This is a genomic window from Kitasatospora sp. GP30 (genome assembly GCF_029892145.1).
In the GTDB taxonomy this organism is placed as follows: Bacteria; Actinomycetota; Actinomycetes; order Streptomycetales; family Streptomycetaceae; genus Kitasatospora; species Kitasatospora acidiphila.
In genome coordinates, this window is the sequence record NZ_JARZAH010000049.1 from 1 (window position 1) to 55,501 (window position 55,501).

Genomic DNA, 55,501 nt, shown 5'->3' on the forward strand with positions numbered 1-55,501 from the left:
CAGCAGCCTCGGTTACCGCAGTCCTGCCGAGTACGAGACCGTGCTGGCGGCCTGACCACCGCACCAACGGTGTCCGTCAAAGCGGAGCAAGCTCACACCATCGGCCACGAACAAGCCAGTCGTCACGAAACAACACGGACGAGCGACCTTGCCGGTCGTGCCACGTGGACAGGGGACTCAGCGCAGGGCCCTGGGCCGACGACGGAGGCGGCCAGGGCCAGGAGCAGCGGGGTGAGGGCGGTGGTGAGCACGGAGGTGGGGCTGCCCGGCATGCCGGCCGCCGGTTCACCGCGCCGACCGGCCGTCGGCGGAGCGGCTGTTCTCGGTGATGGTCCGGGAGACTGGATGGGCGGGCGGGGCGCGCAGGTAGCCGATCAGCAGGACCTGCTGCTGGCGGTCGGGATCGACGAGGACCTCGATCTGGTGGCCGCGAAGGCGCGCATCGCCCCACCCGGCCGGACACCCCGCCGCTGACCGATGCTCTCCCCGGCCGGACCGGCCTGGCGGGTTTGCTTGGCGCTGCCGATGGCACCCGCTGGGTCGGTGGCCAGGTCACGGGAGATGCGCTGCAGCTCGGCGGCGATTCCGCAGGGGTCGCGCAGCCCGCTGAGATCCTGGGCCTGGGAGCGCAGCGGGGGGCGGCCCCAGGCCGGGTCGGCTCGCCGATGACGGCGGGACATAGGCTGGCGGGATGTCCACTCCTGACTTGGCCTCAGCTGTCGCCTCCCCGGTCGAGCAGGCCGCCGCGCTGCTGCGCAGCGACCCGCACGCCGGCTTCGCGGCGCTGCGCGAGGCGGGCCCCGTGCACCGGATCGCCGGACCGGACGGCCTGCCGGTCTGGCTGGTCACCCGCTACGTCGACGTCCGAGAGGCGCTCGCCGATCCCCGGCTCGCCCTCGACCGGCGCCACGCCCTGCCCGGCAACTACCGGGGCTTCTCGCTGCCGCCCGCGCTCGATGCCAATCTGCTCAACATGGACCAGCCCGACCACACCCGGATCCGTCGCCTGGTCTCGCGGGCGTTCACTCCCCGGCGGGTCGAGCTGCTGCGTCCGTCCATCGAGCGGATCGCCGACCAGCTGCTGACCGAGATCGAACTGCTCGGCCGGGCCGACCTGCTCGCCGGCTACGCCGCACCGCTGCCCATCACGGTGATCTGCGATCTGCTCGGTGTCCCCGTCGACGACCGCCCCGACTTCCGGAGCTGGACCGACGCCCTGGTCGCCCCCGACCCGGAGCGGCCGCAGGACGCCAAGGCGGCCGTGGTGGCACTGCTGCGGTTCCTCACCGCGCTGATCGCCCGCAAGCGGGCCGATCCCGGCGACGACCTTCTCTCCGCCCTGATCACGGTCCGCGACACAGAGACCGGAACCAGCACCAGCGCCGCCACGGATGGCGACCGCCTCAGCGAGGACGAGCTGACCTCGCTCGCGTTCCTGATCCTCTTCGCCGGCTACGAGAACACCGTGCACCTGATCGCGAACGCCGTCCTCGCCCTGCTCCAACGCCCCGAGCAGCTGGCCGAGTTGCGTGCCAACCCAGCGCTGATCGGCCCAGCGGTGGAGGAGTTCGCCCGGTTCGACGGACCCGCCCCGCTGGCCATCCGCAGGTTCCCGCGCGAGGACGTCGAGATCGGCGGCGTGCGAGTACCGGCGGGCGAGACCGTGCTGCTCGCACTCGCCTCCGCCAACCGCGACCCGGCCCAGTTCACCGACCCCGACCGGCTCGACCTGACCCGTCGCGACACCGCGCACCTGGCTCTCGGCCACGGCATCCACTACTGCCTGGGCGCCCCGCTGGCCCGGTTGGAGACCGAGATCGCCCTGTCCGCGCTGCTCTCCCACTTCCCGGCCCTGACCCTCGACGAGGCGGCCGGCCCGATCCGGCACCGCCCGTCGATGCGCGCCCGGGGGCTGCTGGCACTGCCGGTCCGGTTCTGACACCTCCAGCCTGCTTCACGGCGGTCAGCAACCAGTCGAAGGGCGACAAGGGGCCGGAGGCGTGGCGGCCGCTGCGCTCGTACTGGTACATGTACTCGCGAGCGTGGGTGGAGGTGAATGGACACCCCCCCAGCTCCAGCTTCGAGCCCGCCTGGCCGCCGATCGAGCCCCGGCACGTCAGCACGGGCGTAGACCCCATCCGGGCGCCCCGGGCGGGCAGCGGCCCGGGGTGCCCGGTGAGCAGTGTCGTGGGCCTCAGAGCCGACAGGCCCGACCACCGGGACTCCCGTACAGGGCGGGACGTTCGACGAACCACTCGACCGCGTCCGGTTCGCCGGGGTGCAGCGCGGCCAGGGCCTGCTCGGCCGCATCGAAGTGGAGACGCGCAGCGAACCCGGCCACCGCTGTTCGGGTTGGTCTGCCACCGGTCACCGCCGGCGGCACGCATCCGAACGAAGACTCCGGCGGCCGGGGCCCACCGCCGGCCGCCGACGGGTGCGGCCAGGAAGACCATCGCGTGCTCGACGGTGCACAGGGCCAGGTGGCGGCGGTAGCCGGTGATCGCCTCGGCGACCGTGGCAAGGTCGCCGATCGGGAAGGGCGTCGAGGACGGCGGCCAGGGACTACCCGAAGGCCTCGCCGTCACCGGGCAAGCCGCACCGGCTCAGCTCGGCGCACGACTCCTACAGGATGGCCGACCTGGCCGAAGCCCGGCACTGCCGGCCGAGCCGGGTCTGGTGGTGCGGAGAACGGCCTGGCACTGCCGGCGCGGGGCGGGGCGCCCGCAGGGCGAACGCCTGCGCGCTCCACCTTGCCATCACTCAGGCACGGCGTAATGTTGATTACATGATTACATCAGAGCAGGAAGCACTGCGCGGCTGGTTCACCGGCCGGCTCCCCGACGGGCTCTACACCGAGCTGGTCGAGGTCGCCGTGGACCGCGAGGAGATCACCGTCATCGGCCGAATCCCGGCCCCGGAAATCAGTGCCGAGGCATCCCGGGCAGAGCGGGCGGCAGCCGTGGAAGGACGACTCGCCGAATTCCGCGAACGCACCAGGAGCGAACGGATGACCGTCGCACGCGAGGCCGAACACCGATTCGGACGCAAAGTCTCCTGGGGCGCCGAATGCGACGGCGCCAGGGCACTGTTCACCACCGTCGCAGCACCGGTGATGACCCGACTGCGCCAGCCCGAACGGCAGGTACTCGACACCCTGGTGGAGGCCGGCGTCGCCCGCAGCCGCAGCGACGCACTCGGCTGGTGCGTCAAACTGGTACAACGCCACTCACAGGACTGGCTAGGAGAGTTGCGCGACTCACTGGAGCACGTGCGGCGGCTACGCGCGCAAGGCCCGGACCAGGAGCCCGACGCTCCCCAGGACTGACGAGCACATCGACGAACCCGGCTCCATGAGACTCCACCGCCACGACGCCGGACCGCTCTCCCAGGCGCCGGCCGAACGCGAGGAAAAGAACAGCGTCACCACCGCCTCCAACAAGTCGTTCGGCTGGGGCAAGACCTTCACCGACCCCCACCTCTGCGCGGCCGTCATCGACCGCCTCACCTTCAACGCCACCATCATCGAGACCGGCACCGACTCCTTGTCGGCAACGGCTGAAATTCGGTTCTGGATCAAGTGATCCAGAACCAGCTTTTTCACCCGGCGCCGACAATCTTCCGCCGGGCCGACTGCGACGTTGTGACTTTGCTTCGTAGTTGGCCAACCTTTCCTGGCTTGTTTGGCCAGTCTGGTGTGACTCATGTCCTGTCGCACTGTGCCTGTCGGATTCTCACTGCTTCTCGTTCGTGCTGGCGGATTCTCATTGCGTCGCGGCCTGAGCGGCGACGGCTACCCCGTACGTCGGGTCGGTTCTGTCGTACCTGGCTCGGCCTCCGGTAGCTGTTGATTGGGCCGACCGGGTGGGTGTGGCAGGGCCACCTTCGTTGTGCCGCTTGCCCCTACGTTGGTGGCCATGCACACGAACCGGCTGAGTGAGTTCCTACGGGCCCGGCGCGCACTGGTGCGTCCCGAGGACCACGAGATGCCCGCGGGGGCGCGCCGTACTCCCGGTCTGCGACGCGAGGAGATCGCGGTCCTCGCCGGGGTGAGCACCGACTACTACGTGCGGTTGGAACAGGGACGCGAACGCAATCCCTCGCCCCAGGTCCTGCGGGCTCTGGCGGGCGCCCTGCTGTTGAAGGACGAGGAAGCCGCCTACCTGCGCGCGCTGGTCGATCCGCCGCAACCCTGGCGCTCCGAGCCCGTCCGGGAGTACGCGGGCCCGCAGCTGGTGGCCTTGCTGGACATGTGGGCGGACACACCGGCTCTGGTCTACGGCCGGTACCTCGACCTGCTAGCCGTCAACTCCCTCGGCGAGGCTCTCTTCTCGTGGCTTGGCAGCGATTCCGGTCTGATCACAGCGATGTTCCTCAACCCGGCCGCCCGGGACTTCTACCGCGACTGGGCCGTCATCGCGCAGGGGTGCGTGGCCGCGCTGCGAGCCGCCAATCCCGCTTCGGACGATCGGCGGCTGCAGGAGCTGGTAGGCGAACTGTCCGTGCGCAGCCCCGACTTCGCACGCATGTGGGCGCGCCACGAGGTACGAGCCAAAACGGCCTCGACGAAACGCTTCCACCATCGGCTGGTCGGCGACCTCACCCTGGGCTTCGAGACCTTCTCCGTCAACAGCGCCCCCGGTCAGCACCTCGTCGTCTACCGAGCCGAACCCGGCACCGCTGCCGAGCAGTCACTGGCCCTGCTCGGCAGCTTCACCCTCACCGATCTCCACGACACTCCAACCGAAGGGCACACTCCGCATGAGCTCCCCTGACTTGCCGGTCTGGTTCATCACCGGCTGCTCCTCCGGCCTGGGCCGGGCACTGGCCACCGCCGTGCTGGAGCGCGGATGGCGGGCAGTGGTCACCGCCCGAGACCCCCGCACGGTCGCCGACGTGATCCGCGGGCACGACGAACGCGCCCTCCCACTGCCCCTGGACGTCACCGACTCCCGGCAGATCGCGACGGCGGTCACCCAGGCACAGACCGCCTTCGGAAAGATCGACGTCCTGGTCAACAACGCCGGCTACGGCTACCTCGCCGCCGTCGAAGAGGGCGAGGACGACGAGATCCGCGCCCTGTTCGACACCAACGTCTTCGGCTTGGCCAACACCTCCAAGGCCGTCCTGCCGGGCATGCGCGCCCGCCGCGCCGGCCACATCGTGAACATCTCCTCACTCGGCGGCCTGCTCAGCTTCGGCGCCACCGGCTACTACCACGCCACCAAGTTCGCCGTGGAAGGCCTTTCCGAGTCACTCGCCGCCGAAGTCGCCCCCCTGGGCATCAAGGTGACGATCGTCGAACCCGCCGCATTCCGCACCAATTGGCCCGGGCCCTCCATGCGCCAGTCCGCCACCACCATCGACGACTACGCCCCCACCGCGGGCACCCGGCGCGCCAGCACCCTGGCCACCTACGGCCACCAGCCCGGGGACCCAGCACGCGCCGCCCAAGCCATCATCGACGCCATCACGGCCGAACAGCCACCGTTGCGCCTGCTGCTGGGAAAGGCCGCATACGACATCGCCACCGCCAAGCTCGACTCCCTCAAAACCACTTTCGACGGCTGGCGGGAGGTCACTCTCAGCACCGACTTCCCCTCGAAGCAGGTCGCAAGCTGAACGGCGTGCATCACCGATCCCAGGTGCCAGCTCTCCGCCCTGCCACACCGTTGAACGCGACATTCTGCAGAAGCCAGCTCTATTGAGAACGCCGGGACGAACGGTTCTCAACCAACCTGGCAAGCCTGCAGCCCACGGCAAGATCCACGGACAACTGCACTGCGACGGGACAACTCAGCAGGCCAACTGTCATGTCAGCGCGGCATCCGTCGTCTGTGACCAGGCCACCGGCAGCTGTACGTGAACACCGTGTGAGTCACAGCGGCTGCCGCCAGTTGCGGTAGGCGTGCGGGGGCTCGGCGAAGTCTTTGGCGCTGAACGGGTTCGGCAGTGTGCCGCCGAGCGTGCCGAGGAGGAAGTCGCCGAAGCCTGCCTCGAAGCGGATCCAGCGTTCCTCCCCATACAGGGGCTGGCGCTTGAATACGACGACGTCCCAGCTGTCCGGGTCCCGGGCGTCGCAGAGCCAGAAGGCCACCTCGCCAGTGGCGCTCCTCGCGAAGGGGAGAAGCCTCCTCTCCTCCATGTCCTCTGAGGCGGTCCCAGCAGGGGGCACCGGCTCCTCCCTCGGGTCGAAGTCCAGTCCGTCGACGAGGTCGCCGTACGGGGAGCCAGCTACCGGCGGCGTGCTGACGCCGAGGTACTCGTCCAGCTCGCCGCCGCCGTAGAGCGTGACGAAGTCCCGGCAGTCGGCGGGTAGGCGCAGGCCTGTGGTCTGTGCCAGCCCGTCCCAGTCCACGGTGTCGCCCGGGGTGCTCAGCTCTCCGAGCAGGGCCGTAAGGCGCGTGATGGCCGTGTGGACCATGACGGTGTCTCCTCCATGGGGTGGTGCGGTTCGATCAGTCACCGTACTGCCCGGAGCCGCGCGCACTCCCCGCGGCTTCGCCAGCGCAACAGCAGCCCGGACCAGGCGCCACTTCCTGCTGAACGTCACGCGGTTCCAGGCCGGCGTACAGCCTGGCCAACTGCCCTGAAAACTTTGGCCAAATACGAAGCACAGTCACAGACGTGCGCGCGGGCCGTCAGCGCCACTGGTAGGACGCGCCGGTCATCGCCGGGAGCAGCAGCGGGCCGGTGGCGGTGTCGGTCCGGGCGGCCTGGCCGAGGACGGCGCCGATGGCCGGGTACAGGTGGAGGCCGGCCGCGTCGGCCATCGGCAGCCACACCACCGGCGCCTGGTCGGGGTCGTCCTGCTCGGCCTGGGCGACGGCGGCCACCAGGTCCTCGTGCAGGTGGGCGGTGAAGACCAGGCGCCGGCGCCGAAACGGCTCGTCCTCGTCTGGCCGCGGGGTGCTCTGGTCCTGGACGAAGCGGAGCACCGGCGGGTCGGGCAGCACGGCCAGGTCGAGGCGGAGTTCTTCGAGCAGCTCCCGGCGCAGCGCCTCAGTGGCGTCCTCGCCGTCCTCGACCACGCCGCCGGGGAGGGAGAGCTGTACTCCGGCCGGGCGCTGGCGGCGGATCAGGCAGAGGCGGCCGTCGTAGAGCAGGACCGCGCACGCCCGCACGCGGACCGGCCCGCTTCCCGTGTCGCTGCTCGTCATGGCCGGTACGGGTCGCTGCCGTGGCCGCTTCGTCGGCGCCGGGCGGCAGTGTCGGCAGCGGCCAGGAAGGATCCGGTGCCCAGGTCGGCCAGCCGTCGGCGAACGGCCCGGGTGCGGTCGTCCAGCATACTGATCGCCCGGCCTCGGGCCTGCTCGACCTGGCGGCCCACGTAGTCGTCGACCACGCCGAGGCGGCGCAGCTGGGCGTACTCCTCGGTGTCCTTCCAGTGGTGGCCCGACAGGTCGGGGGTGATGACCAGGTCGAGGGCGAGGTCCATGGTGTCGACGCCGAGGCCGGGGCGGCGCCGGTAGGGGTGCTCGAAGTTGACGTACCAGCGCAGGGGCTCGTGGGTGCTGGCGTCCTGGAAGCAGTGCACGGAGAACCACTCGCCGGCGAGGAAGTACGAGAGCAGTGCGGTGCCGGTCCAGCGGTAGTGGTCCAGGGTCCAGGTGCCGGCCGCCAGGTCTGCCAGGCCCTGCTGGCGGGTGGCGTCGTCACCGGTGCGCGTGGAGGTGATCCATGTCGTCGGGGCCAGGCTTTCGATCCCCGGCCAGTAGGCCAGGGTCACCACGTGGCCGGTGTCGTCGATCACCCGTTGCGGCATCGCGGTCCACACCCGGTCGGCGTGGACATCGCGGCGGATCGCGGTGACGCCAGGCTGAAACAAGTTGGTGTCAGTCACGGCGGTAGTCTTCCCGGCCTCAGGGCCGGGAAGTCCGAAGGTAGCTGGGCTAGCGGCGGAGTCTGCCGTGAGGAAGTGGGGCCGCGGGGAATCGGCGGTGGCTTCCTCAGCCGACACCCAACCGGTCACTACGGGAGATCGACCACTTCTGCCATACAAAGCGTCAACTGGTCCACAGTCGGGGTTGCGCCCACACACAGCACGCTCTGTTCACCCCACTCGGCCTGAAACGCAGAGTATCCATACGCGTCGATCCGCTTGGCGGGAGTTTGGACTCCGTCCAGCGACACGAGACAGTCGCGGACTTCCAATGTCGAGATGTGCTCTCGCATCTGGTCGGAGATATTTCCACGCTCCCGATTGATGATGTAATTAGTCATGATGGTGGCCGGGCTTTCGATCGACCAGATTCGGGTCCTGATAGAGGACGAACGCCCGGTGGTCCGGATCAGCAACTGCTGGCCCGACGGCTCAGAATGGTAGATCACGTCTACTGACGTGATCACATCATCGACGCCCTGGAATCCATATTTCGGGGTCGCACCAGCGGGGACCGTTCCGGTAACTGCGATGCGCCCGGCGAAAGATGTGAGCGCCTCCCGGGTGCGGAGAATTGGGTGACCTGCGTCGTTGCCGAAAATCACGACCCTGCTCCTATCATATTCTTTTCAATGGGGCGCGCCCGGTCGGAATTGATTCCGGCCGGGCACCAAGCTCGGTGTCGAATGAACCGGATGCTATGGGTTGATCACCGTGTTGTCCGACGGAGTGTTATTCGTGCAGACGTCGCCATTCGCCAGGGCGACCAAACTGCCGGCGGTCACCTGGGCCGACGCGGGACCAGGAGTGAGACCGTAGACGTACTGTTCGTTATTCCAGTAACTGGACGTTGGCGAAGTTCCATGGAAGTTCTTGTAGCTCGCACCCCCACCGTCGGTCAGCTGGACGCTCCAGATAAACTCCACGATCGGACTGCCGATGGTGATGGAGAAACCGGCCTCCAGCCAGATTCCCCGGCTCTGCTCATTCCCGCTCTCATAGACCCAGGAACTGCCGCAGTTGCCCCACACCGTATTTCGAGGAGCGGCCCCGGTCTGCGGACGCACCTTGATGTACTTCAGGGCAGCCTCGGGGACCGAGATCGTCTGGCCGTCGGACAGCGAAACCTCGGCGGCTCCCGACACCACCGGGCCAATCGAGGTCGCAGAGACCTCCGTGAGATCCATTCGCTGTGCCGAGCGGGTCGAATGGGCGGGCGTCTTGGCGCTGGCGGGTGCCGCAATTCCTGCCATGACCCCCACCAGCAGGCTGGCCAAGGCCATTGTTCCGATTTTCCTGTTCATGATCCCCCCGGATCGATATACGCGGTCCATCCGCGAACCGATGCAAGGGTACGCAAAGAAATCGGCAGATCACCATCGATTAAAGGGCAGAGATATGGACTGCACGCTTCCGTAATCACCGGCAGTTGACTATTCGCACTTGCCGACAGCAAACCGGCAGCACTCATGTGAGCAGACTGTCATCAGGAGCAATGTACAGTGACGCGCATCACATAAACGAGTTGGCTGGGCCGCCAGGTCGCGGTCCACTGCTCGGTGCGGGCGACTGCGCTCGTCGGGCAGGTGGGTGATGAAGACCAAGGCCGACACCGGAACGGCTCGTCTTCGCCCGAGCGCCGGGTCTGGAGGTAGCGCAGCACCGGCGGCGCGGGCAGCACCGCCAGGTCGAGGCCGAGCTCTCCTCGCGCAGTTCCCGGCGCAGCGCTTCGCCGGATTCCTCGCCGTCCTCCACCACACACCCGCACGGGAGCCGGCCCGCTCCTTGCACCGCCGGTGGTCCCGCGGGCCCAGGCCGGACTTGCGGGCTCGTGCCGGTTCAGGCAGACAACCAGGCCGTCAGGGTGATTGTGCTCTCTGGACCAGGACCGGCAACACCCGCCGCCACCCGTCCGGACTGGGGTCGGCGACCATCCGGCGCGAACCTTGGACTACGCCACCGCATCGACGGCGGGCGACCCATTGAAAGGCAGCGGCGCTGCCCTGCGGCTGGCCACATGGCGGTATGAGGGCGGGTGTGCTCGGGTGGCCGCCTCCCACAGCGGGCGGAAGAACGCGCTGTCGCCGCCGAGCGCGCTGATCAAATGGGTGAGCTGCTCCCAGTCGGGACACTCGTCACGGGAAATCGCGATGACCTCCTCGGGGGTGAGACGCCCGTAGGCCAACACCGCGATCTGCTCGGCACTGGGGTGGCACGCCCTCAGGTGCAGTGTCGCGATACCGGCCCGCAGCGCCCGCAATGCGTCGCCCGCCTTCAGGTCGTTGCCGGGGCCTGGCGAAGCGGGAGCGGGGCCGCGGTCGTATTCACGCAGCCGCTCGCGCTCCCACAGCACGCGCACCAAGGCGGGGTCCGCATCGCATGCCCGGACGATGGAGGCTGTGGTCTCCCACGTGGGCAGTGCTCTGCCCTGGAGGACCTTGCACAGGTAGGAGGCGGAGATGCCGGCGAGGCTGGCGACCTGGCACTGGCTGATCCCGGTGGCGCGCACCATCATCGACAGCTCCGTGGCCAGTCGGTTCAGCGCTGGGCGTGAGGCGGCGGCAGGTAGCGGTGGTGACGGTAGTGCTGGTGCTGTCGACGGGTCTTGGAGGCGTGTGCCGACCGGGTGCGGGCTGAGCAAGCCCGGGGCGGCGAACAGTTGCCCGGGCGGGTCGATGCGTTCGTTCCGCTCGCGGGACGCCCCGGCCCGGGTGAAGGTGCGCACGCGGCGCTCGATGTACTCGGGCCGGTAGCGGCGGCGAGCGGTGTGCTCAACGATGCCGAGCACCGTGCCGATACCGGACCAGGTGATGCGGCGTCGACGGGCGTGCCCGACGGTGCCGGCCATCAGCGCCGGAGCCCTGGCCTCGATCCGCATCGCGGTCCGCAGCAACTCTTGCGCCTGGCCGTCCTGAGTGGGGGTCGGCGCGCTGAGTAGGCGGATCAGGTGCGCCAGGTCCTCCCGCATGTCACGGGCGATCGCGATAAGGGCCTGGTCCGGGGCCAAGGCCTCGGAGGCGCGCCCAGCCAGGCTGGCGGGGCGGGTACCAGGGGCGGGCTGGCAGCAGGACGTGCTGGGGGTGCCAGGGCCCCGGCGGGTGCCGCAGCGTGGGCAGGTCGAAGGGAGCATCGAGGGACTCCGGGCGTGGTGGAGTGGACAGATGACGGCGGTTCGGGGCGCCGGACGCGGCAGGTGCGGACCGCGTCCGGCAGGCGGCGGCCAAGCGGTGCCGGGGGCGCTGTCAGCCGACGCCCCCGGCACCGGCTCAGTGCCTGCGGTATCGGCGCTGGCCAGCGGCCACGAACACCAATGCCCCCAGGATCGCGGCGGCCGCCATCACACTGGAGCGGTGCGAAATGCGCGGTGCGGGCACCGAAAGGCGGCAGGCACAGCGCGGCGGCACCCACCCGAACTCGGAATTTCCCACCCGGTTCACGGCTGCGGTGGCGACGGCGGTGCCGGGACGCGGCTTGCTACCGTCGTCGATGCGGGTGCCCGCCACACGGCGGTGCCTTCCCGTACGGGGCCTGCGGAGAGCGAACATGCGTGCTCCTCGGTCTCGGGTTCGTCAGTGACGGTGTGCGGGGCGTCGGCAGGATCCCCACCCAGACGGCCGCCCTGCACACTGACTGCGACCCTAAACACACGCTCGGCAGCGCAACCACGCCCGCCGGACGGACAAAGTGGGCATCCTGACGAAAGCCGCAGGCTCCCGGCACAGCGTTCGCTCCCATGAGCCGTCAGAACATTTACGTTTCAGCCGGAAACCCCGCCACCGGGCCCCGCGCTCTGCTATGGGCCTAGGAACTGCCCCCTGCCCAGGGTGCCGGCTCTGCTCCCGCCGACCATCGGGGGCGTAATCACGGCCCAACCAACGAGCCGGCGGGGCGCGGACACGGCGGCCCTACCAGCGGACGAGGCGCTGCCCGATCGCCAAGCGCAGCAGGGCGAGCGCTTCGCCGGCACTCGCACAGCGCAGCGGCTCGCCGCTGGCCGCGTTGGAGACGATGCTGCTGTCGATCAGGGCGATCCAGGTGCCGCGCTCGACGTCGTACAGCTCGATCCAGCCGACCGGGCGGCCGCCACGCTGCAGTTCCTGGATGCCCGGGTTGGCGGGCCAGGTGAGGTAGACCAGGCCGTCGCCGAGCGCAAGGGAACGAGTCGGTACACCGAGGCCGCGCGCTGGGCATGCTCGAGCCGGTCGGGCGTTTGAAGGCCAAGCGCGGCGCGGTCGGCGCCAGGTTCTCGACGTGGGCGCGGTGAAGCGCGTCCAGCGCCTCGCCGGGCTCGCGGTGCGTCCGGGGCCGGCCGAGGTCGTCGGTCACGACCATGGCCCGGCGACCGTCCAGGTGCAGCACCGCGATCCAGCCGGCAAGGCCCCACGACCCTTCGGGCAGCGGGTTGATCCACCCGACCGAGGCCCCGCCGCGCAGCAACTGGTGGGCCCCGTCGGCGCCTGGTCCGGGGTGTCGTCATTTGCCACCTTCGCCGACAACCTGAGCGCACGTCCCCGGGGTCGCTGACATCGCCTTGCTGGCCCACCCGGAGCCGTGGGCGGGTCAGCAAGGCGGTAGCGCATCACGTGCTGGATTCTGCGGTCCGACGCACCATGTGGTCGTCCTCGAACCAGCGGTTCAGTAGTAGGTGCACCGGATTCGGGTTCACCGCCTGGTCTCCACGGCCCCAGTCCCAGCCCCCTCCCTGGGCGGGCGGTGTGCCGCCGGTCATCGCGGCCAAGCGGATCAACGCCGTCTCGGTGGCTGCCGCGTCGTCCTTCCCGAGGGCCCACATGAACACCTGCGGGTCCACGGCGGCCGCTAGGACTGGCGAGAGCCCGCAGCCAGCTGAGTACCACAACGTGTTTCCGCGGCGACGTGCGTCTCGGAACTGCTCGGTCCATGTGCTCTCGTTGCTCGTCCGCCTGGCCACAGTGCCCGACTTCCCGATGTACAGAACCGGCTGCTCAGGCACGCCCGCATCCACCCAGACGTAAATGCCCGACCCGGTCACCTTGTCCGGGCTCTCCGGTCCGAGCGCCGCGCGCACCATGCTGATGTTCATGTGCCCTCCCCTACTACATGCACGAAGGCGCCGACCGTACCGATCAGCCCTGACAAGCTGACAACCAGACGGTCGACCAGGCCTGTTGTCGGGTCAGGAACAGCATCGCCAGGGCGTCGACCTGGCTGGAGCCGACGGGGCGACGGCCACGGCGCCGAGATGCGAGCCGATCGCACGGGGGTCACCGAACCGCTGCCAGACGTCTGTGCGCAGCCCCACACACGCGTCGCACCGGTTGGTGTGGCTGGGATCCTCAGAACGTCACTGCCGGGTCTGGCGGAATCCGGCGGCGATCTCGTGGTGGCGTGCTGGCGGGGTGTTCGGTCCGACGCGGAGGTAGAACTCCGAGCGCTGGCCGTTGCGGTAGGCGTACATCTGCCCGCCGCCGGCTACCTCGATCGCCAGGACCTTCTTCCCGTCGTGGTCGATCACCCGGGTGGTGTATGGCGGCACGGGCTCCAAGTTGTCCCGGATCATGTTCACGACCTGGAGGATTTGTTTGTCGACGCTCTGGCCTTCGGGCAGGCCCACAATCTGCAGGTCGTCCTGAACGCCGATCAGAATGGTGCCGCCGTCCAGGGAGGCGAACGCCGCGATGGTCTTGAGCATCTTCTTGCGGGACTCGCCCTCCGGGACCTCCCGCTTGCACTCCAGGTGCTGCCCTTCGCCGCCCGCCAGGAGGATGTCGAGCTCAGGGCCGGGCTGTTCCCACACAACCGAGGCGTCGCGGGCGCGGCCGTACATCGGCGCCGGGAAGGCGCGCCAGTCCAGCCACTGGTCATCGCGGCGGAGTATCAGCAGGCTGTCGTGCGCGAGGCCGTGCGGCAGCGGGAAGTTGTGGGCGCTGGCGCCGTTGACGCGCTGGACCTCGTTGCCGGCCGGCCAGCTCAGCTCCAGCATTGTGCCGTCCAGCGCGTCGCCGTCGACGACGGCTGTCAGCAGGTCCGGTCCGATGGTGATCTGCGGAAACCACCCTGCGCGCTGCGGCAGGACGATGCGCCACAGGTCAGAGCGGTTCGCATTGCTGTCGTGCGGGCGCTGATAGAGGAAGGCGCTGAGCGCCTGGTCGAAGTTGAGAAAGGACGGGCCGTCTCCGACCAACACCTCGTCGTAGCGGAACTGGGGAGCGTTGTAGTCCCGGCTGATAGTCCACTCGGTCCGCGGCCACCGCGTGGTCACCCTGTCCCACTCCTGCTGCCCACGCAGCCGGTGGGTGGCAGCGCCGGAAGGCGGTGGGCCGGGGACGACCTTGAAGCCGTGGACATCCTGTGTCTCGCCCCGCAGTAGCGCCGCGACCGTCGAACCGGGCAGGAACAGCTCGAGGAAGGCCGCCGTGGTGTAGCGCCAGGCCCGCTCGACCAATGCGGTGTTCTCATCCAGGCTCACCGCGCCGTGGTGCAACCTCCACTGGTCTGCGTCCGCGACCAGGACCAGCCGGACGTTCACGGCAGCGCGCTCGCTGAGCGTCTCCACCAGTTGGGCCGTATCCCTCTGCCCGATGTTTGCCATACCCGGCTTCCCTTCCTTGGCCGTGTGGAGCCGGACCTGGCGTGCCGTCACGGCCCGACTCGCGAGCAGGCTATGCCGGGACCTGGGAGGCGTCAGCGGGTTTATGTACCTGGTATCCGGCCCACGGCAGCGTGGCGTGCCGCAGCGCTGCCCCGGCGGGCCGGTAGCGCCGGTCGGATCGGGCCGATCCGGGGCCCGGCGCGGCCGCGTCGGAGGGGGCTGCCGAGCCGGATCGGGGCGAGTACCGGGGCACACAAGGTGCTGTGCGCCGCGAGCGATGTTCTTCCGGCCAGGGAGGCCCAGGAAGAAGATGCCGGCGCGCGCCGGCCTATGGACAATCGGGCCTGACCAGGACGAACGCTGCATCGAAGGCGGAGGCTGGAGCAACCTCGAGTAGCAAGCCCCACTAGCAACCCCGAGTAGCAACCCGCAGACGCGGCTCCAGACACAACCCCAGAGGCAACCTCCGCCGCGTCAGAGGTTCTGCAGGTAGGCGGTGTAGACGGTGAAGGCGGCTTGCTCGGCGGTGTCGTGCAGTATCGCTTCCTGGGTGTTGATGTCGCCGATGAAGTGGTTCTCGTACACCGCCACCCATTTGTCCGGGGCGCCGAGGCCGGTCAGGCCGCGCTCGACCCAGCCGACCTGGTGGCCCTCACCCAGGACTAGGAGCGCGTTCGGGGTGACGGTCCAGCCGGCCAGCGACCACCAGTCGCCGAACACACGCGGGTCCACGGCGATCGAGACGTCGGTGTCCGGCAGTCGGCGCAGCCTCGGGTCGGCCGGGACGGTGACCTCCACACGCTTCGGCGCCGTAAGCGCGGCGGGACCGGTGCCGGGCGCAGTCTGCTGGGCCAAGCGACGGTCCATCAGCTCACGCAACCCGCTTCCACCTGCGGGACGCCCGGCCGGTGCGGCGGGAGCTGGCACCCGCATGGACGCCCGGGTTTCGGACCGATCCGAAACAGCGGGTGCCATCACTGCGACCACCACGGGTGCCTTTCCGGCTCGGTCTGAAACAGTATGGGCGGTTGTGGCTGTGACTCCGATGGGTAGTTTGCGAGCCCGTTGTCTTCGAGCTGGGGTTTCGACTTGTAGTTTGCGCGCTGTTTCGAGCGTTAGTCTGCGAGGAGCTGTTCGGCGGCGGTGGCTCTCTGTGACTGCGACACACAGTGCGGTAGTAGTCGTCAGCAATGCCACTCGACGGCCGGTTGCCCAGGGCTTCGGCAAAGTCGGGTGAGGGGTCCTTCCAGGTGGGTGCAGGTTGTGCTGGTGCCCCAACATCAACCGCTCGGGTAGCGAGGCACGCGGCCCGCAGCCATCGGCGCGTGCTTGACTGGCGCCGCGCGGGTATTGCCGACCGGGTCTGGGTACGCACACGAGCATGTCCACATCCGCGCTGTCCTTCGGTACCGCTGCCCGCCTGTACGACTCGATCCGGCCCGCCTACCCGGTGCGGGCGGTCGCTTGGGCCATCGGCGCCAAGCCGGTGCGCGTCCTGGACCTGGGGGCGGGCACCGGGCTACTGGCCGGTGTATTGCGCGCCATCGGCCACGAGGTGATCGCGGTCGAGCCCGACGAGCAGATGCGCGTCGTGGCCGCCGAACGCCACCCAGGCACGCAGGTGCTCGCCGGCAGCGCAGAGGACATCCCGTTGCCGGACGAGTCCGTCGGCGCCGTCGTAGTCGGGCAGGCATACCACTGGTTCACTCCGCAGGACGCCCTGCCGCAGATTCACCGGGTGCTGCGCAAGGACGGCGTCTTCGCTGCGATGTGGAACATCCGTGACGATCGGACCCCATGGGTGGCCGTGCTTTCCAGCATCGTCGGCAACGAGGGATACGGCCTGGAAAGTGCCTGGCAGTACGGGCCGGTGACACCGTGGTTCACCGAACCCGAACGTGGCCTGACCGAGCACACCGTGACCGTCCCGACGAACCGGCTGATCGACCTGGTGCGGTCCCGCTCCTCCTACCTGACCGCCGACGCCGCCGAGCAGGCCCGCTTGGACCGGGAGATCGGCGAGTTGGCCGCCACCGACCCGGCCCTAGCCGGCCGCGACAGCGTCGAGATGCCCTACCGGACCTGCGTCTACCGGATGCGGCGGGTCTGATTCCTGGCCAGATCCCCCGGCGCGCTCATCGCAGTTACATCCGCTGGTCCTCGTGGAGAACACAGCGGCCGAGCTCGTCCTGGCAGTCGGCGGAGACGACCGGACCTGGCCCTCTTTGCCCGCCGCACAGGCGCTGAAACCGGCCGTCGTGCTCCCGCTGACAGCGTGCGCGGTGCTGACCGGGGCACCTCTCTGCTGGCGGTCGGCGAATGGATCGCGGACGCGCCACCGCATGTGCTGGAACGGCTCGGCGTGCGCGCCGATCCGGTGCTGCCTCGGCGGCTGGTGCCGTCGGAGGCAACGGTCCGCCGACTGCTCGCCCGCATCGACGGCGACGCCCTGGACCTCCGCCACAACGCTCGCGACGCCCGCCGACCCCTCGCGCTCCTCGGCCTCGCGTGATCACAACACGGACGCCCGCTGACTACGCCGACAACGCTGGCGTGCCCCGGCCGCCTGGTCGGGGCACACGCGGGTGCGGGCTACTCTCCGGACACCTGCCGGAGTACCACCAAGGCTTCCTTGGCCAGCACCTTCAACTCCCTGGTGATGGGATCGCCCTCCTTGGCTCCGTCGACGGCGGTCACGAGAGCCCGAGTAGGGGGACTAGTGAGGAATCCGAGGTCCTCTTCCTGACTCGTCCCGGACAATGCCTGGTTGAAGTCGTTCTGTGGCACGGCTTTGCTCCTTCCGTACGGGGACTATCTGGGACACCTCTTCCCTCGCAGGACCGGTGCAGTCGCAAGTTCACCCTAACGGGGGTTCTTGTCGATTGTTTGCTTGCGTGAAGCCGGTCGGCCAGGTCCTTCCGAGGGCCCTTCTCCGACCTACGACGAACCCGCCGCACCACACGCGGTCTCCGCGGAAAGCCCCACTCCGGCGGCGTGGATGGAGCGGCTGCGTGCCGCCCGCCGAGTACGGATGTGGACCACGCTCGGCTGATAACGGGCGACAGCAGGACTTCGCCGGACAACGACGCTGCGCTTCACCACCAACACGCCGCCACTTTTCAGCGGCTCCGCGCCCCGACCAGCAGTGTCAAGTCGGGGCCCTCGCAGCAGATTCACCCTTCGAGTGAAAGCATTGGGTGGGCTTGCAGCCAGGCCGGACCCACCAGGGCTCCCCGCAGAACCTCACCGAAGCCTTGGTCGCCGCCGCACGCGCGGGCTCTGGTCAGCGAATGCGACGACGCCACCGCCTTTGTGCTGCAGCACCCCTGACGGGAACCCCGGCCATGTGGGAAGCGGGGTCGGTGTCGTCGGTGGCCCGGCTGTCCCGGGCGTGTGCAGATACTGCTGGTTATGAACGGACCAACAGCTACACGGCTGCTTGCCACACTCGCCGCATGTGCGACCAGTGCCTCCCTGCTGGTGGGCGTCCAGGCCACCCCCGCGTCCGCAGAAACCTTCTGCGGCTCCCACTCGGTCGATGGCGCCATCTGGACCGAGTACACCCAGACACCCGGTGTGCGGCAGTCCCTCGGCTGTCCCACCAGCGATGAACTCGGCCTTCCCGACGGGGTCGGCCGCCGTCAGGTCTTCGACAACGGCTCGATCTACTGGAGCCCGAACACCGGGGCGCACGCAGTACACGGCAACATCGGATGGTGGTGGGGACAGTACGGGTACGAGAGGGGGTCGTACGGCTACCCCACGAGCGACGAGTACAACGCCGGACACGTCGGCGGCAACGTCGATGACAACAACGGCATTCGCCAGGACTTCCAGTCCGGCAAGTACATCTTGTGGAGCGGTGGTCAGAAGGACGCCTTCGAGGCCTGCCAGAGCGCGTGTATCGGCTACGGCGGCATCACCAACACGAAGTGGGTGCAGAAGACCGAGGTCTACGTGAGATGGACCAACAGCCGCTATACGTCCGTCCACGTGACCCCGACGGCCGCCGCGTTCAAGACCCTCACAGGCAGCGATGACGCCGCCAGTGACGTGCCTGACGACTGGAGGCAGGTGTGGTCCAATACGCTCATGTTCCCCGGCGCCACGCAGACCGAGAAGACCTCGACCTACCAACAGCTGCTGTGCCACGCGGAGTTCTCCTACCCCAACCTCGTCAGCGGTGGGCGCCTCGGCGGTCCGACGTGGGACCTGGAAACCTGGCGCCCTGAGCTCACCGGGGACACTGACACGAAGCTCAAGAAGATGCTCGCCTCCAAGTGCAACTGGGACACGGACTCGTAGGACCTGCCTCCCGAAGCCCCTCGCCAGCCACCGTCCGGCGGGGGGCTTCTCACCGCCCCTGTCCTCTGACAACAAACCCTGACCGATTGACAGCGAAATCTGACGGACGCCGGTTTGTGTCAGCGAAGATTAGCCGCGCAGGTCAGAGGCTGGGTGGCTGCCTGCTGAGGACGCTGCCGAGGTGGAGTGTCAACGGAGCCGGCCGCCTGGTCGTGAAGGGGTCGGTGCGGAGTGCGACGAGGCGGGCTCGGGCGGAGGGCGTGTCAGGAGCGTGGGAGCAGACGGCCTCCTGGACGCGCGGTTCGCAGTCGTCGAGTCCCTCCTCGGTAAAGCCGTCCGCCATCGCTGCGGGCGCGCAGCCACGCAGGCCTTCGAGGATCGCCTCTCGGGCGTAGGAGTGGACGGTCGACTCCCAGGCACTTACCAGCGCGTCGGTTGCCCTGGCGACGCCGAGCCGCCCGAGCCCCCGGGCGGGTGACTCGGCTGCGCACCAGGCGCCCTCGGTAGCGGCCGCGGTGAGGACGTCCAGCAGGTATGGGCCGTCCTCGGACTCGCCGAACCCGGAGAGAACTTCGACAGCGAGCTGTTCAAGGGTGTCGTCGCCGCTGCCGGTCCACGTGCGGGCCCGGGGGACGGCGGCGTTGCCGAGATCGTGCAGGCCCTGGGCGATGGCGGGTGTCCATCCAGCGGCGTTGCGCAGTCCGAGGTCCTCGGCGAGGTCAAGTACGACCAGGTCGCCGCGCCGGCCCAGTTCCCGCAGGGCCAGCTGCCTGCCGCGTCCGGGGCCCGCGGCGACCAGCCCGAGCAGATCGGCGGCGCTGGCGCCGGAGAGGTCGGGTCGGACGGGACGGTGGGCCACCGACGCGGCACCGTCGGCGCCGTCGCCGCCGAAGAGGCGCCGGACTCGTGGCCGGGTGCGCGCCCAGGAAGTCCACGGCTCCGACTCCCCGTCCACAGCGGCGGCCAGTTCGGCATCGTCACGATGGGCGAGGACGTCCGCGTCGAGTCCGGTCCTGAGCTCCGGGAAGTCGTCCCAAGCCCGGCTGTACGCGATCGTCTCCAGTGCGGCGGCCCAGTGCCGCCCTTGGACGGCGTAGCGGCGCAAGACCGGCACCGCATCGAACCGGCCGAGCAGCGGCAGCAGCGTGAGGATCTGGAGGGTCGGTTCGATCCGGTCGGCGTCGTCCCCGTCGTAGGCGAAGAGGTGCCGTTCTATCGGTTCCAGCGACAGGTCCAGTCGGTGGATCAGCCGGGCGAGGTAGGCGGAGCGGTGGTCGGTTTGCCGGTCCCAGCGGCTGTCGGTGACGGCGCACGCGTACACGAGGTCGGCGGCGCCGGGGTCGCTCAGCGCACGGGTGGCCCCAAGGCCGCGGCCGCGTTGGAGCTACCCATGGAGGGTGGACGGGTCGGCATGGGTGAAGTCGCTCATCAGCAGAGAGCATCCCGCGCTCCTCGCCTGGCCACCAAAGGATTTCGCCGGCGGCCAGCCAACGCTCTGACGTGCGGCGATCAAACTTCGCTGTCACAAACCGGCGTCGGTCAATGTTCGGTGTCAGCCGGTCAGGGTTCGGTGTCACTGGACAGCCCCCGCCGGACGGTGGGCCGGGCCGCGGCTGTCGCGGATGCTGTCGCCCCCCACGGCACACAGGGGAAACCGGGCATCCACCCACGTCACAGACCGCGACACCACCCCACACGACACCCTCTGACCTGTCTCAACGAAGTTAGTCGGCCGGAGCGCGTTGACCTGTGTGGACTGGATTGAGTGAGACGGCTGAGGGTCGATGATCTCCTGCATGCGAGGTTGCCAGGCCAGATTCGACAGGTTGACTCCAGCCGACCTGCGGGCCATCGCGCCGGACCCGCAGAAGCAGGCCGTGCAATAATCGTCTCTATGACGATAACTCTTGGGGATGTGCAGGCCGCCGTAGGCGACATGGCCGCCAAGCTCGGCAGCGTGAGCAGGAACGACCTTGTCGCGTTCAGTCCCCAAGACGGCGCCTGCCCCTTTGTCGAGGTCCATGGCGGGATCCTCCACTGGGTCGTGGTGGAGCGTGGCCAGGAACTTCAGCGCCGCACCACCGATAACCTCAACGAGCTCCTGCACTGGGTCGCCCTCGATGCCACCTTCTCCATGGCTGTGCGCTGGGAGCTGGGGCAGCGGGGCCGGTTCCCCGCCAGCCGGGACACGCGGATCGGCTGGCTCGCCAAGCAGATTGAACTGCTGCATCATCTCAACACCGAGTGGGCCGAGCAGTTCCGGGCAGGCATCCCCGCCCAATGCCCGGGAGTTCGACTGGCGGACGTGGACGCCCACCCCCTCAGTTGAGAGTCACACTGGTCACCGACCGGGCCTTGTCAGTTGCTCTGGGCAGGCTCTGCTGCTTCGAGTTGATACCAGTCCTGGGTGACCATCCAGGACTGGTAGTCCAGGAAGATCCTTGCGAGGCCGTCCGGCCGCTCTCGGATCGTGAAGAAGTCGCGGAGGAGTCGGTAGAGCGTAATCACAGCTGCGGCGTCGGCCTGTCTATTGAGCGGGTGAGTCCAACCTCCTGGAGCGAGGTGTCGGACGAGGAGGGGCCAGGTCAGATCGTGGCCTTGCCCGAGACGGACCACGAGCCATTCCTGGAACCCGGTGAGCATGCTCCAGGAGCTTCCGGCGTCCAGGCCGAGAAGATAGGCGGTCATCAAGGAGAAGGAGCCGTCGAGGCCGTGCCGGGCGGGCTCGCGACGAACCGCGGTCAGCAGCGCCTGGTAGTGCTGAAGTACGTTCGTGTGGAAGGTCTGCTGGGTGGCGGCGAGGTAGTTTCCCGCGCTGCGTTCGGGGCGCCTGGTCAATGTGTCCGGGTTCCTGAGCGGATGAGTAGACATGTAGCGGTGAACGGTGCCGTAGGACACGCTGGCGTCGTGTTCGTCCAGCAGCCTCTCCCAGACCAGCCCGATCGTGGGAAGTTGGCCGGCATGCGTGGTGGCGTACTCGTCGAGGATGACATCGATGGCAGGACCCACGCGTCCTTTGGCCCGGCCCTGGATGGCCGCGCGTTCCTTGCGCGGCGGAGGAGTTGGTGAGGCGAGGGCCTGGCGAACCATGTATCGGCTCACGTGATGCTTCGCCGCCAACTTCCCGACGGACTGCTCTCCTGCCTGGACGTCCCGACGGATCGCCGCGAAGAGCGCGGGCTTGTCCGCGCTGGTTGTGACACGTCGCTTGGGCTTGCCCGGGGCCGGCCTCGCACGTTTCTGTCGCACCAGATCGGCCAGCACTCGTTCCAGGACGTCCTGCTGACGGCCGGTAACTGCGGCGAGCCGGTCAGCGCGTGGTCGTTTCCCGCGCCCGTAGTCGGGTGGGCCGACGAGGCATCCGCGCAGGTAGCTGGGCTTGAGATGGTTGGCTTGAGCCAGTCGGCGGATGAAGGAGTCGGTTCCCTCGCCCAGTCGCAGTGAGACCTGGACGGGAAGTCGGGCCAGCTGTTCGGGCAGCGTCTCGGTCACCGGGTGGCCGCCTTCTTCACCGGCTTTCTCACGGTCTCCGCGGCGTGGTCCAGGGGGATCTCGTCGAGTGCTTCTTTGGTCACGCGTTCGGTCCCGCCTAGGATCGCGTCGATCGCGGCGCCCCGGATGGCGTGGGACAACCTCCGATCATGCCGTCGGCCCGGTTGTGGAGGTAGCGATCGAGCTTGACCAGGCTGCCCTGCGGGTGGTTGTGCAGGAGCAAGGTCTGTTCCATCGTCGCGACCAGGCCCTTCCACTCGTCGCCGTAGGGGAACGGGCGGGTGGGGACGAGGGTGAAGCGGCCCGCGATCTGGGCGCCCCGGGTGCCGGTGAGGAGTTCGCTGCTCTCCAGGCCGATGCCCGCATAGACGAACGTCGCGGGGATGCGCGCGGAGAAGTACTTCAGGATGTCGGAGACCTCACCGCCAGCCCGCGTGACCTGCGAGACGTTGTGAATCTCGTCGGCCAGCACCAGGCCGGTGCAGGAGTCCGTGCAGACGCCGACCACGGCCTCGATGATGTCCGTCATGTTCGACCGGGGACGGACCGGCAGGCCCAGGAAGCGCGCGAACTCGGCGGCAACCATGCGGGCGGTCGCGGCCGGCGGGGCGGTAAATGTAGAGCACCGGGATGCGGCCGGCGACGTTCGGGTGACGGGCCCGGTCGAGGAGTTCGTGGGCGAGCCCGAGCTGGGTGATGGCGCTGGTCTTGCCCGTGCCCGGCAGGCCGGAGACCATCAGGCCACGGCGGGCGCTGATCGCGTGCCGGTTGAGCAGGACCAGCCGACGGCCGCAGACCACTGTTTTCTCGACGAACGAGGTGGCGACCACGAGCATCCGCGCGTGATGGTCGAGCCGGTCCTCGTCGTAGAGGGCCCGCTCTGTCGGGGACAGCCGCCGCAGTTCGTCGGAAGACAGCAGGACCGGGCGTTCGGGCGGGCCGGCGGCGAACGTCCGCCATCCGTCCAGGGTAGTGAGCTGTCGGTTGGCCGCGGCATCGGCCTCGTGCAGGACGGTTCGGCGTCCTGCCGGTTCAGGGACGGTCACGGACGCCTCCAGGGGTTGGCGAGCGGGTCGAACAGACCCAGCGGGATGACCTTGGCCAGCTCGGTGTCCGGCTCTTCGGCAGGTGTGGGCTCGACGGCGGGCGGGGCCGGGACCGGTCGGTCGGGGGTGGTGGCCCGGGTCCGGGCGGCGACGCGGCGGGAACGCTTGCCCGCAGGGCCCTTCTCCAGCGCGGGGCCCGCGTGGGCCCGCCGCAGCAGGGCAGCGGCGGCGTCCGCGATCTGCTCCTCGGTGCCGCCTGGGAACTGCTCGCAAGCGTGATCCCAGGCCAGCTCCCCGAACGGGACGCCGACGCGGCGAAGGTGCTTCCGGAACACGGTGATCCACCGATCGCAGTGGCGGTCGCGTACCCAGATCCGCGAGATGTCGTAGGGGTCGTAGTGGATCTCCCACAGACCCTTCTTCTCCGCCACCCCGGAATGCTGGCGACGCAGTGGACCCAACTCGACGTCGTCGTAGGTGCGGTGATTGATCCGGATGCCGTAGGCGTTGATCGCCTGCCAGCGCTCGGGCAGCACAGCTCGATGAAGTCCTCGCCGTTCAGCGGGACCGGGACGTAGCCGCAGGACTCCACCAGCGTGGCGTATTTCTCGTTCGGCGAGAACGCCCGCCTCGGTGCCTGCGGATCACGCAGCCCGTCATGCGGCCTGGTTTGCCAGACCGCGACAATCCACTCATCAAGAAGACTCTGCAACTCGGGCAGCGACCACAGCGGCCCGTCCTCCAGCTTCCGGCCCGGCCGGTCCGCAGTCGAACCGGTGTAACCCGCGACGAACTGAGCGAACAGCGTGGCCACCGAGCCCAGGGTCTTCTCGATCGTGCCCTTGTCCGTCGGGGTCGCCTTGTGGGCTGGCTGCAGGTTGATGCCCAAATACCGACAGGACGCCAGGAAGTTGTTCGAGATGAACACCTTGCCGTGGTCGCAGACGATCGTCTCCGGAACGATCACCGGCCGTGCTGCCGCGTGCTCCAGACGCTCGTCCAAGCTCAGCAGCCGCCGGTGCGGCAGCACCGAACGGGACATCAGCAGGGCTTCCGACCAGCCCGGTCGCATCACCTCCGGGGTGACACTGCGGGCCAGCAGCGCGGAGGCGTCGGCAGACTTCGTCGTCGGCCGCAGCACCGCCGCGGTGATTGACCTGGTCGCGATGTCGACCATAGCGGTCAGCTCGACCTTCTCCGCGATGCCGTCGTCCAGCCGCACCAGCACGTCCAGCGGGGTCGAGTCGATCTGCATGAGCTCGCCTGGCGCGCTGGCCGGCACTTCCCCGAACGGGCCGGGCGGCCGTGCGTTGACCGACCGGCGCGTGCGGGCCGAGCCCGTCGCATGTGTGCCGGTCGCCAGCTTGCCGTAGAGCCGGTAGAGGGTAGCCCGGGAAGGAACCTCGACATCGGCGGCCTTCTCCTGGCCGGCCAGGATCTCCTTGGCCCGCCAGACGATGAACCCGATCGTCTTCGACGAGTCCTCGGCTGCCTCGCCGATCGCCTGCCGCATCGCCTCCACCACCGCCGCATCGACCATGCCGAAAGGCGGCATCTGTTTGGCGGACCGGCCGTCGGCCAGTCCGACCAGTCCGTCACGCTGATAGCGCTGGCGCCGCTGCTTGATCCCGCTGGCTGTCACCGGGTGTCCGGCCGCCGTCACCTCGGTCGCCTTGGCTCGCTCACGCTCGGCCAGCGATGTCCGTCGCGGATCGAACTCCGGCCGCGGCACCGCTCCTTCGGAAGCGTCCAACGGCAGGCCGTGCAGCACTTCGAGAATGTGCCCCTCCCACCAACGGGCCTGTTCGGCCGCCGTCGCGGGAAACTCCGCGATCCGGGCCGTGGGCGGGACCTTCCGCCCCCTCCCGCTCACTGGGCACCCTCGGCGGCCAGGCTCACGACCGTGCGCGGTCCCATCAGCTCGACCGCCAGCCCGTTGACGGCCAGTTCCTGGAGCCAGAGCAGATGAAAGAGGGTGGGAAGCGTCGCGAGCCGGTCACCCGCAGCGTCGGCCCCTGGAAACATCGGGCCCGGCTCCGTGAAGACCTCCCGCAGCCGGTCGGCAACCGGGCGGTGCATGCACCGCGGGTGCCGGTAGCGCGACAGCCACCGAACATTCGCCAACAGCACCGCCTCCGGCGTCCCGACCCGCTCGAACCCCCACCCGGCCTGAGCGCAGGCCAGCCGCGTCACCTCGAACGCTTCCGCGTCCTTCGGCTCGATCCGCTCATCCGCGCGGACGTCGATGACGGCCGCCGAGCCATCCGCGTGGCGAGCGAAGTAGTCCGGGGCGTGCCGACGTTCTCGTTCGCCGTCGTGCCAGTACGGCCAGAACGGCTGCGAGGCGATCCCCGTCACCTTCGGGTCGAAGTCCAGGAGCAGGAGCCGATCCCGCTCCAACCAGGACTCGGAGCCGACGTGCTGCCCAGTTGTCACGGCCCAGTACCAGCCTGCGAAGTGACGCTCACCGCGAGACCACCGAAAGGGCCGCACAGGTGCCGTATCCTCGAAACGGGTCGTCACACAGTCCAGCAGCGGACGTCGTTTCCGCTCGCGTACAACGTCCACGTACGACAGCTCGACGTACGGTCCCGGAAGATCCACCCCAGCCGGTACAGCCACCCAGCACCCCCAGCGCGATCACCTACACGCCTACGTTCACTGAGACGGAAGGCCAAACGACTGGGTTAGCTGAGTAAACGACTCGATTGAGTGAGAGCGGTCACCCTCAACGCGACAGGCACCGCGACAGCACCCATGTCCCGTGCCACTGAACCTTGACCGATTGCCACTGAACGTTGACCGACGCGGGTTTCTGCCGCTGAAGGTTGACCGCCCAGGTCGACAAGGGAATGTCTGACCGGGCGTGCCGGCAGACGGGCCCACAAGGCTTCACGTGTCACACGGCCATCGGCAAGGATGATCGCCATGAATGACGGCCTCATCCAGTTCGTGCGAGCGAAACTCGACGCAGACGAGCACAACGTCGTGATGATCACGTCGCTCGCTCCCCCCGACGCGGACGTGACCCTCGACAGCACAATCCCCATGATCGACATGGTTCGTGCTGTCACGGACCTCTACGCGCCGGTTGCACACCTCGACATGCCAGCCGGGTCCACCAACAGCAAGGACTTTGATGCCGGCCGGGCCGCTGGCCTTGGGATGGCGGTCCGGCTCCTCGCCCAGACCTACCACGACGCCCCGGACTACCGTGAAGAGTGGCGCCCCCAGACGCTTCCCTAGGAGAGCCCAGCCGATTCCGAAGCATGACTGTACAGACTGGGGTGCTGACATCGGCAGTCAAGGTTCACTGGCACGAACTGGGCAGTGGTCAATCTTCAGTGGCAATCAGTCAAGGTTCAATGGCACGGGACAACCCACAGCCTGACCACCAGGGCGGCCTGACGGCCACCCAGCAGCCACCACCCCGACGGCAGACCTGGGGCGCAGCAGGCCCGGCCCGGACAGGCCGAGCCAAAACAGCGGCACCGCCGACCCTACGAACAGGCCCTCACCCAGCCATCCATTCCAGCCCCCGAATTCAGAAAACCGCGGCAGTCAATTCAACAAAGCACACTAAACGGAATACCAACACGAACACACACCAAAAACACGCCCCCAACCAGCCGAGCAAGCCGACACCACTCCCGACCCCACCAATCACCACACACGGTCACCAATATGCCCCCCCACACACACAGACCCAACAAAAGGTCCAGACAACCTACCTGGCATCGAAGCCATTCCACGCCCACGACCACCAATAGGTCACACCCAGGCTGGCAGAGCGGAGGAGGCCGCCTCAGTCGTCGAGCGCAAGATGGGGCGTTGGAGAAGACTGGAGACTGAAGTAATCCCTCAGTAGCGCCAGGGGGACTCTCATGACCCACACTGCGCGAGTTCGCCATCGGCGGCTCGTACGATGCGCGCTCGTTCCAGCTGCCGCCCTCATCCTGACCGGGGGCGCAGCAGGTTGCGGCGCCGGATCGAAGACATCTTCCGGCGTAAGCCCGGGCGTCACCGGCGTGACAAGTTCAGCCAGCTCTTCCGCTCCTGCCACCGCATCGGCCACGTTGCTGACCACGGCCCAGTTGCAGGCTGCGCTGCTGACCCCGGGCGATCTAGGACCGGCCTTCGCCGCCTCGAGCAGCGCGAGCGACACCACCGGCACCGGCAACTCCTCCGTCACAGGCTGCGAGCCGTTGGCCAGCATGCTGAACGGGACGGCCAGCACGACCCAGCAGGTCCAACAAGACGTGCTCCTCACCGCCGGCAGCAACGGGCCCTTCGTCCAGGAGTCACTCCTCACCGAGGCACCAGCAGCTCTGACCACCGACTACGCCCAGGCCCGCGCGGCCCTCACCTCCTGCCACACTCTGACCTTCCCAACCGGTGCTGAACCCCTGACATTCACCCTGAGCCCGATCAACTTCGGCGGCCCCGGCTCGGCGGCAGCACGCATGGACGCCACCTACCGCGGCGTACAGGTCAACGGATACATCGCCATCGACCGACTCGGACCCGTAGCACTCACCTACGCCTACTTCCAGATCGGAAGCGGATCATCCCAACTGGCCTCGGCCTACTACACACAAGCCGTCAACAAGATCCACCAAGTCCTCGGACCCACCACCACACAGCCCTCAGGCTGAGCCTAGGGCCGACAACCATTGCGCACCTCGCGGGGATCGGCGTCGGCGAGATGGTCGCCCAGGTGGCCGTGCTTGACCATCCAGGCGCGTTCTCCGCGCTCACTCTGGTCGGCACGCGCGCGGTTGCCCCCGGCCCGCCCGACGACGGCCTCCCCGACCATGACCAAGCGACGATGAGCCGCCTGTTCGCGCGTCCGATACCCGATTGGACCGACCGCGAGGCGGTTGCGGAGTTCGCCGCCGCCGGCGCGGAGATCCTCGGCAACGACCCCGTCGCCGCGCGCGCAGTCGCTGCGCGTATCTGGGACCGCACGCCCGGTACCTCACCCCCGGTCCATATGGCCAACCAGCTGGGCATGGTGTTTTCCAGGCTCGACTGCACACCCCGCTGGCGAGAGCGCCTGCCCGAGATCGAGGTCCCCACGCTCGTCATCCACGGCCGCCGCGACCCGATCTTCCCTATCGGCAACGGCGAGGCGATCGCGCGCGCGATCCCTGGGGCACGGCTGCTCGTCATCGAGAAGACCGCCACTGCGATCCCCGACGCGGCGGTCGGCGAGGTCACCGAGGCGATGCTCACGCCCGGATAGAGGACGACGGGTGCCGCACGGGTCCGGCCTCCGGGCTGGGCAGACCAGACCTTTCCCCCATGGATGTCACGGCGCACAGCCGTGGGATCTCGGGACCGACTACAACGTCCTGGTGACGCTCCACCGCCTCACCCTGGCCACCAGCGAGCAGTTCCACCAGCTCCACCAGCTCCACTGCAGCACCGCCGGGATCAAGCAGACCCACAAGCGGCTGCCCCGCCTCCAGGCAGAGGGCCTGGCGCGATCGTGACCCTGCCGCAGGCCGGCCGCGCGAAGGCCTGGCACCTCACCGCGGCGGTCGCGTCCGTCCGGTTCGGGGCGTGGTTCATCCTGAGCAGCGGGTGCCACGCGGCACACCACCGCCTGCCCCGCCGGACAGGGATCGCCGCCGAAAGGAAACGGCCCAGTACTGGTTCCCCAGTACTGGGCCGATCCGCCCTCAGCTGACGCCCGCTGTCCGCTACTCCGCGAAGTGGCTGACTGCGGGAATCGCGAACCGCGGCCGCGAGGCCTTGCCGGTGAGTCCCTTGAACTCGATCTCGTCAAGGGTCGGCCCCGCCGACATGAACGGGATCGACAGCCTCCCGGCGAACAGCTCGCTCATGAACTCCGACATCGAACCGTCGAACTCCTGGATCTCCTCAGGCGCATCCGATCCGACGACCACGACGGGCCACTGGTCCGGATCCTGGCCACCGGTCCGCCAGTGGAGCAGTTCGCCGCCCGAGGTTCCTCCCCAGCGCAGCAGGCCACCCGGCTCCGGATAGACGGAATGCGACAGACCGGCGCGCAGGTCGGGCTTCTCCTGCAGCAGTGCGTTGAGACTGCGGTGCTGGTATCGGAGCTCGGAGCCCGCGGCTTCGATATCGGGGATCAGCACGTTCAGGTAACCCGACCAGCGCCCAGGGCCGAAATAGCCGACATACTCGCGGTAGTCGCCCGGCAGGGCCGTGCCGAGATCAGCCTCGATGTCATCCCAGGGGACGATGAAGTTTCGCGATTCGGCAAGCCCAGGCAGCTCACGCAGCGATCGGATCGCTTCCAACGAGCCCCCTCCTGTGTGCTGGTTCGTCAGTAGGGGACATTACGGAACGTTTTCCACCGTCTCATGGAGGGAGAAGCCGCCTGATCCCAGTGCGTCCATTTTCACTTCGATCGGGATGGGATCCCCGGGGTTGTGCGGGCGGCCGAGGCACCAACGTCGTCGACCTGATGGCTGTACTGGAACGCAGCCTGGCCGCCCCCGGCAGCGGTCAGGAGGAGGGCGCCGCCACAGTCGGCAAGGGCGGCGCGGCGAAGAAGAAGACGGTGGCGCGCGGGCGCAGCAGGCGCTGGAGCTGGTCGGCGGTGGCGACCTTGAGGAGGCCGAGGGCGGTGAGGACGTCGGCGCGCAGTGCGGTGGTCGAGCCGTTGGGGTTGGCCGCGCCGCGGGCGTACGCGGTGCGGGCCGGGCGAGCGGCGGGAAATCGAGTTGCAGGCCGACTTGATCGCCCGCCTACAGACAATCAACCCCCGGCCCGTCTCACCGACAAGACCCTCGCGGAGTACCGAGACCAGCAGAAGCTCTGGCAGGAGCTGGAGGTCTTCTCCGACCCGAGCGACCACATGAAGAACATCGGAAGCCTCGCCGAACGGCTGGCCCACCACCTGCACACCCGACCGATCACGGCCGTCACGCTCACCGACGGTGCGCTCCTGAGCTGCGACGAACCGGTCCTGCTGATGCAGCCCGAGAGAGCACCCGGCCCGTTGCTTCCCGACACCCTTGCGGCGTCGGCTGCGCAGCCGACGCCGCAAGGGTGTCCGGACCCCCCGCCACCGAAACCAGCTGATCCAGGTCCAGAACCCGGCCGGAGGGGTCCTCACCGCCGAGGAGATCCTGCTTCCTCTCGGCCGGCGCACGGTCCTCGCCTTCGGCCCACCGGGCTCGCAGGCCGGTGTGGACACCAATGTCCAGATGCCGGCGGAGGAGAGCCGCGAGGCAGCCGCAGAAGTGAACGCCCTGGTGCTCTCGCGGGCCTACTTCTACGCCTTCTGCCACCCCGACGACCGCGCGCTCCTCGGCTCCCCCCTCCCCGAGGTCGAGCCACTCCTGCGCGTCGGAGGGGCCCAGGACGAGCACAAAGCGGTCGTGGCCGCCGTTCCGCATCAACTCCAGCCGCAGGTGCACGGCCGCCGCCAGTCCAACCGCAAGTAGGGGGGTCGGGTGACCCCCGGATCGGCTGGTCCGCGCGATGAGAAGGGGCGGCAGACCGCGGGGCCCGAGGGTGCGTCAGAACCGGCTGCGACGGGCCCTGGGACGGGCGGGCGGGGCCTGCTCGGCGCTGCGCAGCGCGCACTGCGGGCACTCCCACCGATCCAGGCCGGTCGTCAGTCGGTCGTCAGCGACGGCTCCACCGGTGGCGGCTCGGGCGAGTAGCGGGCCCCACGGGCGTTGAAGTGGGCCAGGTAGTAGGTGACGCCGTCGAGCTGCAGTTCCATGGGCGGAGGATCGGTGACCAGGCGGACCCGACCGCGGTGGCCGTCCACCCGGGCCCCCATCGTCGGCGTGTTCCAGGACCGCGCCCAGCTCTCCGCCTGTTCGAGGGCCACAACCAGCGGGCACCGAACTCCTTCTCCTCACCAGCCTCCAGCTGCGCCAACGCGCGTGCCAGTGCCGGGCTGTAGACGGCGCGAACCCGGAAGTTCACCAGGAACCGGCTCTCGATCACGATCCGCATGTAACGGCGGCTGTTACCCCGATGACGTCCCGCCACAATGACGCGTTCGCCCCCGTCGCCCCAGGCCGGCGGTGCGATCCACACCTTCGCCCCCGGCGCGAAGTGCCGCAGCCCCTTACGGATCTCCAGCCCACCTTCGCCGTGGCTGGTCTCCTGAGCGACATTGGCCACGACACATATACCCAGCAGCTCCGGTCCAGTTGCGTCTGTCATGGCTGCAATGATCGCCCGCACCCGGCACATACAGGGCCCTCAATAGAACTACGGGAAACCCCACTACTTCTCATGCCGTCTGGAACTTCTCAACCAATCCCACAGACCCACAGGCCACACGGCCCGGGCACTCCGCCGGCGACACGGGCAGAACCGGCCCTCACCCCCAAAAACGACCCCACCATGGCCCGGTCCTTCTCAACCAATCCATGAACCCCCAGCCCGCCGAGAACACTCACCAGCGAACCACCGACCCACCACAAAGGGAACGACAGGTCACACACGACGGGCCTTCGCCGGGTAGAGCTTCGCGTGGAGCACCCGTTCCTCCCACCACGGATCGTCCGGAGCGGAGACCAGCGCGGCCATCAGCTCCCGCTTGGTCGGGGAGGGCAGCATCAGCGAGCCCAAGTCCTTTGCCACGCGGTCCTGTTCGCAACCCGGGCACTCCAGCCGGTCCAGGTCCGCCCTCTCCCGAAGCTCCAGCTTCGAGCCCTCCTCCCCACCGATCGAGCCCCGGCACGTCCAACACGGGCGCAGCCCGGCGTTCGCCGTACGGGCGGCCTCCAGCTGCTCCTCGGCCTCCCGTTCCAGCCGCTCCTCGCGTTCCTGGTGGCAGGACCAGCAACGGCCGCCGGGGCGGCGGGTCCACTGGCCGCCGAGCCCGTACTCCCAGGTGCTCTCCTCCTCGGGGACGTCGCCGCACTCCACGCAGGCCAGGGACTCCATCAGCTCCTGGTGGGCCTGGTGCTGCTCGTCCTCGCGGGCGGCCTGGCGTCGATCGTAGGCGGCGCGGTTGTTCGGGTTGTCCAGCGCCTCGGTGAGGGAGTGCCGTCCGGGGCGGCCGTAGCGCCACCACACCGGCCCCAGCGGCCCGTGCCCGGCCAGCAGCTCCAGGTGGTCGCGATGACCGGCACCGAGTCGTCGTACTCGCGCCAGGCGTCCTCGTTGTAGTCGCGGACCACCTTGCACCACCAGCCGCCCCAGGCCTCCACCGACAGGTCCCCGATCGCCTCCTGGCGGTTGGTCAGCGCGGTAGGCCCGGCGTCGGCGACGAGCAGGGCGACCGGTGGGTACCCGGCACGGGTGTGACCGGGATAGGCCCGGCGCCACCAGTGCACCGTCCGGTCGGCGGGCTCCTCGCCGGATCGGGCCGGATCGTTGTCGCGGACCTTGACGCGGAACAGCTCGCGGTAAGCGGCGAACTTCGCCGCAACCAGGGTCAGCGCCATGGTGGAGCGGTCGACCTCGACCATCAGGACCGGCACCCCGATCTCCGGGGCCTGGAGCACCGCGTCCGGGCGCACCTTGCGCCTGCCACCGGGCAGCGTGAACTCGACCTCGGTCGCCCAGGACGTGACCAGGCCGATCCCGCCCGCCGCGTCAGGCGCCGTGCCGCCGCGCACGAACGCCACCACCGTCTCGTTGACGGCCATCGTGTGCCGGGCACCCGAAGTGCCGGCACCCCGGGCCGTTCCGCCCATGTCGGCGCGCGGGAGCCCGAGGACATGCCCGGCCACGCAGCAGTAGGTCGCCGAGCGCCTGCCGGATCGCCTTGTTCGACGCCGCCGTCGGGCGCAGCAGACGCTGGAGCTGGTCGGCGGTGGCGACCTTCAAGACGCCGAGGGCGGTGAGGACATCACCGCGCAGCGCGATGGTCGAACCGTTCGGGTTGGCCGCACCGCGGGCATACACGGCCCGGGCCGGGCGGGCGGCGTCGTCGGCCGGGCCGGGCACGTCGGCCTGGTCGTCGTCCTGGTGGTCGGGGCGCTGACGGGTGCTCACGGGCTTCTCCTCACGGTGCTGGTCTGCTGCTGCCCCTGAGGGATATCCGGCGCTCCCGACAGCCGCCAAGCCCGTTTCCGCCCGGCGCGCCGCCCCCGTCCCACCACCACCCCAGCCCGCCTCCGAGCGGGCGCGCGGCCGGCCCCGCCGGACGCAACGGAAAAGGGCTAAGCGGCCCGGGAGCGCCCGTCCGAAAACCCACGAACGAACGCACCCAGACCGCAACCACAACAACCACAAACCAAAAGCAGAAGGCAGGGAGAAAGAGGGTTGTCAGAATGCGGTGGCGGCCCGGATTCGGGCGCTGAGCTGGGCTTATTAGCCCTCTGAGCGCGGGGGGAAACGGCAGGTGGAACGGAAGCGGTCCGGCAAACTCACCAGGGTCACCAAGGTATCGGTGAGTTTCCTTGATAGGCCACCAAGGAAACTCATCAGGCATCTTGATGAGCCATCAACGCAGGTCAGAGGCATACCGACCGGGCCGACAGGGGCCTTGAGATGGGGACTGGTTAGCGGACGGGATTACGGACCGGATTTCGGACCGGTGAGAAGACCGGTTAGTTTGGTAGCGAGAGTTATCAAATCATTATGGAAGTACCCCATTGGCATCAAGAAATCCGGTGAGTTTCGTGGGGTTCCATTCTCCGAGCGCGGGACAAGCCCGCGCCTCGGAATGAGGGAGCGCTTTCGTATACGGGGATATGGAGACCGACCACGACGTCCTGGTGACGCTTCACCGCTTCACGCTGGCGACCGCCGAGCAGCTCCACCAGCTGCACGGCGGGGCTGCCCTGATCAAGCAGACCCAGAAGCGGCTGACCCGCCTTCACGCCGAGGGCCTGGCGGAGTTCGTGACCCTGCCGCAGGCCGGCCGGGCGAAGGCCTGGCACCTCACCGCGGCCGGCTGCACCGTGGCGGCGACCTTCCCCGAGGCCCGCCGCTCGGACGCCCAAGCGCCGGACGGCGAGCAGCTGGCCGTCCGGCCCGGGCGCGAGCACCTGCTCGACGTCGGCCGGATCCACGGTGCCTTCGTCGCCGACGCACGGGCCCGGGGTGAGGCCTGCGGGCCGCTCGACCTCCTCCCCGCTCCCGAACTGCCGGTCGAGGGCGGCGGGGTGTACCGGCCCGCCGCCGAACTCGCCTACACCGCCGGCACCGGCAACGAGCGGCACCGGCTGCGGGCCTTCGTCGAACGCCACCGCCCCGGTGTCGGCACCGAGGGGACCGCGGCGCAGCTGGCGGCCTGCGCGCGACTGTGGGAGCAGGCGGGCCAGGACGGTCGAGGCCAGGCGTGGGAACGGCGCTGGCGATCCTTCCCGCGGCTGCTGGTGGTCCTGGTCGGCACCGGCGCGGCCCAGGTGCGTTCGGCGGTGGCGGACCTGCGCCTCGCCGCCGAGGAGAACCCGACCACCACCGAGCTGCTCGCCGCCGTCCCGGCCGGCGCCGCCCGGATCGAGGACCTGGTCCAGCGCGGACCCGCCGCGCCGATCTGGCACCCGCTCGGCATCAGCGGTCGGCGGCCGTGCGGGTGGACGGAGCTGTAGACCGGCAGGCGGGAGCGGCCGCTGCGACGAAAACACCTGGCCCGCCACTGTCCACACCGACGTTGACTCGGACTTCCGTGCGTACGCCCCGTCTGGACAGTGGCGGAGGGTCCACCGGCCGTCCTCTGGGCTTCAACGTAACCGGAACCCGGCAAACACTGCTGGTGCTCCGACCGCATTGGATGTGGGCGCCCGGGGGCTCGTGGGTGGTGCAACGCGCCTCGGGCGTAGCTCCACCGCCGCACCTGCGGGTGGTTTGCCCTGTGGGGCCTTCCAAGGCATTTGTACGTGTCCGTACGGTCGTTGCTGTCCGGGCTTGTCGATGCCGGGTACCGCTGGCTGGGGAGAGGAATTCGCATGTTCCAGAGCAAGAGGGTCCGCGCGGTGGCGTGGTCGGGCGCGGTGCTGGGCCTGGTCGCGGGTGGAGTGTGGACCGGGGTGGCGGTGGCGGCTCCCGTCGGGGCGACGAAGGCGGTCGCCCCCTACGCGCAGGCGGCCGCCGTGGTCAACGCGGACGGCAGCGTCAACCGGTCCAAGGGCATCGCCGGTGTCACCAAGCCCGCCGTTGGCAGGTACTGCGTCGAACTGGAGGACAAGGACGTGGACGTGACCAGGCTGGTCCCCGTCGCGACCCTGCAGTACACGTCCTTCGAGTACGGCATCCGCATCTCGATGTGGCCGGACCCCACCTGCGGCAACCGCACCGACACCTTCCTCGTCATCACCGGAAAGACCAATGTCTGGGAGGACCGGGCGTTCTCCATCGTCGTCCCCTGACGGCCCCGGCCGGGGCGCTGTGCCCGTCGGCCCGCTCCCCGTCGAGGGGGCGGGCCGACGGTGCTTTGGCCGGTGGCGCCAGCCCGTCGCCCCTACCCGGCCGGCACACCTGCCCCGCCCCTCCTCCTCGTGCCTCTTCCCGGCCGGTGGCGCCGCGAAGCGGGGCCGCCGGGCCACCGCGCAGCGGACAACCCACCACCACGTCGGCGCGCAGCATCAGGTTGCCGGGATCTCGTCTCCGCCCCTGCTCTGCGCGCCTACTCCCCTGCTCTCCTACTCCTGCGCCAGGCTCCGGTGCCCGGACTTCACCCGGCACCGCCAAGGAGCCCAGGGAGAAGTAGTCGGCGCCCGACAACCTATGGATAAACGGGCTCTGAGCTGCGCAAACACCGCTTCCGGCGGCACCGCCTGACGCAACCTCAAGTAGCAAGCCCGAGTAGCAACCTCCAGAAGCAACCCCAGAGGCAACCCGCGCCGAGTGTGCCTGGACTCCATATTTGGCCATTTGACAGGGTAGACGGCCAAAAGTGACAAGCTACTTGCCAACCGTGACTCCGTAGTTGGCCAAGGCCAATTGGCCACGTCACACCGGCCGAATACGAAGCAACTACTTCAAAGCACTCACAGCCGCCGGCCACCGTCACATAGATGAGTCCCCGGCCAACCCGGGACGGCTCATGCCGTGGATGCGCGGCAACACGACCAACGCTTCCCGTGACTCAGTGGAATTGATCGTATGCTCTAAGTACAACAGCGAGACCGGCCTCCCAGGTCGGGAAGTAGCCTCGGACCTGGTCGAGCGACACGGCAGCCCGGACACTCCGCCCATCCATCACATACACCACGAAATGTCCCAGACTGTGGGTCACGAAGCCAACCCTGGTGAAGCCACAGTCCCCCGGGTCCGGGTTGGTACACAGGAAGACGGTGGGCTCTGGCGTATCGCGGTCGAGGTCAGGAGAGACGAGGAACAAGCCTCTCCGTTCCACCTCGCGGCGAACACGGCGATCGATCTTCGAGACGTTCACTGCCGCCATCGCAAGCACCCCCACGCGTTCCGTGACTGTCCATTATCATCCAAGCACAGGCCAACCTGGAAGATGGACAGTTCGTCTTAGATCAGGCTCAACCGTAGAAGTCCGCATTGGCCAACCACCTTGTCCCCTTTGGCCATCTATGGAGTCCAGGCACAGCACGGTAGATGGCCACTTCCAGGGTTGATGGTGTCCCGTCTGAGCCGGTGTGGTCCTTGTCCCAGGTGATCTGGTCCGATTCCCTCGCCGTCTCAGTTGATCTGGTCCGTTGGTGCGACTGTTGTCATGTCGCTCGTGACTATGTCGGGGTTGTCAGGCACCCCCCTCCAGATCGGGGGAATTGGGTTGGCAGGGTACCGGGCCGTCTGCTCAGGTAGGCGCATGCGCCAGCGCTATGACGAGTTCGCTGATTGGTACGACACCTACGTGACGAGCGGGATCGGGCTGCCGTTCGCGCGCTCGGCGGACCGCCTGCTCACTCGGGTTCTCGGCCCCGGTGAGGACCGGCTCTGTCTGGACCTGGGGTGCGGCGGTGGTGCGCACGTGCCAGCCCTGCGGGAGCTCGGATGGCAAGTCATCGGTGTCGATATCTCTGTCCGCCAGGTCGAGATTGCCCATCGGAAGGGGATTGCGTCAGTGGTCGGTAGCGCCACCCGACTTCCCCTTGCCGACCGGTCGGTCGACGCTGTCGCGACCGTCATGACGACCACGGACTTCGACGACCTGCGGCCCGTGTTCGCCGAGGCATACCGCGTGCTCCGCCCTGGCGGGTGCTTGGCAGTGGTCAGTGCGCACCCGTGCTTCGGCGGTGCCTTCGTCGAGCGTGACGCCGACGGCTCCTGCGTCGTGCATGCTGGCTACCGCTCACACCAGCGTGTCGAGCAGCACCCGCTGCTCGGCAACGGCATCCGCTCTCGCATCGGGGTGGTCAACGTGCCCCTGCCCGTACTACTGAACGCGCTGACCGGCTCGGGATTCGTCCTGCAGGAGACCGCTCAAGACGATGGCGATCAGGCAATCCCCGACCTGCTCGGGCTCGCTGCCATCCGGCCGCTGACGACGGAACCGAACCAGATCAACTGAGACGGCACCCGCCACCTATCCTTCCGGGACCAGATCGCCTGAGATTTCCTGCAACCTGGCGTCTCAATCGATCTGGTCACCGCAGGTCACAGCACCGTCAACAGACCAGATCACTTGAGACGGGACAGATGGCCAGAGTTTCCTCGCCACCTGGCCAGCCCGAGCGCGCTACATGGCGCAGCATGTCGACGCATGCCTGCTCGGGCCGCGACAGCGGTCACCACGGTGCCCAGCCGGGCAGGGGGCCGGTGTCAGTGTGGATCGTTGATGAGGGTGGCCAGCACCTGGCGGGTTCGGGTAGTGCCGTGGTGGTCGGCGCCGAAGTGGGTGTGCCAGGCGTCGTCGGTGGCATGCAGGAGCTCGGCGGACCGTCGGTGCGGTGCAGGCCGGCCAGGGCGGTACCGAGCACGGTGGCGGCCTCCAACGCGCGGTGGTGGGCGGGGCCGAGGTGGCGTTCGCACCGGCTGAGGCACTTTCGGGCCTCGTGTTCGGCCTCGGCGGGCCTCTGCAGTGCGAGCAGCGCCGCGGCCCGGGCCATGTGGATCGCACTCATATCGTGTGCCAGCTGGCCGGGACCCGGGGCCCGATCGAAGATGTCCTGCGCCTCCTCGACGGCAGCAAGCGCCTCCTGGGCCCGTCCCTGGCCGGTCAGCGCCCGGGCCGCCCCGAGGTGCAGCACCGTCAGGAACCTGCCTTGGCGCTCCCGGCGTACCTCCTCCAGCGCCGGAAGCAGCAGGTGCTCGGCCTGCTCGTAGTGGCCGTGGAGCTAGAGGCTGAAGGCCTGGCCGTTGGTGACGGCCAGCGGTAGCAGGATCCGGTGGATTCCTTCGGCCCCGCGGGCGGCGGTCTTTAGGGCGCCTGCTTCGGCGACGACGTCCTCGTGCAGGCCGAGGTAGGCCAGGTGCTGGAGGCGGTCGCTGCGGCCTTTGAGGACCAGCCAGTGGTCGGCACTGGTGGTGCGGGTGCGTGCCGCGGCGGTGGCGGCCCGCACTTCGGCCGCCTCGCGGTGGCGGCCCAGGTCGCCGAGGACCAGGGCAAGCACGTCCTGTCCGTCCCGCCCGTCGACCATGCCGGGCACCGGCTGAGCCTCGAGCGCGGCCCTGGCCTCGCACTCTGCTTCCCCCAGGCGGCCCTGCGCGCGCAGCGTCTGCGCGAGCAGGGTCCGCGCCGACGCCATCAGCGGGCCCGACTCCTCCGCGGCGGGCCCCAGGACCTCGCGCAGTTCCCGCTCCGCGTCCTGCCAGCGCCACTGCTTGCACAGGTACTCGGCCGCATCCAGCCGACTCCTCAACCGCCAACGCTCCCACCAGCCCACCGCTTGTGTCCTCTCCCCTGGCAAACGTCGACGAGCATAGGAGGACACCCCCACGGATGATCAACCCAGTCCCTGCTGCCGACTACTCGATCACTATCCAGACCCGGTGAAGCGGGTCCTGTCGGCAGACGAACACGAGAAGCAACAACGCATGCCCGCTCGGCCGGGCGGCCGCGACAGCGGTCACGACGGCACCCAGGAAGTCGGCCCGGTGGCCAAGTAGCGGGAAAACTCTGGCCATCTACGGTGCACAGTCACTCCGGGCCGGCTCCGACGTGCGCGCGGGCCGTCAGCGCCACTGGTAGGACGCGCCGGTCATCGCCGGGAGCAGCACCGGGCCGCCCGTGGCGGTGTCGGTCCGGACGGCCTGGCCAAGGACGGCGCCGATGGCCGGGTAGAGGTGGAGGCCGGCCGCATCGGTCGCAGGCAGCCACACCACCGGCGCCCGGTCGGGGGTGTCCTGCTCGGCCTGGGCGACGGCCTCCACCAGGTCGTCGGGCAGGTGAGCGGTGAAGACCAGGTGCCGGCGCCGGAGCGGCTCGTCCTCGCCCGGCCGCGGGGTGCTGTGGTCCTGGACGAAACGCAACACCGGCGGCGCAGGCAGCACCGCCAGGTCGAGGCGGAGTTCTTCGAGCAGTTCCCGGCGCAGCGCCCCCGTGGGGTCCTCGCCCTCCTCGACCACGCCGCCAGTTAGGGAGAGCTGTGCTCCGGCCGGGCGCTGGCGGCGGATCAGGCACACCCGGCCGTCATGGACCAGCACCGCGCACACCCGCACGCGGACCGGCCCGCTTCCCGTGCCGCTGCTCGTCATGGCCGGTACGGGGTCGCCGCCGTGGCCGCTTCGTCGGCGCCGGGCGGCAGCGTCGGCAGCGGCCAGGACGGATCCGGTGCCCAGGTCGGCCAGCCGCCGGCGAACGGCCCGGTGCGGTCGTCCAGCATGCCGATCGCCCGGCCTCGCGCACCTCGCCGGTGCGCTCGTTGACCCGCTTGTTGCGGACCCGATCAGCGGTACCGGCGCTGGATCTGCCGGAACGACACGCTGTGCGACCCCGTCGCCGAGTACAGCGCGATCGGCACCGTGACCAGGCCGAACGACAACACACCCGTCCAAATGGGCCGGGCCACGACGACCACATCCAACCACGGCCGCCCCCTACTACCACGACTACTCCAAGCACGGCCACGCTGCTCAGGAAACGAAGGCGCCTACGCGACGCCAGCCGCTCCATGATCGGCGCCAGGAAGCAGACCGCGAGGCCCATCGCGAACTATTGAACATGTTCAATTTCTTTGCCATGCTCCAGTGTTCGAGGAGACCGCAACAGTGACGGCTCACCCAGCGGGCGTCACTGCGTTGGTGAAGAGCGCGACCAGTCGGCGCGTCACCTGGGCGTGCGTCAAATGAGGACGCAGGCTTGCCAAGTCGGGGGGGTACATGATGGATGGGTTGGTCATAGGACGCGGCGTGCGGCTCGGATTGGCGATCGGGGCGTGGCCGGCAGGGATCTTCGGCTCGTTGATGCTCGTGGGCGCAGCGATGTGGCTGCGCTCGGAGCCGCAACGCGCCCTGGATGTTCTACTGCGGGGCATTGCCGTGGCAGGTGGAAGCCTGGGGGTCGGTGTCCTGCTCGGTGCGGCGACCGGTGCAGCACTTGCTCTGGCTCCCGGAAGGCTGGCCGCCCGGGCTCCGCTCCGGGGGCTGCTCGCCGGTTGTGTCGCGGGCACGGTGTACCTCGGTGAGACCCTCGTGGTGGCTGTCGGCACGGACGTCGGCTACGGACCAACGCTGCTCGCGTTCCTTTCCACGCCGGTAGCCGCTGCCGTCGCGGCGGCGCACAGCGGGGACGTCCTGGGGCATACGCACTATCACCCGTGGCTGTCGGGTGAACGGCCACCCACAGGCTGGCCGCGCCGCCTCCGTCGGATACTGGCTTCACGCGGGGATCGGTGAGACGGAGCTAGGGATCCCGAGCAAGCCCGCTACCGCGCGACCCGCGCCTTGAGAGGCCAGCTGAACGCTATCTTCCCATCGATGCTTGGTCCATGATCGCGGGGCGGGGTCCGACCTGCCGCCTCGCACTTCGACGACCAGGAGCCCGCATGTCGATGTCGGTCGCCCTCGACTTCCCGGAATTTCCCTATGCGGAGTTCGGCGGGATCACATGCCGGCAGGAGCCCTGGAACGGCGTCCTCGTCAGAGTGGAGGAGATCCCCTTCAAGGCCGGAGACAAGCTCACATTCCACGTCACGGTCTGAAGCGACTTCCACGGGCAGACCCCGGCCGGGACAATCCAGGGCGCTCTCGCGTGGCCGCGGGCAGACCACCGCGACCGCACCGCACAGCTCCTGCCGAGCGAGTCGGAGCTGGGTGTGGGCACCGATCACCGCACTCGTCGGTAGGGCGACTGACGGGTCTGCGGGCCCATGCCGGCGGTCAGCAGCCAGGTGAAGCTTGCTGCCCGCCTCCGGAGCACTGAAGGAGAGCGGATTTCTGCCGGAGATTCCGCCGACGCCAGTAGCAGCGGCGGTTCTCCCGCCCAACCGGTCTCGATGTTCTGCCCGTTCTGTTCTTCAGGGCCGGTGACCCGGCACCGCCGGTGTCAGGACCAGGCGATCTCGCCATGGCGGTCGATGAAGCGTCCGGTGCCGGCGCCGGGCTCCTCGGTGGCGAGGGCGACGATCGCGTCCGTGCCCTCGGTGAGGGTCTGGGAGCCGCTGTGACCGTTTATGTCGGTCGCGGTGTAGCCGGGGTCGGCGGCGTTGACGCGAATGCCCTTGAGCCCCTTGGCGTACTGCGTGGTCAACATCGTCAGCGCCGCCTTCGAGGAGGCGTACAGCGGCGCGACGACGTGCGACTCGGACCGGCCGGGGTCGTGGGTGAAGGCGAGGGAGCCCATACCGCTGCTGACGTTGATGATCACGGGGTCGTCCGAGCGGCGCAGCAGTGGCAGGAACGCGGTGGTGGTGCGGACGACGCCGATGACGTTGACGTCGAGGACGGCGCGGGCGTCGGCGGCGGTGACGTCGCCGGGATCACCGAAGGGTCCCTGTACCCCCGCGTTGTTGATCAGGACGTCGATCCTGCCCTCGTGCTCGGCGACGTCTGCGGCGGCGGCGGCCACGGACGCGTCGTCGGTCACGTCGATGGGCACGAAGCGTGCGCCCAGCGCGGCGGCGGCCTCCTCACCCCGCTCACGGTCGCGGGCTCCCATGAGAACGGTGTGACCGCACGCGATGAGGCGGCGGGCGGTCTCGCGGCCGATGCCCTTGTTGGCTCCGGTGATGAAAGTGATCGTCATGCCTTCGATGGTTGCCTTGACGAGGGAGCTGGACCAGGCACGCTTCGACGGTGGGAAGACCAGTACCACCCTTGCGCCCCCGCATGTGATCGGGGATGCAGGAGGATGACGAGCATGACGACGACACCCCCCGGGGCCGGACTGGGCGCGGCGATCCGCACATGGCGGAACCGGCTGCCCCCGTCGGCCGCCGGGCTGCCGGTCGTCCGCAAGCGCCGGGCTGTCGGGCTGCGGCGCGAGGAACTGGCCGACCTGGCCGGAGTGTCGGTCGACTACGTCGTGCGCCTGGAGCAGGGGCGGGCCACGACACCCTCGGCGTCGGTGGTGGCGTCCCTGGCGCGCGCCCTCCAGCTGTCCACCGCCGAGCGGGACCACCTCTACCGCCTGGCCCAGATCGTGCCGCCGGCGGACGGCACGATCTGCGACCATCTCCCGCCCGGTATGCAACGAGTGCTCGTCCGCCTCGGAGACGTACCGGTTGCCGTGTTCGCGGCGGACTGGCAACTGGTGTGGTGGAACCACGGGTGGGCCGCCCTGCTGGGCGACCCCCTGGCCTCGCCGCCGCGGATGCGCAGCTTCGCCCGCGACAGGTTCCCGGTGGACGCCGATCACACCCCCCTCGTGCTGTGGCCGGTCACCGATACGGACCCCGACACCACCGACGCCGCCCTCGTCTCCGACCTGCGCCGCGCCACCGGCCGCTTCCCCCGGGACAGTCGCCTGGCCGCGCTGGTCCGCGACCTGAACGCAGGCAACGAGAGGTTTGCCGAGTTGTGGGCGAAGGGAGAGGTGACCGCGAACCGCGAGGTCCGCAAGACGGTCGACCACCCGTCGGTGGGCCCGGTCACGGTGGACTGCGATGTCCTGACCGACGGCGACACCGAGCTCAAGATCGTCATCATGACCGCCGCGCCGGGCAGCGAGGACGAGACCAAACTCCAGCTCACCACCGTCGTCGGCCCACCGGCCGGCACGCGCAACTGATCCGCCCCGCGCGTCGGCCGACCGGCGGCTCACGGTCCCCTGTCAACCGCTTCGCGTCATGGGGAACCTTTCAAGCGGCCAACCCCACGGAGGGGGTCGGCAGTGGGGCACGGCGCGACGAGACGCCCTTGGCCAATCGCCGGACCCGTCGAACACGGCCTGAACCCCGGCTTCCTTAGCTTCGAGCGCACGCACCATACTGCCCCGACCGCCCGCAACCCCAGACCGGCGAGCCGATCGAAATCCCGGCCGGGTACAGCGTCAAGGTCAGCGCCGGCTCAAAACTCAAGGACGCGCGAAGTAGCCGGACTGGAGCCGGCGCTTACCGGATGGGACGGCGCGCCCGCAACACCTGCCATGCGGGCGCGCCAGAGCATCCTGGCGGCGGGCCGCGGCGGTACCCCCGCCACGGCGCACCGCCGCCTCCAGCCTCGGAGTCTCAGGCTGCAACCAACGCGGCGAGGGGCGGATTCGCTACACCGAGTGGATAGGCGGCCAAGCGGCTTGACGACCTGCCCAGAAACCGGGCCCGCACCATGCACGCCCTCGGGCTGTTGTCAGCTGGTGCTGCCGACGGAGCCGGCGGCGTCCTTCAGCATGTCGCTAAGGTCCTTGGTGTCGCCGGCCGGCGGCGCGGTGACGGTGACCGGGGTGGTGCCGTAGTCGGAGTAGTCCCCCGTCATGTCGAGCTGCGTGGTGGCCGTCGACGGCGTGGACTCGTGCATCCGGACCGGGAGGCCCTGGTCGTTGACCCACAGGTCGACGTTCATCGTGGTGAGGCCGAGATTGGTGGACTGCGAGAGCAGAGACTTGAGCGACGAGTCCTGACTGGCCGCGAGCTTGGCGATGTCGACCGTGCCGGAGTAGTGCGTCGGTTGGACACCGTCCACGGTCTCCTGGCCCACGCGCTTGATGTCGGGGGAGGAGGTGAACAGCTTCAGCTGCGTCGCCGGGTCGTTGCTGGAGTTGCGGTTCAGCTGGTCGGCCAGCGCCTGGCCCGAGGCGCCGATCGCGGAGAGGTCCAGCTTCATCCAGTGCTGGCCACCGAGCTTGGCGGCCGCGGCGTCGCCCATGTTCATGTACATGGTGGTGCCGCTCATCAGCATGCGTATCGAGCCGTCGCCGCCGAGCTTCGCGGCGAGCTGCGGCATGGTCATCGTCATGTCCATCGCGATCGGCTTCCAGGACATGGTTCCGGAGCCGGTGGTGCTGACGTCCTGGCCCTGGGCGTGGATGTTCTCGGACATCTTGATCTTGACCGAGGTCTACTGCGAGGTGGCCTTGGTGCTCTGCGACATGGCGTCGGCCACGGTGACCATCGGCGCGGAGGTGGCGCTCGCGGCACCGGAGGCGTTGGAGGCGGTCTTGGAACCGCCGCACGCGGCCAGTCCGGCCACGGCCAGGACCGTGGCGGCGGCGGCGAGAGTACGGGTGTGACGCATGGAATCCCCCCTGCTTGCGAACTGTCAAAGCTCTGACGTTACACCCGTCCTACGACGGCGAACGCGCCGGGGACCGGTAGCAGGGGCCGGACCACCGCCCATTCCGCATCGGTCATGTCCGAGGGGTAGCGCGGCTCGCGGTCGGGACAATGCGTCCTCAGCCATCTTGTCCCTCCTTTCTCGGTGCCAGGCGGCGCCGTCTCACCCGGGTGCCGCGCCTCGACGGAAGCGGCTGACGGCTTCCAGGAGGCGACGCCGGTTCTTTCGCGTCCCGCGCCGGTTCGCGGGAGCCGGCGGCGGCTCGGCCCCGGCGGCCGACTGTTCTCCGCGCCCGTCACGCGCGGTCACCCACACCACCAGGCCAGGGAGGGATGTCGGAATTTCCCGAGCATTGGTGACGGGGTCTGACCTGCGCGGATGCCAGACGCCTGGCGCGAGTGCGGTGTCGTCATCAGGAGCTCCGTCAGAAGTGCCAGCGGGAGCCACATCAGGAGCCACGTCAGGAGTCCGCCCCGGACTTGCACATCAGTCCCTGCACTGCACTGGCTTACCTGGGGTGATCGCCACAGGCCCCCGCGCTGCCTTCCCGGGTGCGGGGTCCGGGCGGGACGACGGGCGGCTCCTGGTCGGGCTTCGGCTGCTGGAGGCGCCGGGGAGGACATGCCCTGCCGGGTCTGGGCTCGTGGTTCTGGCCTGCGGGTATCCGTTTCCTCCCTGGCTACCGTAGGAGCGGGGAACGGTACGCTGATGCCGTGTCTGATTCGACCGGCCCGTCAGATCGGCCTACACCGGGCGCTGCAGGCGTGCCGTCCGGGCCGGTGCACTACTGGGTGGGAGGAGGGGACCCTTCGTCCTGGCTGATCAACGAACTCCTTCGCGCTGGCCGCTGGCTGGATGAGGACGAGGCTCAGTTAATGCTTGACTACCTTCGGAGCAGTGGGCTGAAGGACGACTGGGCCCGGAGGCAGGTCCGGTTACTCCAGCACGGGAACTGGGGGTTCGCCCAGCAGTCCATCTCCTACGATCACGCTGACGAGCTGGACCCTCCGGAGCTGCCCCAACCCTCGCCTGTTGTCGAATCGGCCATGGCTGCCCTGCGGCGCGGGGCCACACCGGAGCTGATCAACGAGATCCTGGCGGGCGGCGCGGTGGCGGCCTCGTTCACCGCCGCCGCCACCGTGGCCAAGGCGAGGATCGAGGCCACGACTCAACGCCTGAAGAACGAGCAGGACGCCGAGACGGAGCAGCAGCGCATCGCATCCCAGGAACGGACCGCGGCGCTTCAAGCACGCGAGCAGACGAAGCAGGTCCGGCTCCAGGCCGAGCATCCGCCAATGCCGCCGGCCACTGACTGACTCCACTCGGCCGGCGGTGACCCGCTGGCCGTTGGTGCCAGCAGCGGGCATCGTCTACACGTGGCTGTCCGGGCGGAAGTGGCGAAGATTGCGTGGGTCTTCGCCTCGCCGGGCCGTGCCGACGCAGGTTCTCTAGGGGGCGAAGGTGTGTGGTGTGACGTGGTGTCCCTGCTGTCGTTGAGCCCTTCGGGCTGACTTCTCTGGGGGTGTGGCTCTGTGGCGGGTCGTTGCACGACCCTACGGAGTTGGAGGAGTGGAGATGCGAGCTTTTCCGGTGACCTTGCCGTCCGGAACCCGGTATTGGACGGTGGTCGACGACGAGCTGCAGGTGGTGTCCGTCGCCGCCACCATCGGTTCGCGCGCTCGCGCGCGGAGTCGACAACCAAGGCCCATGCCGGCGGCGTGGCCCCGTACTTGAGGTGGTGCGCAAGGACTCGCCGGGACTGGCGAACCGCTGCCCAGGAGCTGGGTCTGTTCATCGTCTGGCTTCGGCATACGCCTGCGGGTCCGCCCCGCCCGGGCAGGGCGGTTCCGGGGCCGGGCGGAACGCCTGCACGGCGAGAGCGCCGGATCAACGGAGACGATGGGAAGACCCTCGGACGGGCAGCCGGGGTGACGCTGGGTCATCCAATCGGCCTCCCCTTCGGTTGCTGGAGTACGCCGCGGTGCGTGGCTGTTGGCGTACGGGTTGGTGTACGCCAACCAGCGCGTCGACAGCCACGGTCCGGACTGGTTGCCCGACGGTCCGTTCGAGTGGTCAGCGATCGATTTCGCCAGGCCAACCCTGAAGCCGGACCGGACGCCCACCGGCTCGCCCGCGCTTCCTTCCCCGCATCCGCCCAAGCCCAGCACACAGTGTCATGAGCCAAGTCCGCGAGCATATGGATGGCGACTGCACACCATCCTTTCGATTGAAGCATCTGGCCTTTTGGCCGGTGCCAGTTCCCGTGTGGAAAACCTAAGTTCCTCGCATGAATGGAATTCATCGCACTGCCGCGGTGGCGGCACTGCTGCTCGCCCTACCGCTTTCCGTCGCCGCCTCCACGCCTGCATCGGCCACATCCCCGTTGCTGGCCGTCTCGGCCACGTCGGCGGGGTCGGCCGGGTTCGCCGACTCCGCCACCGTGCCGGCCGCCTTCCACATCGACCTCCCACGGCCGACTGGTCCGAACGCCGTAGGGCGGCAGATCCTGCATCTCGTCGACCAGGACCGGCCCGACCCGTGGGTCCCGTCGGCGGGGCCGCGCCAGTTGATGGTGTCGATGTACTACCCCGCCGTCGCCGGCACGGGTGGCCCGGCCCCGTACACGACGCCCCAGGCGGCCCGGCTCATACTGGACAGGTTCCTGCCGGGCAACACCATCCCCACCGAGGCGCTCGCCGGCCTCGGGACGTGGTCCAGGTCCGACGCGCTCCCGCGGCACGGCCGGTTCCCCCTGGTGCTACTCTCCCCGGGCTTCATCATGCCGCGCACCGAACTGACCAGCCTTGCAGAGGACTTGGCAAGTCGCGGCTACGTCGTCGCGCTCGTCGACCACACCTACGAGAACACCGGGACGACGTTCCCCGACGGGCAGACGCTCACCTGCGCGGCCATCTGCGACGCGCCGCCCCCGGGCGGCCCCGCGGTCGTCGAGGCGAGCCGGGCGAAGGACTTGTCCTTCGTCGTCGACCAGCTGACCGACCGCTCGCGCCCTGCCTGGCGCTACGCCCACATGATCGACGCCCACCGGATCGGTATCGCCGGGCACTCAATGGGCGGCGCGGCAGCCGTCCCAGCCCTGGCCACGGACGACCGGATCCGGGCCGGGGTCGACCTGGACGGCACGATGCACTACCCCGTCCCCGCCGGCGGACTCGGTGGCAAGCCGTACATGATGATCGGCCACCCGCTGCCCGACGGGCAGGTGGATACCTCCTGGACGGACGCCTGGGCCAACCTCGACGGCTGGAAGCGCTGGCTGACCGTCGCGGGCTCGGACCACGGGACGTTCACCGACGACAACCTGCTCCTGGTGGGGCTCGGCCACCCGAATCCCACCACGATCACGCCCGAGCGCGGGATCGAGCTCACCCGTGAGTACGTCGCGGCGTTCTTCGACCTGCAGCTGAAGGACATCCCCCAGCCGATCCTTGACGGCCCGACAGCGGCAAACCCGGAGGTCAGCTTCCACCAGTAGGCGCGGGCTCCCGGCGTCGGCTGATTCGGCCCGAGGGCGCACTCGCCGAAGAAGTTCACCGCTCCGCCAGCCGACCGGCTGACGCTGGTGCCGGCGCCTCGACTGGCGCAGCGGTGACGGCCTGGCCGTCGGCCTTAGCGGCATCCCCCTGACCACCACGTCGGGTGACTCGGCTCGACGTGGTGCCGTAGCCGGAGGTTCGCCGACAAGGCAAGATGGCGCTGTTCCACTCCCCCGACCGCCCCTGACGAGTAGGCACCGCCTTGGCAACCGACTACGACGCTCCCCGCAACACCAGCGACGACTCCAACGACGACAGCATCGAAGAACTGAAGAGCCGGCGCGACGACAAGACAGGCTCTGCGGTCGACCTCGATGCCGAAGCCGTCGAAGGCATCGAGCTCCCTGGCGCTGACCTGTCAGGCGAGGAACTCACCGTGCGGGTCGTGCCACTCCAACAGGACGAGTTCACTTGCGCGACCTGCTTCCTGGTCCACCACCGCACCCAACTCGCCGGTGAGGACAAGAAAGGCCAGCCCATCTGCCGCGACTGCGCCTCCTAGCGTCCGGGCCGAGGGGCCGGTCCAGGTGTAGCGTCGTTGGTAAGAGCAGTCGTGGATCCGAAGTCGTTCGCCCGCAGCGGTTGCTGCGGGCGTTTCTGCTGTCCAGCACATGCCTCGCCGGACCCTGACGATCAGGTCCTCGGCCTGGTCGTCGGAGCCGCAGGCCCGGCACCAGTCACGGATGTCGGTGTCCGAGGGCGCTCACGGCCAGGCGGCCAGCGCCGTCGTGCAAGAGCGAGCTGGTCAGGATCCGCCACATCACCCCGCCACCGTCTCGGGCGGCCCGTCGCGGGCGTGCCTACCGGCGGCGGGGCGCTGTCGACCTCCGTGCGCCCAGGGCTTGACGTCGTGTACCTATCCTGAATCCTGCCCGCGCCATAGATGCACTGCTGCCGACGTCCCGGAGGCTTCCATGCTCAACGCCGTACGCACTGTGATGACCTTTGCTGAAAACCCCGAGGCGTCGGCACGCTGGTGGGGCGACCTCCTGGACACCCAGGCGAAGGTGGAGGTCAGCGAGTCGGGCGCGGTCTACGCCTGGGTGGAGCACGGCGGGGTCGAGCTGGGCTTCCACCCGGCGGACGACGAGCGCAACCCGCGGGGCGGCAGCCCGGTCGTGTACTGGTCGGTGGGCGACGTGGACCGGGCACGGGAGTGGCTGCTGGCGGCTGGCTGCGAGCACCACCGTGGCCCGCTGCAGATCGAGCCGGGGCGGCGCATCGCCCAGCTGCGCGACCCGTTCGGCACGGTGATCGGGATCGACGGCCCGTAGATCGCTGACTGCACAGCCGAGCGCCCCCGCTGCGAACCGTCGGGTCCGGGTGGGGGCGCTCGGCGTTGGGGGACTCACTCGTCCAGGCCGTGCAGGCTGCGCCGTCCTTGAGGCGCAGGACCATGCGGTGGGCGCCAAGCGGGCCGGTCAGGTACTCGTGGATGCTGGTGGCCAGGGCGCCGGTGGCGGTGGCGGGCATCTCCCGGCCGAGCTGGGGTAGTTCGGCTTCGAGCAGGGCAAGGGCCCGGTCGAAGTCGGTGGGCGGCTCGGACAGCGGTGTCAGCTTCACGGTGCCGGGGTTGGCGCGGAACTTGGCGTGCGCGACCGGGGCCTCGTATTCGAGGTCCTCGTCGATGCGCAGCCATCCGACCTGGTCTCGGGTAACCATCTCGTCCGGTGAGGCCGGTACGGTCAGGCGGTCGCCCGGGCGTGGGCCGTGGACGTTCTGACGTCAGTCCGATCGGGCTTTCCCCATCCAGTACAGCGGCCCCCCGAGCGGCGGGCGACGGCGCAGATCCCTCCGGACCTGCGCAGCGAGGCGCTCGGTGTCCCGGCGGTTGAGGTGGGCACCGAGTGCGGAGCCGAGCAGGAACGGCGCCAGCGACGGCAGCTTGCGCAGCGAGCCGCGGGCGAGGCGGCGGCTGACCTGCTGCCGGACCCGGGCCCCCGCGCCCATGGCGAGGACCCCGCTGGGCCGCAGCAGACTCATGCTGTCGATGCCACGCCGCTGGGCCCAGGCACCCAGGTAGGCGGTGCTGCGCTCCAAGGCGTTGCCGGCGGCGCCCTGGCCGTAGACCTCGTGCAGTTCGGCGATCAGCTTGACCTCGATGGCCGCGACGGTGAGCAGTTCGGCCGCCAGCTCGGCCGTGATCGCCACCGTGGGCACGACGGCGGCCGCGCCGACCCCGGCCCCGATCGCTGCGGTGGCCCGGCAGGCGCCGGTGACCAGGCGGTCGGCCAGTTCTTCGGGAGTGCGCGCGGTGGGGTGCTGGCGGCGCAGTGTGGCCAGGTCGCGGATCGGGATGCGGGGAGCGGCGGCGGACAGCCGGTCGGTGACCGGGGACCAGCGGCGGGCACCGCCGCGATCGCCGCCCCGGCTCATCCGGGCGCGGGTCAGCGACTGGGCGAGGCGGTGGACGCCGATGCGCGCCTTCGCCTCGGGTCGCTGCTCCCCGGCCAGCTCGGCGGCCAGCTCTGCCACCTGTTCGTCCGGCTCCACCTGCTCGGTGCGCCGGCTCCTGCGCAGCTTGCCCATGCTCACTCCTCGTCCTGCGCGCGGTACCCCGTCCAAGGGTGCCTCTCAGCGCAGGTGATCTCACTCAGCCGGGACTGGTCGACGTAGGAGCTTGAGCTGAGTGCCGCTTGGGCGAACCGCAGCCCACCACCGTTCCCTCGGACACTCGGTCCTGGGCAGCTGGCCCGCCCGCGGTAAGAGCACCCTCTCACTCACCATCCTGCGGACCTGATCCCGCCGCCACCGCCTGCCCGCCGTGATCTACAGCCTCGGGATGGGGCGCAACGAGATCGGCATGCGCCGGATCTCTGCGGAGCCGCGTCCCGCTGCGCAGTGTCCGCCCGGCCCCGCCGCGGATCGGAGCTGCATGAGCGCTCGTTCGGGGAACGCCGGGACAACCGCGCGGTGGTGCGACAAGGTGGCCGCGAGACGTTCGCTGGCCCCGGCGCGGCCACACCCGCTTCACGAGAGGACTGCACGTGACCACTGACGGGGAGAGCATCGACCCCCAGCTCCTCAGCGCGCTGGAGAAGACCTTCGGCGACTACATCGCCGACGTCGCGGAGCTGCTGCTCACTGCCGGGTATCCCATCGGGACGACGCTCGTGGACTTCCACGGCATCGAGTGGACCGAGACGCCCAAAGACCTCGCCGACATCCTGGACGAGGGCCGGCTGGTCTTCCCGTTCGACATCGCTCGGCGATTCGGCGGCGGTAACGGCTGCGCTGACCTGGGCCTGTACTGGTCGGCCATCTCCGGCTGGAACATCGGCGCGACGTTCGACAACACCGAGACCACCCGCTGGATGAACGCCGGCCTGAACCCGAACCCCAAGGCCGTCGTGGACTTCTTCACCGAGGCCTCAGCCGACATCCTCGCGGTCGGACACCCTGACCGCCGCCTCTACCGGCGCCCGGGGACGGATCTGCCCGGTCTCATGAAGCAACTGCGAGCAGTGGTCGGCCTCGAATACCGCGGTGGCACCCACCGGATCAGGAACCTGCGCCGCAACGCATGCTGGAGCCATGCCAGCCGGGCCATCCTCACCGACGACGCGAGGACCCAGATCACGGTGACCGGCGGCGAGCTGAAGGCCCTTCAGCACCTCGTGGACTACTACGTCGCGCGCGAGCTGGACGAGGACCACCTCCGGGGCTTCGCCGTGTCCCTGGTGCGGGACCTCCAAGCCCGCGCCGCCACCAAGAGTGCGGCCGTACCGCTGCGAGCCCATGCCCTGGCGTACGCCCGCCGCAGCCAGGGCTGATTCCCTGCCCAGGCCTTGCCGATCACGGAGGCCCGGGCCTGCCTCGGCTCGCTGGTCCGGCGTGCCTCGCACGCCCGCGAGCGCATCACCATCACCGACCACGGCCAGCCCGCCGCGGTCCTCATCAATCCCCAGGAACTGGCCGACCTCGAGGACGCCTGGCCCTGGCCCAGTACCGGGCCAGGCAGGCGGCCGGCGAGACCACGGGCGTGCCGCACGAGCAGGTCCGCGCCCGGCTCGGTCTGGGGCCCGCCGCTTGAGCTTCACGATCATCTGGGACGAGCCGGCCATCAACGCCGCCGCCCGGTTGCTCAAAGACGACCCCGAAGGCCCGCGGCAGGTCATGGACGCCGTCGACCTGCTCGCCGACTCCCCGCGCCCGCCGGGCAGCGCGGAATACGGTTCACCGGACCTGCGCCGGATGCACGTCGGCCGCTACCGCGTCATGTACGAGATCACCGAGGCCACCGTCACCATCGTCGTGATCCACCTCGGCAGGATCGGCTGACCACCCGCACCATGCACCACGATGGCCGGACCGTCGACCGTGGGGGTCCGGCCATCGGCGTTTTGGTGGACCACCCAGCCTGGCCCCGGCTAACGACTTGGTCCGCGATTGAGGTTTGCGCGTGCTGGCCTGGCGGGTCGGCTGGTGGTTGATCAGCAGGCGGCCTGCCGAGCGAGCACGAGCTCGGTGCTCGGCTTGGGGCGGGTCGGTCGGCGAGCTGAACGGTCCGAAACCAATGAAGCGATCGCCTGGTGGGTCGCGGTGTAGTCCCTGCAGAAGAACAAACGCAGCCGGCCAAGCACCAGCCCGAACATCAGGGCCTCAGCAGTCCGCCCACCCACCAGTCATGCGGCTTGCCATCGTTGGCGATACCACGATTGCGCAGTGTCCCTTCGACGGTGAAGCCGAGTTTCTCGGCGACGGCACGCGAGCTGGTGTTCCCGGCCATGGCCCACCACTCGATGCGGTGCACGTCGAGCGTGGCCCAGCCCCAATCGCACAGGGCCCGAGCGGCCTCCACCGAGTACCCGCGTCCGCGTTCCTCCTTGACCGCCCAGTAACCGAGCTCCCAGACGCCGCGGCTGATGAGGGTCAGGCAGTACGAACCGACCAGGGCGCCGGTGTCCTTGCGGAACGCGCCGAGGGTGTAGTCCCTGTCCTCGACCCACTGAGCGGGCAGCTTCTCGCCGACGAGCTTCTCCGCGTCCGCACGCCGGTACGGCACCGGCACCGGGGTGTAGAACTGGATGTCCTCGTCCTGGCAGGCTTCGTACACCGCATCCACGTCTGCAGGTGTGAAGGCCCGAAGCACCAGACGGTCGGTCTCAAGCGTCACTGGATCCATCGCGGCAGTATGACCACCATCAACAAGCGGCGACCAGCGAATATCCCGACCGAGCACCGCCCATCGCAACACCCCGGGCTGGTCAACGGTCGCAGCAACACCCCAGATCAGCTACGCCGAGACGAAGCTACGCCCACCATCAATCGCGGACTGAGCAACCGGCCTGGTCCTGCTGGCCTCGGGTCCGGGAGAGGAACGGGCTCCTCGACCGGACACTGGGCGATGCCGGTTCCTGTGGCATAACAGGGACTCGACGGGGATTGAGCCGGGCACAGTCTTGCGTCTTGAGTCCCTTCGTATCTGCCCAGGTCAAGGCACGTTTGGCCGTATGTGCAGGGACTGTAGGGACTCGGAATCCCAGTTATGAGCCAGCTGGGGGTCTGCCCGCGCTGGCGCGATCCCGCTGCGGCCCTGCCCGTCGCCACCCCCAGGCCCTGATGGTGCGTGGCTCGGCCGTGCCCGGTACGGGGGGTGGCGTGATGAGTGCGAAGCGGCTGGTGGTACGTGAGGGCAGCTATCCCCACGGCCGGGTGTGGCGGCGGCTGGGCCCCGGGAAAGTCGATCAGTGGCGGATGGTTGGATGGCCGGTGTCCCGTGCAGGGCAGGGTCGTTGAGCATGCTGCGCCGGGTTGCCGGGGCAGGGGACGGCTTGGGGAGGAACAGTGGGTGACCGCAGCGCGATCGAGTGGACCGAGGCAACGTGGAACCCGACGACGGGGTGCGATCGGATCTCGGCCGGCTGCGACAACTGCTACGCGCTGGCGCTGGCGAAGCGGCTGAAGGCGATGGGCGCGGCGAAGTACCAGGTGGATGGCGATCCGCGAACGTCGGGTCCGGGGTTCGGGGTGACAGTGCACCCGGATGCGCTGCAGGTACCCCTGGGTTGGAGGGCGCCGCGGGTGGTGTTCGTGAACTCGATGTCGGACCTGTTCCATGCGCGGGTGCCACTTGACTATGTGCGGCGGGTAGCCGCGCTGCGTCTGCCTGCTTGGCGCGGACGAAAGTCAGGGTGAGGTCGATTCCCTCGATCTCGCCGAATCACTGCTCCTCCTCAGCCCGTTTGCGGCGGATGATCAGGTCCTTCTCGATCTCGGCGAGCCTGGGGAGCATCTTTGGGGTTGACCTGGAGCATCGGGCAGCGGACGCAGGCTTCTCCGAACTACGCCGCGTCGTACGCATATGCTCAGAGCCGTTCCCCAGCCTCTCGACGACAGTGACCACCTGAGCATGGCGTTCCCGAGCCCGCTCGCGGACGACGTCCGAGTGGTCCTGGCAGCCATGAAGACATCGCAGCTGACGCTGGCGGAACCCGTTCTCGGTCAACGTGCAGGGGCAGTGCCTTGCGATCCCCACTCGGCTGTACAACGACGAACCGTCAGCTGACGCGCTGGAATCTCTCTCGCCAAGACAACTGACGATCCTGCACTGCTTGTACACCAGGCACCATGACGGGAGGGTCCGCCAGCGCCACCTGGAATGCATCGTTGGCTCTGCGGAGCCTTGGGTCATTCCGTACGTCGTGCAGTTGGTCGGTGAGTACGTTGTGGAGATCCTGGTGGTCATCCGGAAGCACTCAGCGACCTTGATATGCCGGGTACCGCTCTCAATGCTGCCTACGGCCAGTTCATCGTGGACAATCCCTCCTTCTTCGCCCGTACCCAGAAGCGAGTGGTTAGCTATTGGAGCTGCTACTACCGCTTCAATTACACGAGTTTCCCGGGATATCCGGGATGTACCGTGCTGGAGCTCTTACGGGCGGCGGCCTCCCATCGGGCTGGCTACCCCTGGCCTCGCCTCACACCGCCGGCTGGCAGGGCCAATCTGAGCGGCTACTGCTAGATCTCATACTGGGAAGTGGTACCGCCGCTGGCACTCGCAGGTCCCTCAGTCCGGCCAACGATGTGGCCGAATGTGGGAATCCCGAGGTGGATTGTCCCTCTGGTGCGGGAGATCTCAGCGACGGTTGAAAACTGACCGCTGAACGGCGGATGAAACGGGACCCACCGGAGTAAATCCGACCCTTCTTGCGATCGTCTGATCATCCTG

Annotated in this window: 54 protein-coding genes and 6 pseudogenes; 29 read left to right on the forward strand and 31 right to left on the reverse strand. The window is 69.0% G+C overall.

All coding sequences use genetic code 11. The annotated features are described in order from the left end of the window. Nucleotides 1-243 precede the first annotated feature (243 nt). The 6 genes and pseudogenes from P3T35_RS36215 (at nucleotide 244) to P3T35_RS36240 (ending at nucleotide 5,619) form a co-directional block, all read left to right on the forward strand. Nucleotides 244-474 carry a hypothetical protein gene (locus P3T35_RS36215; RefSeq protein WP_143676664.1) on the forward strand — a complete coding sequence of 77 codons (231 nt, stop codon included), beginning with the start codon at nucleotides 244-246 and terminating at the stop codon, nucleotides 472-474. 217 nt (nucleotides 475-691) lie between these two features. Then, complete coding sequence (locus P3T35_RS36220) at nucleotides 692-1,939, forward strand: cytochrome P450 (RefSeq protein ID WP_101378228.1); 1,248 nt, start codon at nucleotides 692-694, stop codon at nucleotides 1,937-1,939. Nucleotides 1,940-2,785: 846 nt separating this feature from the next. Continuing rightward, a complete protein-coding gene (locus tag P3T35_RS36225; RefSeq protein ID WP_101378229.1) occupies nucleotides 2,786-3,325 on the forward strand; it encodes a hypothetical protein in 540 nt (179 codons plus the stop codon). A 7-nt stretch (nucleotides 3,326-3,332) separates the two neighbouring features. Continuing rightward, nucleotides 3,333-3,581, forward strand: a pseudogene (locus P3T35_RS36230) (ATP-binding protein); the annotation flags it as partial. A 333-nt stretch (nucleotides 3,582-3,914) separates the two neighbouring features. Then, entirely contained in the window at nucleotides 3,915-4,772 is an 858-nt protein-coding gene (locus tag P3T35_RS36235) for a helix-turn-helix transcriptional regulator (RefSeq protein ID WP_101378230.1), read from the forward strand. Then, a complete protein-coding gene (locus P3T35_RS36240) occupies nucleotides 4,759-5,619 on the forward strand; it encodes an oxidoreductase (protein ID WP_101378231.1) in 861 nt (286 codons plus the stop codon). Before P3T35_RS36235 ends, P3T35_RS36240 begins: the two co-directional genes overlap by 14 nt. A 256-nt stretch (nucleotides 5,620-5,875) precedes the next feature. Here P3T35_RS36240 and P3T35_RS36245 read toward each other — a convergent pair whose 3' ends face one another. The 9 genes from P3T35_RS36245 to P3T35_RS36285 all read right to left on the reverse strand — a co-directional run bounded on the left by P3T35_RS36245 (nucleotide 5,876) and on the right by P3T35_RS36285 (nucleotide 15,305). Then, on the reverse strand, nucleotides 5,876-6,421 hold the full coding sequence (locus P3T35_RS36245; protein WP_101378232.1) for an SMI1/KNR4 family protein: 546 nt from the start codon (nucleotides 6,419-6,421) through the stop codon (nucleotides 5,876-5,878). 217 nt (nucleotides 6,422-6,638) lie between these two features. Then, nucleotides 6,639-7,157 carry an NUDIX domain-containing protein gene (locus P3T35_RS36250; protein WP_101378233.1) on the reverse strand — a complete coding sequence of 173 codons (519 nt, stop codon included), beginning with the start codon at nucleotides 7,155-7,157 and terminating at the stop codon, nucleotides 6,639-6,641. Next, nucleotides 7,154-7,840, reverse strand: a complete 687-nt coding sequence (locus P3T35_RS36255) for a DUF402 domain-containing protein (RefSeq protein WP_101378234.1) — start codon at nucleotides 7,838-7,840, stop codon at nucleotides 7,154-7,156. The genes P3T35_RS36250 and P3T35_RS36255 overlap by 4 nt, the downstream gene beginning before the upstream one ends. Nucleotides 7,841-7,968: 128 nt before the next feature. Then, the gene (locus P3T35_RS36260; RefSeq protein WP_101378235.1) at nucleotides 7,969-8,484 is read right to left on the reverse strand and encodes a hypothetical protein; all 516 of its coding nucleotides are present in this window, start codon (nucleotides 8,482-8,484) and stop codon (nucleotides 7,969-7,971) included. Nucleotides 8,485-8,577: 93 nt separating this feature from the next. Further along, entirely contained in the window at nucleotides 8,578-9,162 is a 585-nt protein-coding gene (locus tag P3T35_RS36265; RefSeq protein WP_101378236.1) for a hypothetical protein, read from the reverse strand. A gap of 668 nt (nucleotides 9,163-9,830) precedes the next feature. Continuing rightward, nucleotides 9,831-10,847 (reverse strand): helix-turn-helix transcriptional regulator, encoded by a 1,017-nt coding sequence (locus P3T35_RS36270; RefSeq protein ID WP_143676665.1) that lies wholly within the window; start codon nucleotides 10,845-10,847, stop codon nucleotides 9,831-9,833. 1,611 nt (nucleotides 10,848-12,458) lie between these two features. After that, nucleotides 12,459-12,941: a hypothetical protein gene (locus P3T35_RS36275; RefSeq protein WP_101378239.1), complete on the reverse strand. Its 483-nt coding sequence runs from the start codon at nucleotides 12,939-12,941 to the stop codon at nucleotides 12,459-12,461. A 261-nt stretch (nucleotides 12,942-13,202) separates the two neighbouring features. Then, complete coding sequence (locus tag P3T35_RS36280; protein ID WP_280709298.1) at nucleotides 13,203-14,501, reverse strand: ATP-binding protein; 1,299 nt, start codon at nucleotides 14,499-14,501, stop codon at nucleotides 13,203-13,205. 423 nt (nucleotides 14,502-14,924) lie between these two features. Further along, complete coding sequence (locus tag P3T35_RS36285) at nucleotides 14,925-15,305, reverse strand: hypothetical protein (RefSeq protein WP_143676666.1); 381 nt, start codon at nucleotides 15,303-15,305, stop codon at nucleotides 14,925-14,927. A 526-nt stretch (nucleotides 15,306-15,831) separates the two neighbouring features. On the opposite strand from P3T35_RS36285, the gene P3T35_RS36290 reads away from it, so the two are divergent. Next, nucleotides 15,832-16,560, forward strand: coding sequence for a class I SAM-dependent methyltransferase (locus P3T35_RS36290; protein ID WP_101378242.1), 729 nt, complete (start codon nucleotides 15,832-15,834; stop codon nucleotides 16,558-16,560). Nucleotides 16,561-16,725: 165 nt separating this feature from the next. Further along, nucleotides 16,726-16,962, forward strand: coding sequence for a hypothetical protein (locus P3T35_RS36295; RefSeq protein ID WP_280709300.1), 237 nt, complete (start codon nucleotides 16,726-16,728; stop codon nucleotides 16,960-16,962). Between the two features lie 80 nt (nucleotides 16,963-17,042). Here the strand turns inward: P3T35_RS36295 and P3T35_RS36300 are convergent, their stop codons facing one another. After that, entirely contained in the window at nucleotides 17,043-17,237 is a 195-nt protein-coding gene (locus P3T35_RS36300; protein WP_101378243.1) for a hypothetical protein, read from the reverse strand. 606 nt (nucleotides 17,238-17,843) lie between these two features. Here P3T35_RS36300 and P3T35_RS36305 point away from each other — a divergent pair. After that, the gene (locus P3T35_RS36305; protein ID WP_143676667.1) at nucleotides 17,844-18,755 is read left to right on the forward strand and encodes a DUF2599 domain-containing protein; all 912 of its coding nucleotides are present in this window, start codon (nucleotides 17,844-17,846) and stop codon (nucleotides 18,753-18,755) included. Between the two features lie 142 nt (nucleotides 18,756-18,897). Here the strand turns inward: P3T35_RS36305 and P3T35_RS36310 are convergent, their stop codons facing one another. Beyond that, nucleotides 18,898-20,076, reverse strand: a complete 1,179-nt coding sequence (locus P3T35_RS36310; RefSeq protein ID WP_101378245.1) for a hypothetical protein — start codon at nucleotides 20,074-20,076, stop codon at nucleotides 18,898-18,900. A 573-nt stretch (nucleotides 20,077-20,649) separates the two neighbouring features. On the opposite strand from P3T35_RS36310, the gene P3T35_RS36315 reads away from it, so the two are divergent. Then, nucleotides 20,650-21,084 (forward strand): Imm63 family immunity protein, encoded by a 435-nt coding sequence (locus P3T35_RS36315; RefSeq protein WP_101378247.1) that lies wholly within the window; start codon nucleotides 20,650-20,652, stop codon nucleotides 21,082-21,084. Nucleotides 21,085-21,113: 29 nt separating this feature from the next. On the opposite strand, the gene P3T35_RS36320 is transcribed toward P3T35_RS36315, so the two are convergent. The 4 genes and pseudogenes from P3T35_RS36320 to P3T35_RS36335 form a co-directional block, all read right to left on the reverse strand. Further along, nucleotides 21,114-22,247 carry a hypothetical protein gene (locus P3T35_RS36320; RefSeq protein ID WP_143676668.1) on the reverse strand — a complete coding sequence of 378 codons (1,134 nt, stop codon included), beginning with the start codon at nucleotides 22,245-22,247 and terminating at the stop codon, nucleotides 21,114-21,116. Then, nucleotides 22,244-23,257, reverse strand: a pseudogene (locus P3T35_RS36325) (ATP-binding protein). The gene P3T35_RS36320 and the pseudogene P3T35_RS36325 overlap by 4 nt, the downstream one beginning before the upstream one ends. A gap of 32 nt (nucleotides 23,258-23,289) precedes the next feature. Continuing rightward, nucleotides 23,290-24,806: pseudogene (locus P3T35_RS36330) on the reverse strand (Mu transposase C-terminal domain-containing protein). Between the two features lie 356 nt (nucleotides 24,807-25,162). Then, complete coding sequence (locus tag P3T35_RS36335; RefSeq protein ID WP_101378250.1) at nucleotides 25,163-25,915, reverse strand: TnsA-like heteromeric transposase endonuclease subunit; 753 nt, start codon at nucleotides 25,913-25,915, stop codon at nucleotides 25,163-25,165. A gap of 306 nt (nucleotides 25,916-26,221) precedes the next feature. On the opposite strand from P3T35_RS36335, the gene P3T35_RS36340 reads away from it, so the two are divergent. From P3T35_RS36340 to P3T35_RS36355, 4 genes are all read left to right on the forward strand, one after another. Continuing rightward, on the forward strand, nucleotides 26,222-26,539 hold the full coding sequence (locus tag P3T35_RS36340; protein ID WP_101378251.1) for a DUF6221 family protein: 318 nt from the start codon (nucleotides 26,222-26,224) through the stop codon (nucleotides 26,537-26,539). Nucleotides 26,540-27,369: 830 nt separating this feature from the next. Then, nucleotides 27,370-27,948 (forward strand): hypothetical protein, encoded by a 579-nt coding sequence (locus P3T35_RS36345; protein ID WP_101378252.1) that lies wholly within the window; start codon nucleotides 27,370-27,372, stop codon nucleotides 27,946-27,948. Nucleotides 27,949-27,998: 50 nt separating this feature from the next. Next, nucleotides 27,999-28,538, forward strand: coding sequence for an alpha/beta hydrolase (locus P3T35_RS36350; protein ID WP_101378253.1), 540 nt, complete (start codon nucleotides 27,999-28,001; stop codon nucleotides 28,536-28,538). 112 nt (nucleotides 28,539-28,650) lie between these two features. Next, nucleotides 28,651-28,788: a hypothetical protein gene (locus P3T35_RS36355; protein ID WP_180356230.1), complete on the forward strand. Its 138-nt coding sequence runs from the start codon at nucleotides 28,651-28,653 to the stop codon at nucleotides 28,786-28,788. 210 nt (nucleotides 28,789-28,998) lie between these two features. Here P3T35_RS36355 and P3T35_RS36360 read toward each other — a convergent pair whose 3' ends face one another. Both P3T35_RS36360 and P3T35_RS36365 read right to left on the reverse strand, forming a co-directional pair. Continuing rightward, on the reverse strand, nucleotides 28,999-29,583 hold the full coding sequence (locus tag P3T35_RS36360; RefSeq protein WP_101378254.1) for an SMI1/KNR4 family protein: 585 nt from the start codon (nucleotides 29,581-29,583) through the stop codon (nucleotides 28,999-29,001). 208 nt (nucleotides 29,584-29,791) lie between these two features. After that, nucleotides 29,792-30,043, reverse strand: a complete 252-nt coding sequence (locus tag P3T35_RS36365; protein ID WP_101378255.1) for a hypothetical protein — start codon at nucleotides 30,041-30,043, stop codon at nucleotides 29,792-29,794. A gap of 260 nt (nucleotides 30,044-30,303) precedes the next feature. Here P3T35_RS36365 and P3T35_RS36370 point away from each other — a divergent pair, with 260 nt between their 5' ends. Next, nucleotides 30,304-30,735, forward strand: a complete 432-nt coding sequence (locus P3T35_RS36370) for a hypothetical protein (RefSeq protein WP_101378256.1) — start codon at nucleotides 30,304-30,306, stop codon at nucleotides 30,733-30,735. A 1,012-nt stretch (nucleotides 30,736-31,747) separates the two neighbouring features. Here P3T35_RS36370 and P3T35_RS36375 read toward each other — a convergent pair. From P3T35_RS36375 to P3T35_RS36385, 3 genes are read right to left on the reverse strand one after another with little or no spacing between them, the layout of a single operon-like run. Continuing rightward, nucleotides 31,748-32,200: a hypothetical protein gene (locus P3T35_RS36375; RefSeq protein ID WP_101378258.1), complete on the reverse strand. Its 453-nt coding sequence runs from the start codon at nucleotides 32,198-32,200 to the stop codon at nucleotides 31,748-31,750. Then, nucleotides 32,200-32,907: a replication-relaxation family protein gene (locus P3T35_RS36380; protein WP_280709310.1), complete on the reverse strand. Its 708-nt coding sequence runs from the start codon at nucleotides 32,905-32,907 to the stop codon at nucleotides 32,200-32,202. Before P3T35_RS36380 ends, P3T35_RS36375 begins: the two co-directional genes overlap by 1 nt. Further along, nucleotides 32,855-33,256 carry a hypothetical protein gene (locus P3T35_RS36385; protein WP_180356232.1) on the reverse strand — a complete coding sequence of 134 codons (402 nt, stop codon included), beginning with the start codon at nucleotides 33,254-33,256 and terminating at the stop codon, nucleotides 32,855-32,857. The genes P3T35_RS36380 and P3T35_RS36385 overlap by 53 nt, the downstream gene beginning before the upstream one ends. 701 nt (nucleotides 33,257-33,957) lie before the next feature. On the opposite strand from P3T35_RS36385, the gene P3T35_RS36390 reads away from it, so the two are divergent. Continuing rightward, a complete protein-coding gene (locus P3T35_RS36390) occupies nucleotides 33,958-34,800 on the forward strand; it encodes a replication-relaxation family protein (protein ID WP_101378260.1) in 843 nt (280 codons plus the stop codon). A gap of 357 nt (nucleotides 34,801-35,157) precedes the next feature. Continuing rightward, nucleotides 35,158-35,577: a hypothetical protein gene (locus P3T35_RS36395; protein WP_101378261.1), complete on the forward strand. Its 420-nt coding sequence runs from the start codon at nucleotides 35,158-35,160 to the stop codon at nucleotides 35,575-35,577. A 719-nt stretch (nucleotides 35,578-36,296) separates the two neighbouring features. Here the strand turns inward: P3T35_RS36395 and P3T35_RS36400 are convergent. Then, the gene (locus tag P3T35_RS36400; RefSeq protein ID WP_280709312.1) at nucleotides 36,297-36,605 is read right to left on the reverse strand and encodes a hypothetical protein; all 309 of its coding nucleotides are present in this window, start codon (nucleotides 36,603-36,605) and stop codon (nucleotides 36,297-36,299) included. 387 nt (nucleotides 36,606-36,992) lie between these two features. On the opposite strand from P3T35_RS36400, the gene P3T35_RS36405 reads away from it, so the two are divergent. Continuing rightward, a complete protein-coding gene (locus P3T35_RS36405) occupies nucleotides 36,993-37,694 on the forward strand; it encodes a class I SAM-dependent methyltransferase (protein WP_101384717.1) in 702 nt (233 codons plus the stop codon). A gap of 217 nt (nucleotides 37,695-37,911) precedes the next feature. On the opposite strand, the gene P3T35_RS36410 is transcribed toward P3T35_RS36405, so the two are convergent. From P3T35_RS36410 to P3T35_RS36430, 5 genes and pseudogenes are all read right to left on the reverse strand, one after another. Then, nucleotides 37,912-38,373: a tetratricopeptide repeat protein gene (locus P3T35_RS36410; RefSeq protein ID WP_143676670.1), complete on the reverse strand. Its 462-nt coding sequence runs from the start codon at nucleotides 38,371-38,373 to the stop codon at nucleotides 37,912-37,914. A gap of 87 nt (nucleotides 38,374-38,460) precedes the next feature. Continuing rightward, nucleotides 38,461-38,985, reverse strand: a complete 525-nt coding sequence (locus tag P3T35_RS36415; RefSeq protein WP_143676671.1) for a hypothetical protein — start codon at nucleotides 38,983-38,985, stop codon at nucleotides 38,461-38,463. A gap of 313 nt (nucleotides 38,986-39,298) precedes the next feature. After that, entirely contained in the window at nucleotides 39,299-39,820 is a 522-nt protein-coding gene (locus tag P3T35_RS36420) for an NUDIX domain-containing protein (protein ID WP_101378265.1), read from the reverse strand. Next, on the reverse strand, nucleotides 39,817-39,948 hold the full coding sequence (locus P3T35_RS36425) for a hypothetical protein (protein WP_280709323.1): 132 nt from the start codon (nucleotides 39,946-39,948) through the stop codon (nucleotides 39,817-39,819). The genes P3T35_RS36420 and P3T35_RS36425 overlap by 4 nt, the downstream gene beginning before the upstream one ends. A 23-nt stretch (nucleotides 39,949-39,971) precedes the next feature. Next, a pseudogene (locus tag P3T35_RS36430) lies at nucleotides 39,972-40,134 on the reverse strand (Ku protein); the annotation flags it as partial. 975 nt (nucleotides 40,135-41,109) lie between these two features. Here P3T35_RS36430 and P3T35_RS36435 point away from each other — a divergent pair. After that, nucleotides 41,110-41,265, forward strand: a complete 156-nt coding sequence (locus tag P3T35_RS36435) for a hypothetical protein (protein WP_180356233.1) — start codon at nucleotides 41,110-41,112, stop codon at nucleotides 41,263-41,265. 344 nt (nucleotides 41,266-41,609) lie between these two features. On the opposite strand, the gene P3T35_RS36440 is transcribed toward P3T35_RS36435, so the two are convergent. Beyond that, complete coding sequence (locus P3T35_RS36440; protein WP_101378267.1) at nucleotides 41,610-42,308, reverse strand: SDR family NAD(P)-dependent oxidoreductase; 699 nt, start codon at nucleotides 42,306-42,308, stop codon at nucleotides 41,610-41,612. 105 nt (nucleotides 42,309-42,413) lie between these two features. Between P3T35_RS36440 and P3T35_RS36445 the strand changes: the two genes are divergently transcribed. After that, on the forward strand, nucleotides 42,414-43,292 hold the full coding sequence (locus P3T35_RS36445; RefSeq protein WP_101378268.1) for a helix-turn-helix transcriptional regulator: 879 nt from the start codon (nucleotides 42,414-42,416) through the stop codon (nucleotides 43,290-43,292). A gap of 165 nt (nucleotides 43,293-43,457) precedes the next feature. Beyond that, nucleotides 43,458-43,600 (forward strand): annotated as a pseudogene (locus P3T35_RS36450) (HU family DNA-binding protein); the annotation flags it as partial. 249 nt (nucleotides 43,601-43,849) lie between these two features. On the opposite strand, the gene P3T35_RS36455 reads toward P3T35_RS36450, so the two are convergent. Continuing rightward, nucleotides 43,850-44,539 carry a hypothetical protein gene (locus tag P3T35_RS36455; protein WP_143676672.1) on the reverse strand — a complete coding sequence of 230 codons (690 nt, stop codon included), beginning with the start codon at nucleotides 44,537-44,539 and terminating at the stop codon, nucleotides 43,850-43,852. Nucleotides 44,540-44,557: 18 nt separating this feature from the next. Further along, complete coding sequence (locus tag P3T35_RS36460; protein ID WP_180356234.1) at nucleotides 44,558-44,734, reverse strand: hypothetical protein; 177 nt, start codon at nucleotides 44,732-44,734, stop codon at nucleotides 44,558-44,560. A gap of 752 nt (nucleotides 44,735-45,486) precedes the next feature. Here P3T35_RS36460 and P3T35_RS36465 point away from each other — a divergent pair. The 4 genes from P3T35_RS36465 to P3T35_RS36480 all read left to right on the forward strand — a co-directional run bounded on the left by P3T35_RS36465 (nucleotide 45,487) and on the right by P3T35_RS36480 (nucleotide 49,604). After that, a complete protein-coding gene (locus tag P3T35_RS36465) occupies nucleotides 45,487-46,089 on the forward strand; it encodes a hypothetical protein (RefSeq protein ID WP_143676673.1) in 603 nt (200 codons plus the stop codon). 971 nt (nucleotides 46,090-47,060) lie between these two features. Continuing rightward, on the forward strand, nucleotides 47,061-48,269 hold the full coding sequence (locus P3T35_RS36470; protein ID WP_101378272.1) for an alpha/beta hydrolase: 1,209 nt from the start codon (nucleotides 47,061-47,063) through the stop codon (nucleotides 48,267-48,269). Nucleotides 48,270-48,532: 263 nt separating this feature from the next. Then, the gene (locus P3T35_RS36475; RefSeq protein ID WP_101378273.1) at nucleotides 48,533-48,832 is read left to right on the forward strand and encodes a DUF4193 domain-containing protein; all 300 of its coding nucleotides are present in this window, start codon (nucleotides 48,533-48,535) and stop codon (nucleotides 48,830-48,832) included. A gap of 412 nt (nucleotides 48,833-49,244) precedes the next feature. After that, on the forward strand, nucleotides 49,245-49,604 hold the full coding sequence (locus P3T35_RS36480) for a VOC family protein (protein ID WP_101378274.1): 360 nt from the start codon (nucleotides 49,245-49,247) through the stop codon (nucleotides 49,602-49,604). Between the two features lie 451 nt (nucleotides 49,605-50,055). Here the strand turns inward: P3T35_RS36480 and P3T35_RS36485 are convergent, their stop codons facing one another. Continuing rightward, a complete protein-coding gene (locus P3T35_RS36485; RefSeq protein WP_101378275.1) occupies nucleotides 50,056-50,859 on the reverse strand; it encodes a hypothetical protein in 804 nt (267 codons plus the stop codon). 458 nt (nucleotides 50,860-51,317) lie between these two features. Here P3T35_RS36485 and P3T35_RS36490 point away from each other — a divergent pair, with 458 nt between their 5' ends. The 3 genes and pseudogenes from P3T35_RS36490 (at nucleotide 51,318) to P3T35_RS36500 (ending at nucleotide 52,611) form a co-directional block, all read left to right on the forward strand. Continuing rightward, the gene (locus tag P3T35_RS36490; RefSeq protein WP_101378276.1) at nucleotides 51,318-52,103 is read left to right on the forward strand and encodes a hypothetical protein; all 786 of its coding nucleotides are present in this window, start codon (nucleotides 51,318-51,320) and stop codon (nucleotides 52,101-52,103) included. Nucleotides 52,104-52,118: 15 nt separating this feature from the next. After that, nucleotides 52,119-52,363 (forward strand): annotated as a pseudogene (locus P3T35_RS36495) (type II toxin-antitoxin system Phd/YefM family antitoxin). Continuing rightward, nucleotides 52,360-52,611 (forward strand): type II toxin-antitoxin system RelE/ParE family toxin, encoded by a 252-nt coding sequence (locus tag P3T35_RS36500; protein WP_101378277.1) that lies wholly within the window; start codon nucleotides 52,360-52,362, stop codon nucleotides 52,609-52,611. The pseudogene P3T35_RS36495 and the gene P3T35_RS36500 overlap by 4 nt, the downstream one beginning before the upstream one ends. Before the next feature lie 313 nt (nucleotides 52,612-52,924). Here P3T35_RS36500 and P3T35_RS36505 read toward each other — a convergent pair whose 3' ends face one another. Then, nucleotides 52,925-53,455, reverse strand: coding sequence for a GNAT family protein (locus tag P3T35_RS36505; RefSeq protein WP_101378278.1), 531 nt, complete (start codon nucleotides 53,453-53,455; stop codon nucleotides 52,925-52,927). A gap of 662 nt (nucleotides 53,456-54,117) precedes the next feature. Here P3T35_RS36505 and P3T35_RS36510 point away from each other — a divergent pair. After that, nucleotides 54,118-54,468 (forward strand): DUF5131 family protein, encoded by a 351-nt coding sequence (locus P3T35_RS36510; protein ID WP_280709319.1) that lies wholly within the window; start codon nucleotides 54,118-54,120, stop codon nucleotides 54,466-54,468. Nucleotides 54,469-55,501: the final 1,033 nt, after the last annotated feature.

What these genes read in the sequence shown, in the direction of transcription:
- P3T35_RS36340 (WP_101378251.1), top strand. Translation starts at nt 26,222, where the DNA reads ATGAATGACGGCCTCATCCAGTTCGTGCGAGCGAAACTCGACGCAGAC.
- P3T35_RS36225 (WP_101378229.1), top strand. Translation starts at nt 2,786, where the DNA reads ATGATTACATCAGAGCAGGAAGCACTGCGCGGCTGGTTCACCGGCCGG.
- P3T35_RS36395 (WP_101378261.1), top strand. Translation starts at nt 35,158, where the DNA reads ATGTTCCAGAGCAAGAGGGTCCGCGCGGTGGCGTGGTCGGGCGCGGTG.
- P3T35_RS36350 (WP_101378253.1), top strand. Translation starts at nt 27,999, where the DNA reads ATGGTCGCCCAGGTGGCCGTGCTTGACCATCCAGGCGCGTTCTCCGCG.
- P3T35_RS36435 (WP_180356233.1), top strand. Translation starts at nt 41,110, where the DNA reads ATGTCGATGTCGGTCGCCCTCGACTTCCCGGAATTTCCCTATGCGGAG.
- P3T35_RS36405 (WP_101384717.1), top strand. Translation starts at nt 36,993, where the DNA reads ATGCGCCAGCGCTATGACGAGTTCGCTGATTGGTACGACACCTACGTG.
- P3T35_RS36250 (WP_101378233.1), bottom strand. Translation starts at nt 7,157, where the DNA reads ATGACGAGCAGCGACACGGGAAGCGGGCCGGTCCGCGTGCGGGCGTGC.
- P3T35_RS36265 (WP_101378236.1), bottom strand. Translation starts at nt 9,162, where the DNA reads ATGGCCTTGGCCAGCCTGCTGGTGGGGGTCATGGCAGGAATTGCGGCA.
- P3T35_RS36245 (WP_101378232.1), bottom strand. Translation starts at nt 6,421, where the DNA reads ATGGTCCACACGGCCATCACGCGCCTTACGGCCCTGCTCGGAGAGCTG.
- P3T35_RS36460 (WP_180356234.1), bottom strand. Translation starts at nt 44,734, where the DNA reads ATGCGTCACACCCGTACTCTCGCCGCCGCCGCCACGGTCCTGGCCGTG.
- P3T35_RS36425 (WP_280709323.1), bottom strand. Translation starts at nt 39,948, where the DNA reads ATGCTGGACGACCGCACCGGGCCGTTCGCCGGCGGCTGGCCGACCTGG.
- P3T35_RS36240 (WP_101378231.1), top strand. Translation starts at nt 4,759, where the DNA reads ATGAGCTCCCCTGACTTGCCGGTCTGGTTCATCACCGGCTGCTCCTCC.
- P3T35_RS36480 (WP_101378274.1), top strand. Translation starts at nt 49,245, where the DNA reads ATGCTCAACGCCGTACGCACTGTGATGACCTTTGCTGAAAACCCCGAG.
- P3T35_RS36375 (WP_101378258.1), bottom strand. Translation starts at nt 32,200, where the DNA reads ATGGAGTCCCTGGCCTGCGTGGAGTGCGGCGACGTCCCCGAGGAGGAG.
- P3T35_RS36380 (WP_280709310.1), bottom strand. Translation starts at nt 32,907, where the DNA reads ATGGCCGTCAACGAGACGGTGGTGGCGTTCGTGCGCGGCGGCACGGCG.
- P3T35_RS36445 (WP_101378268.1), top strand. Translation starts at nt 42,414, where the DNA reads ATGACGAGCATGACGACGACACCCCCCGGGGCCGGACTGGGCGCGGCG.
- P3T35_RS36420 (WP_101378265.1), bottom strand. Translation starts at nt 39,820, where the DNA reads ATGACGAGCAGCGGCACGGGAAGCGGGCCGGTCCGCGTGCGGGTGTGC.
- P3T35_RS36390 (WP_101378260.1), top strand. Translation starts at nt 33,958, where the DNA reads ATGGAGACCGACCACGACGTCCTGGTGACGCTTCACCGCTTCACGCTG.
- P3T35_RS36220 (WP_101378228.1), top strand. Translation starts at nt 692, where the DNA reads ATGTCCACTCCTGACTTGGCCTCAGCTGTCGCCTCCCCGGTCGAGCAG.
- P3T35_RS36315 (WP_101378247.1), top strand. Translation starts at nt 20,650, where the DNA reads ATGACGATAACTCTTGGGGATGTGCAGGCCGCCGTAGGCGACATGGCC.
- P3T35_RS36440 (WP_101378267.1), bottom strand. Translation starts at nt 42,308, where the DNA reads ATGACGATCACTTTCATCACCGGAGCCAACAAGGGCATCGGCCGCGAG.
- P3T35_RS36275 (WP_101378239.1), bottom strand. Translation starts at nt 12,941, where the DNA reads ATGAACATCAGCATGGTGCGCGCGGCGCTCGGACCGGAGAGCCCGGAC.
- P3T35_RS36290 (WP_101378242.1), top strand. Translation starts at nt 15,832, where the DNA reads ATGTCCACATCCGCGCTGTCCTTCGGTACCGCTGCCCGCCTGTACGAC.
- P3T35_RS36485 (WP_101378275.1), bottom strand. Translation starts at nt 50,859, where the DNA reads ATGGGCAAGCTGCGCAGGAGCCGGCGCACCGAGCAGGTGGAGCCGGAC.
- P3T35_RS36270 (WP_143676665.1), bottom strand. Translation starts at nt 10,847, where the DNA reads ATGCGGGAGGACCTGGCGCACCTGATCCGCCTACTCAGCGCGCCGACC.
- P3T35_RS36455 (WP_143676672.1), bottom strand. Translation starts at nt 44,539, where the DNA reads ATGTCCGAGAACATCCACGCCCAGGGCCAGGACGTCAGCACCACCGGC.
- P3T35_RS36505 (WP_101378278.1), bottom strand. Translation starts at nt 53,455, where the DNA reads ATGGATCCAGTGACGCTTGAGACCGACCGTCTGGTGCTTCGGGCCTTC.
- P3T35_RS36235 (WP_101378230.1), top strand. Translation starts at nt 3,915, where the DNA reads ATGCACACGAACCGGCTGAGTGAGTTCCTACGGGCCCGGCGCGCACTG.
- P3T35_RS36470 (WP_101378272.1), top strand. Translation starts at nt 47,061, where the DNA reads ATGAATGGAATTCATCGCACTGCCGCGGTGGCGGCACTGCTGCTCGCC.